This window comes from Sphingobium sp. YBL2, from assembly GCF_000943805.1.
Taxonomy (GTDB): Bacteria; Pseudomonadota; Alphaproteobacteria; order Sphingomonadales; family Sphingomonadaceae; genus Sphingobium; species Sphingobium fuliginis.
The window spans coordinates 2,081,974-2,139,644 of the sequence record NZ_CP010954.1 but is presented as its reverse complement, the minus strand read 5'-3'; the positions used below and the strand labels follow the sequence as shown (position 1 = coordinate 2,139,644).

Annotated in this window: 44 protein-coding genes (2 of these 44 only partly in view); 23 read left to right on the top strand and 21 right to left on the bottom strand. The window is 66.0% G+C overall.

All coding sequences use genetic code 11. From position 1 onward, the window contains the following. On the bottom strand, window positions 1-650 hold the 5' portion of the coding sequence (locus TZ53_RS09725; protein WP_044661132.1) for a LacI family DNA-binding transcriptional regulator. The gene continues 394 nt to the left of window position 1, outside the view; 650 of the gene's 1,044 nt are visible here — the first part of the coding sequence; it begins with the start codon at window positions 648-650; its stop codon lies beyond the left edge, outside the window. A gap of 252 nt (window positions 651-902) precedes the next feature. Here TZ53_RS09725 and TZ53_RS09720 point away from each other — a divergent pair, with 252 nt between their 5' ends. The 6 genes from TZ53_RS09720 (at window position 903) to TZ53_RS09695 (ending at window position 11,154) form a co-directional block, all read left to right on the top strand. Further along, on the top strand, window positions 903-2,567 hold the full coding sequence (locus TZ53_RS09720; protein ID WP_044661131.1) for a carboxylesterase/lipase family protein: 1,665 nt from the start codon (window positions 903-905) through the stop codon (window positions 2,565-2,567). A gap of 22 nt (window positions 2,568-2,589) precedes the next feature. Continuing rightward, window positions 2,590-3,582 carry a glycoside hydrolase family 43 protein gene (locus TZ53_RS09715; protein ID WP_025552074.1) on the top strand — a complete coding sequence of 331 codons (993 nt, stop codon included), beginning with the start codon at window positions 2,590-2,592 and terminating at the stop codon, window positions 3,580-3,582. 147 nt (window positions 3,583-3,729) lie between these two features. After that, complete coding sequence (locus TZ53_RS09710) at window positions 3,730-5,349, top strand: glycoside hydrolase family 43 protein (protein ID WP_044662966.1); 1,620 nt, start codon at window positions 3,730-3,732, stop codon at window positions 5,347-5,349. 11 nt (window positions 5,350-5,360) lie between these two features. Continuing rightward, window positions 5,361-6,920, top strand: a complete 1,560-nt coding sequence (locus tag TZ53_RS09705; RefSeq protein WP_044661130.1) for a glycoside hydrolase family 43 protein — start codon at window positions 5,361-5,363, stop codon at window positions 6,918-6,920. Then, window positions 6,917-9,250: a glycoside hydrolase family 95 protein gene (locus tag TZ53_RS09700; protein WP_044661129.1), complete on the top strand. Its 2,334-nt coding sequence runs from the start codon at window positions 6,917-6,919 to the stop codon at window positions 9,248-9,250. Before TZ53_RS09705 ends, TZ53_RS09700 begins: the two co-directional genes overlap by 4 nt. Next, a complete protein-coding gene (locus tag TZ53_RS09695) occupies window positions 9,247-11,154 on the top strand; it encodes an NPCBM/NEW2 domain-containing protein (protein ID WP_044661128.1) in 1,908 nt (635 codons plus the stop codon). Before TZ53_RS09700 ends, TZ53_RS09695 begins: the two co-directional genes overlap by 4 nt. 15 nt (window positions 11,155-11,169) lie before the next feature. On the opposite strand, the gene TZ53_RS09690 is transcribed toward TZ53_RS09695, so the two are convergent. The 4 genes from TZ53_RS09690 to TZ53_RS09675 form a co-directional block, all read right to left on the bottom strand. Next, the gene (locus TZ53_RS09690) at window positions 11,170-13,131 is read right to left on the bottom strand and encodes a sialate O-acetylesterase (protein ID WP_044661127.1); all 1,962 of its coding nucleotides are present in this window, start codon (window positions 13,129-13,131) and stop codon (window positions 11,170-11,172) included. 113 nt (window positions 13,132-13,244) lie between these two features. Continuing rightward, window positions 13,245-14,306, bottom strand: a complete 1,062-nt coding sequence (locus TZ53_RS09685; protein WP_044662965.1) for an alpha/beta hydrolase — start codon at window positions 14,304-14,306, stop codon at window positions 13,245-13,247. Between the two features lie 62 nt (window positions 14,307-14,368). After that, window positions 14,369-15,388 carry a cupin-like domain-containing protein gene (locus TZ53_RS09680; RefSeq protein WP_044661126.1) on the bottom strand — a complete coding sequence of 340 codons (1,020 nt, stop codon included), beginning with the start codon at window positions 15,386-15,388 and terminating at the stop codon, window positions 14,369-14,371. 2 nt (window positions 15,389-15,390) lie between these two features. Next, on the bottom strand, window positions 15,391-16,134 hold the full coding sequence (locus tag TZ53_RS09675) for a SapC family protein (RefSeq protein ID WP_229742661.1): 744 nt from the start codon (window positions 16,132-16,134) through the stop codon (window positions 15,391-15,393). A 234-nt stretch (window positions 16,135-16,368) separates the two neighbouring features. Between TZ53_RS09675 and TZ53_RS09670 the strand changes: the two genes are divergently transcribed. The 6 genes from TZ53_RS09670 to TZ53_RS09645 all read left to right on the top strand — a co-directional run bounded on the left by TZ53_RS09670 (window position 16,369) and on the right by TZ53_RS09645 (window position 27,426). Then, window positions 16,369-19,257: a TonB-dependent receptor gene (locus tag TZ53_RS09670; protein ID WP_044661125.1), complete on the top strand. Its 2,889-nt coding sequence runs from the start codon at window positions 16,369-16,371 to the stop codon at window positions 19,255-19,257. A gap of 83 nt (window positions 19,258-19,340) precedes the next feature. Further along, on the top strand, window positions 19,341-20,885 hold the full coding sequence (locus tag TZ53_RS09665) for a tryptophan halogenase family protein (RefSeq protein ID WP_044661124.1): 1,545 nt from the start codon (window positions 19,341-19,343) through the stop codon (window positions 20,883-20,885). 80 nt (window positions 20,886-20,965) lie between these two features. After that, window positions 20,966-22,096 (top strand): glycoside hydrolase family 43 protein, encoded by a 1,131-nt coding sequence (locus TZ53_RS09660; RefSeq protein ID WP_044661123.1) that lies wholly within the window; start codon window positions 20,966-20,968, stop codon window positions 22,094-22,096. A gap of 99 nt (window positions 22,097-22,195) precedes the next feature. Beyond that, window positions 22,196-24,820 carry a glycoside hydrolase family 3 C-terminal domain-containing protein gene (locus TZ53_RS09655; RefSeq protein WP_044661122.1) on the top strand — a complete coding sequence of 875 codons (2,625 nt, stop codon included), beginning with the start codon at window positions 22,196-22,198 and terminating at the stop codon, window positions 24,818-24,820. A gap of 40 nt (window positions 24,821-24,860) precedes the next feature. Further along, complete coding sequence (locus TZ53_RS09650) at window positions 24,861-26,429, top strand: alpha-N-arabinofuranosidase (protein ID WP_044661121.1); 1,569 nt, start codon at window positions 24,861-24,863, stop codon at window positions 26,427-26,429. Window positions 26,430-26,454: 25 nt separating this feature from the next. Beyond that, the gene (locus tag TZ53_RS09645) at window positions 26,455-27,426 is read left to right on the top strand and encodes an alpha/beta hydrolase (RefSeq protein WP_044661120.1); all 972 of its coding nucleotides are present in this window, start codon (window positions 26,455-26,457) and stop codon (window positions 27,424-27,426) included. Window positions 27,427-27,478: 52 nt separating this feature from the next. On the opposite strand, the gene TZ53_RS09640 is transcribed toward TZ53_RS09645, so the two are convergent. Next, window positions 27,479-29,266: an FAD-dependent oxidoreductase gene (locus TZ53_RS09640; protein WP_238320161.1), complete on the bottom strand. Its 1,788-nt coding sequence runs from the start codon at window positions 29,264-29,266 to the stop codon at window positions 27,479-27,481. 139 nt (window positions 29,267-29,405) lie between these two features. Beyond that, complete coding sequence (locus TZ53_RS27520) at window positions 29,406-30,797, bottom strand: sugar transferase (protein WP_044661119.1); 1,392 nt, start codon at window positions 30,795-30,797, stop codon at window positions 29,406-29,408. A 426-nt stretch (window positions 30,798-31,223) separates the two neighbouring features. Between TZ53_RS27520 and TZ53_RS09630 the strand changes: the two genes are divergently transcribed. Then, entirely contained in the window at window positions 31,224-31,505 is a 282-nt protein-coding gene (locus TZ53_RS09630; RefSeq protein WP_157009797.1) for a hypothetical protein, read from the top strand. A gap of 216 nt (window positions 31,506-31,721) precedes the next feature. Here TZ53_RS09630 and TZ53_RS09625 read toward each other — a convergent pair whose 3' ends face one another. From TZ53_RS09625 to TZ53_RS09565, 13 genes are all read right to left on the bottom strand, one after another. Continuing rightward, window positions 31,722-32,348 (bottom strand): response regulator transcription factor, encoded by a 627-nt coding sequence (locus TZ53_RS09625; RefSeq protein WP_226869583.1) that lies wholly within the window; start codon window positions 32,346-32,348, stop codon window positions 31,722-31,724. Further along, window positions 32,335-34,224 carry a PAS domain S-box protein gene (locus tag TZ53_RS09620; protein WP_235600857.1) on the bottom strand — a complete coding sequence of 630 codons (1,890 nt, stop codon included), beginning with the start codon at window positions 34,222-34,224 and terminating at the stop codon, window positions 32,335-32,337. Before TZ53_RS09620 ends, TZ53_RS09625 begins: the two co-directional genes overlap by 14 nt. 309 nt (window positions 34,225-34,533) lie before the next feature. Beyond that, entirely contained in the window at window positions 34,534-35,994 is a 1,461-nt protein-coding gene (locus TZ53_RS09615; RefSeq protein ID WP_044661117.1) for a lipopolysaccharide biosynthesis protein, read from the bottom strand. 10 nt (window positions 35,995-36,004) lie between these two features. Beyond that, window positions 36,005-36,562, bottom strand: coding sequence for an acyltransferase (locus tag TZ53_RS09610; protein WP_025547651.1), 558 nt, complete (start codon window positions 36,560-36,562; stop codon window positions 36,005-36,007). Then, window positions 36,559-37,089: an acyltransferase gene (locus TZ53_RS09605; RefSeq protein ID WP_025547653.1), complete on the bottom strand. Its 531-nt coding sequence runs from the start codon at window positions 37,087-37,089 to the stop codon at window positions 36,559-36,561. Before TZ53_RS09605 ends, TZ53_RS09610 begins: the two co-directional genes overlap by 4 nt. A gap of 4 nt (window positions 37,090-37,093) precedes the next feature. After that, window positions 37,094-37,324: an acyl carrier protein gene (locus TZ53_RS09600; RefSeq protein ID WP_025547655.1), complete on the bottom strand. Its 231-nt coding sequence runs from the start codon at window positions 37,322-37,324 to the stop codon at window positions 37,094-37,096. Next, window positions 37,324-39,120, bottom strand: coding sequence for an HAD-IIIC family phosphatase (locus TZ53_RS09595; RefSeq protein ID WP_044661116.1), 1,797 nt, complete (start codon window positions 39,118-39,120; stop codon window positions 37,324-37,326). Before TZ53_RS09595 ends, TZ53_RS09600 begins: the two co-directional genes overlap by 1 nt. A 3-nt stretch (window positions 39,121-39,123) precedes the next feature. Next, on the bottom strand, window positions 39,124-40,341 hold the full coding sequence (locus TZ53_RS09590; RefSeq protein ID WP_044661115.1) for a polysaccharide biosynthesis protein: 1,218 nt from the start codon (window positions 40,339-40,341) through the stop codon (window positions 39,124-39,126). After that, the gene (locus TZ53_RS09585; RefSeq protein WP_044661114.1) at window positions 40,338-41,528 is read right to left on the bottom strand and encodes a glycosyltransferase; all 1,191 of its coding nucleotides are present in this window, start codon (window positions 41,526-41,528) and stop codon (window positions 40,338-40,340) included. Before TZ53_RS09585 ends, TZ53_RS09590 begins: the two co-directional genes overlap by 4 nt. Beyond that, complete coding sequence (locus TZ53_RS09580; RefSeq protein ID WP_238320160.1) at window positions 41,525-42,244, bottom strand: hypothetical protein; 720 nt, start codon at window positions 42,242-42,244, stop codon at window positions 41,525-41,527. The genes TZ53_RS09585 and TZ53_RS09580 overlap by 4 nt, the downstream gene beginning before the upstream one ends. Window positions 42,245-42,248: 4 nt before the next feature. Then, window positions 42,249-43,412: an FAD-dependent oxidoreductase gene (locus TZ53_RS09575; RefSeq protein ID WP_044661112.1), complete on the bottom strand. Its 1,164-nt coding sequence runs from the start codon at window positions 43,410-43,412 to the stop codon at window positions 42,249-42,251. Further along, a complete protein-coding gene (locus tag TZ53_RS09570) occupies window positions 43,405-44,382 on the bottom strand; it encodes a glycosyltransferase family 2 protein (protein ID WP_044661111.1) in 978 nt (325 codons plus the stop codon). The genes TZ53_RS09575 and TZ53_RS09570 overlap by 8 nt, the downstream gene beginning before the upstream one ends. A 3-nt stretch (window positions 44,383-44,385) precedes the next feature. After that, window positions 44,386-45,321: a glycosyltransferase family 2 protein gene (locus TZ53_RS09565; RefSeq protein WP_025547665.1), complete on the bottom strand. Its 936-nt coding sequence runs from the start codon at window positions 45,319-45,321 to the stop codon at window positions 44,386-44,388. A gap of 243 nt (window positions 45,322-45,564) precedes the next feature. Here TZ53_RS09565 and TZ53_RS09560 point away from each other — a divergent pair, with 243 nt between their 5' ends. From TZ53_RS09560 to TZ53_RS09550, 3 genes are read left to right on the top strand one after another with little or no spacing between them, the layout of a single operon-like run. Next, on the top strand, window positions 45,565-47,289 hold the full coding sequence (locus tag TZ53_RS09560; protein WP_025547666.1) for an ArnT family glycosyltransferase: 1,725 nt from the start codon (window positions 45,565-45,567) through the stop codon (window positions 47,287-47,289). Then, window positions 47,286-48,014: a methyltransferase domain-containing protein gene (locus TZ53_RS09555; RefSeq protein ID WP_025547667.1), complete on the top strand. Its 729-nt coding sequence runs from the start codon at window positions 47,286-47,288 to the stop codon at window positions 48,012-48,014. Before TZ53_RS09560 ends, TZ53_RS09555 begins: the two co-directional genes overlap by 4 nt. Further along, complete coding sequence (locus TZ53_RS09550; RefSeq protein ID WP_025547668.1) at window positions 48,011-49,006, top strand: NAD-dependent epimerase/dehydratase family protein; 996 nt, start codon at window positions 48,011-48,013, stop codon at window positions 49,004-49,006. The genes TZ53_RS09555 and TZ53_RS09550 overlap by 4 nt, the downstream gene beginning before the upstream one ends. A gap of 5 nt (window positions 49,007-49,011) precedes the next feature. Here the strand turns inward: TZ53_RS09550 and TZ53_RS09545 are convergent, their stop codons facing one another. Continuing rightward, window positions 49,012-49,584 (bottom strand): hypothetical protein, encoded by a 573-nt coding sequence (locus TZ53_RS09545; RefSeq protein WP_025547669.1) that lies wholly within the window; start codon window positions 49,582-49,584, stop codon window positions 49,012-49,014. Between the two features lie 68 nt (window positions 49,585-49,652). Between TZ53_RS09545 and TZ53_RS09540 the strand changes: the two genes are divergently transcribed. The 7 genes in view from TZ53_RS09540 to TZ53_RS09510 are tightly spaced (at most 30 nt apart) and all read left to right on the top strand, a layout consistent with a single transcriptional unit that may run on beyond the window. Further along, complete coding sequence (locus tag TZ53_RS09540; RefSeq protein ID WP_037481688.1) at window positions 49,653-50,678, top strand: glycoside hydrolase family 5 protein; 1,026 nt, start codon at window positions 49,653-49,655, stop codon at window positions 50,676-50,678. Continuing rightward, window positions 50,675-51,877: an outer membrane beta-barrel protein gene (locus tag TZ53_RS09535; RefSeq protein ID WP_238320159.1), complete on the top strand. Its 1,203-nt coding sequence runs from the start codon at window positions 50,675-50,677 to the stop codon at window positions 51,875-51,877. The genes TZ53_RS09540 and TZ53_RS09535 overlap by 4 nt, the downstream gene beginning before the upstream one ends. Window positions 51,878-51,887: 10 nt before the next feature. Further along, window positions 51,888-52,685 (top strand): SLBB domain-containing protein, encoded by a 798-nt coding sequence (locus tag TZ53_RS09530; protein WP_025547673.1) that lies wholly within the window; start codon window positions 51,888-51,890, stop codon window positions 52,683-52,685. Between the two features lie 22 nt (window positions 52,686-52,707). Beyond that, window positions 52,708-53,970 (top strand): ATP-binding protein, encoded by a 1,263-nt coding sequence (locus TZ53_RS09525; RefSeq protein ID WP_044661110.1) that lies wholly within the window; start codon window positions 52,708-52,710, stop codon window positions 53,968-53,970. Between the two features lie 30 nt (window positions 53,971-54,000). Then, window positions 54,001-55,371: an exopolysaccharide biosynthesis protein gene (locus TZ53_RS09520; protein WP_025547675.1), complete on the top strand. Its 1,371-nt coding sequence runs from the start codon at window positions 54,001-54,003 to the stop codon at window positions 55,369-55,371. After that, entirely contained in the window at window positions 55,368-56,036 is a 669-nt protein-coding gene (locus TZ53_RS09515) for a tyrosine-protein kinase family protein (RefSeq protein ID WP_037481691.1), read from the top strand. Before TZ53_RS09520 ends, TZ53_RS09515 begins: the two co-directional genes overlap by 4 nt. A gap of 4 nt (window positions 56,037-56,040) precedes the next feature. Further along, window positions 56,041-57,671, top strand: partial view of a WecB/TagA/CpsF family glycosyltransferase gene (locus TZ53_RS09510; protein ID WP_229742657.1) — the 5' portion only. It continues 274 nt past the right edge of the window; 1,631 of the gene's 1,905 nt are visible here — the first part of the coding sequence; its start codon is at window positions 56,041-56,043; its stop codon lies off the right edge, out of view.

Genomic DNA, 57,671 nt, shown 5'->3' with positions numbered 1-57,671 from the left:
ACCCCGCCCCGTTCCCGGACGGCGGCGTAGAAGCCAGCCATGCGTTCGGCGCTTGCCGCCTGATCGGGATTGCCAAGGATGAACCCCAGTCGGCGATGCCCCATGTCCAGCAGCAACCCGGTCATTTGATAGGCCGCGGCCCGATCGTCGATGCGCACGCAAATCGTATCGGGGGACTGATATGCGCCCACCGCCGCCATGACGCAGCCTCTGGCCCGCAGGACGCGAAGCACATCCGGCGCTTCACCCAGCGGCGGAGCGAGCAGCACGCCGCTGATCCCCGATTCGATCCAGTCTTCCAGCGCGGCGGCGGACGGAGCGCGCCCCCCTTCCCCCTTCAGCAGCACAAGCCGCGCGCTGCAGGCGGACGCTTCCTCGAACACCCCTGTCAGAAATTCGCTCATGAACGCGGCGCTGGGATTGGAATAGATCACGCCGATGCGCAGTTCGCTGGACGTCACCAGGCTGCGGGCCGCGACGTTCGGCGTGTAAGCCAACGCCTTGATCGCCTCCTCCACCACCGCGCGCGCCTGTGCGCTCACGCCCGCGCGCCCATTGATGACGCGCGACACCGTCATCGACGACACGCCCGCCCGCGCCGCCACATCGACGATCGTCGCCCCGCGCGCCGGACGCTCCGGTTTCGCCATGCCCACCCCATGTCTTCGACAAACCCAAAACGGTGATCTAAGCCAAGGATCGCCTGCGGCAAAGGGGCAAAGAGGACATGGATCGGCGGAGATGCCGGAGCGCGGCGAGAGGCGTTCGCCGGGTCATCCCCCGGCGGGCGACGGCGCATAAAATATTTGTGTGAGTTATTGACCAGCCCTCTGGATCGTATAGGATTTTAGCGCCGGTCGATCAGCAGGACACCGGCATCATAATCGACAAGGGGATGCTGGATGACCGAGCGGGCCATGCTTTTCGATCGACGTCAGGCGCTGTTGGCGTCGTCCCTGGGCAGCGCGGCGGCGCTGCTGGGTGGCGAAGCAGCGGCCGCTCCGCGCTCGACCGCCGTTTCGGGCGGTGCGGGAACCTGCACCACGCCGCGCAACGCCATTGCGAGGACGCGCTATGGCCCGGTGCGCGGTTATGTCGCCGGAGACGTCTTCACCTTCAAGGGCATACCCTATGGCGACGATACGGGGGGAGAGAACCGCTGGCTTCCCGCCAGGCCCCCCAAGCCCTGGACCGATCCCTATCCCGCGCTCGCCTATGGGGCGAACTGCCCGCAGACGCTGCACAGTTTTCGCGCGAAGGAACACACCTTCCTCCAGCAATGGACCGACGGCTTCCTTGGCGAGGACATGCTGAAGCTCAACATCTGGACGCCCTCGCTGTCGGGCAATCGCCCCGTCATGGTCTATTTCCACGGCGGCGGCTTCGCCTTCGGCTCCTCCTACGAACTCGCCTCTCACGACGGCGCGCAGATGGCGCGGCATCATGACGTGGTGCAGGTGTCGATCAACCACCGCCTCAACGTGCTGGGCTTTCTGGACCTGACCGAGGTGGGCGGCGCGCCCTATGAGGAATCGGTCAATGTCAGCATGACCGACTGCATCGCGGCGCTACGCTGGGTGCAGGAAAATATCGCGGCCTTCGGCGGCAATCCGGACCGGATCATGATCTATGGCCAGTCGGGCGGCGCATCCAAGGTGACGACGCTGATGGGCATGCCGTCGGGCAAGGGTCTCATCCATCGCGCGGCGGCGCAATCGGGCGGCGGCGGCAATATTCCGACGCTGGAGCAATCGCGCGATTTCTCGCGCCGGGTCGTCAAGGAACTGGGTATCGGCGCGCGGGACATCGGCGCGCTGCAAAGGATGGACTGGGCGACGCTTTTCGCCGCGGGCAACAAGGTGGCCGAGCAGGTCAACGGCCCGCGCGGGGTAGGCGGCCCCTCCACCACTCCGCGCGTGGGCTGGAATCCGACAATGGACGGCCGGGTCATCACGGTGCGGTCCTTCTTCGACGTGGCGCCCGATGTTTCCCGCGATGTGCCGATGCTGATCGGCAACACCAGCGAAGAGGGAATGCGGTTCGGCCAGAATCCCGGCGAGGCGGAATGGCGCGCCGACCTCAGCCAACGCTATGGCGCACGGAAGGCGGACGCGCTTATCGCCCAGATGAAGCGGGACCACCCCGAAAAGGCGATCCGCACCCTCTCCTACGGCGTGGACTCCCTGGGCTACCGCAATCGCATCCAGACCATGGTTGGCCTGCGCGACAAGCAGCCGGGCGCCGCGCCGATGTACCAATATCTCTTCCAGTGGCAGTCGCCCCAGCTGGACGGAGTCGCTGGCGCATGGCACACCGCCGACCTTGCCTTCGTGTTCGACAATACAGCGCTGTGCGATCAGGGCACCGGCAATACGCCCGAAGCGCGGAAGCTGGCCCGCACCATGGCGACGGCCTGGGCCAATTTCGCCCGCACCGGCAATCCCAGCCAGCCGGGCCTGAACTGGACGCCGACCGACGCCACGCGGTGCGCGACCATGGTCTTCGACAATCAATGCCGCATGGTCGACGATCCGCAGGGCGCGGCGCGCCGCATCATCCTGAGCTGAACATCAAGAGGACTGTCCATCCATGCGCCGGTCGCTGCTTCCCTTCCTCACCCTTGCCGCCATTGCCGCGCCTGCCCTGTCGCAGGACGCGGCGCCGGGGTCCAATCCCATCATCCGCGACAAGTTCACCGCCGATCCCGCGCCGATGGTCGATGGCGACCGCCTCTACCTCTATGTCGGCCATGACGAGGCGCAGCGGGACGAGATGTTCAACATGAAGGAATGGCTGGTCTATTCCACCACGGACATGCGGCACTGGACCGATCATGGCCCGATCATGAAGGTGTCCGACTTCAAATGGGCGAAGAAGGATGCATGGGCGTCGCAGACCATCCGAAAGAACGGCCGCTACTGGTTCTACGCCGCGGTCGAGCATGACAACACGCATCCGGGCAAGGCGATCGCCGTCGCCGTTTCGGACAAGCCGACCGGCCCGTTCGTCGATGCGAAGGGCTCGGCGCTGATCACCAACCAGATGACGCCAAAGGGCACCCACAGTTGGGAAGACATCGATCCCACAGTCTTCACGGACGACGATGGCACGAGCTGGATCGCCTGGGGCAATCGTCAGGCCTATATCGCGAAGTTGAAGTCCAACATGATCGAGCTGGACGGACCCATCAGGGAGATCACTCCGCCCCATTTCGAGGAAGGCCCCTGGCTGCACAAGCGCGGCAGATTCTATTATCTGACCTATGCCTCCCTCGACAGGGCGACGCATCGGGACGAACGCATATCCTATGCGACCGCAACGTCCCTCGACGGCCCCTGGACCTATCGCGGCGAACTCACCGGCTCTGGCAAGTACAGCTTCACCATCCATCCGGGCATCGCCGAATTTAAGGGCGACTGGTATATTTTCCTGCACAACGCCACGCTTGCGATCGGCGATCTGAACGGCGCCATCGGCCGGCGGGCCGTCACCGTCGAGCGGCTGGAATATAATCCTGACGGCACCCTGAAACCGGTGGTGCAGACCGAGGCCGGAGTAACGGCGCGCCCTGCGCGGAACTGAGCATCCCGCTCGACACATATGATTGGTAGCGCTATCAATAAGCGAGCCGCACGGGATGGTCGGCACTTCCAGGAGAGATTGATCGTGACGCACCGGACCTTAGGCCTTTTACCCCTTCCTTCTGCGCTGCTGTCCTTTTCCCTGCTCATGCTGGGCGCCGCCACCGCCGAGGCGGCGCCCGCCCGGTTCGATCGCTTTGCCTATGAAGGAAAGTCGATCGAGAAGATCGCGGTAAAGCCGGGTGAATATCGCAACCCGATCCTGACCGGCTATTATCCCGATCCATCGGTCATGCGCGTGGGGGACGACTATTATCTCGTCAACTCCTCCTTCGCCCATTATCCGGGCCTGCCGATCTTCAGGTCGAAAGACCTCGTCAACTGGACGCAGATCGGCAATGCGATCGACCGGCCGGAACAGCTCGACTTCAACGGTCGCCGCATTTCGCAGGCCGTATTCGCGCCGGCCATCAGCTGGCACGAGGGCACTTTCTACATCGTCAACACCTGCGTCGAATGCAGGGGCAATTTCATCATCACGGCGAAGGACCCCGCCGGCCCCTGGTCAAACCCCATATGGCTGCCGTTCGAAGGGATCGACCCCTCCATCTACTGGGAGGGGGACAAGGCCTATATCGTCAACAACCGCGCGCCCAACGAACCGCCCCGCTATGACGGGCACCGCGCCATCTGGATTCAGGAATATGACTGGCGCGCCGGCAAGATGGTCGGGGAAAGCACGCAACTCATCAACGGCGGCGTCGACATCAGCAAAAAGCCGGTCTGGATCGAAGGGCCGCATATCTTCAGGAAGGACGGCTATTATTATCTGACCGCGGCCGAAGGCGGCACCAGCGTCAACCATTCGCAGGTCGTGTTCCGTTCGAAGGATCTGCGCGGCCCCTACACGCCCTATGAGGGGAACCCGATCCTCACCCAGCGCGATCTTGACCCCGCGCGGTCGAACTTCATCGGATCGGCCGGTCACGCCCAACTGGTGGAGACGCAGAGGGGCGACTGGTGGGCGACCTTCCTGGCCGTGCGTCCCTATGATGGCGACGACCATTACAATATCGGCCGCGAAACCTTCCTGCTGCCAGTGACATGGAAGGACGGCTGGCCGATCATCCTGCCGCGCGGTCAGGCGATCCCCCATGCAGCGAAGCGCCCCGACCTTCCGCCGCAGCCCAGGCCGGCGATCCCGACGAGCGGCGACTTTTCCTATGTCGAGGATTTCAACGGCACGCGCCTGCCCATGCAGTGGATCGGCATTCGCACCCCGCACAAGCCCTTCTACCAGATCAGGGACGGCGCGCTGGAACTGGAGAGCGGGGCGGCCATCGGGGACCTGAACGGCGTCCCTGCCTTCATCGGGCGGCGGCAGCAGCATGCCAATGCCACCTTCTCCACCACGCTGCGCTACACGCCGGTCAAAGACGGCGACCGCGCCGGGCTGGCCGCCGTGCAGAGCGACCGCAGCAACCTCTTCTTCGGCCTGACCCGCATCGCCGGCCAGCCCGTCGTCGCGCTCTACACCCGCGATGCGGCCGACGCCGACACGCTGGTCGCCTCTGCCCCCGTCGCCACGAACGGACCCGTGACCCTGACCATGCGCGTGACCGGTGGGACGATGGCGTTCGACTATGGCGCCGGCGGCAAGACCCGGACGCTGAAGCAGGGGGTGGACGCCACGCTGCTCAGCACCCGGAAGGCCGGGGGCTTCGTGGGCACGGTCGTCGGCCCCTATCACTACACGCCCGCCCCATGAGGAAGCGCGCCATGCTCCGCCCGGTCGCCGTCGCGCTGGCCGCCAGCCTCTCCCTTGCCGCGCCCGCGCAGGTCTGGCGCGCCGATCAGGGCGACGGCACATATCGCAATCCCGTCCTCTTCGCCGACTATCCCGATCCCGACATCATCCGCGTTGGCGAGGATTTCTATTTCGTCTCCACGACCTTCGCAAACTCCCCCGGCGTCACCATCCTTCACTCGAAGGATCTGGTGAACTGGCGGATCGTCAGCCATGTGGTCGACCGGCTCGATGGCGACCCGCGCTATGAGCTGAAGGATGGCGGCGACTATCGCCATGGTTTCTATGCCGCCAGCCTGCGCCGCCATAATGGCATGTTCTATCTGGCGGTCACGCCGGTCGGGCACAGGACGCGCATCTATCGATCGTCGACGATCGAAGGTCCGTGGACGTATCGGGCGATCGACCGCGAAGCCTTCGACCCCGCGCTGTTCATCGATGCCGACGGAACGGCCTATCTCGGCACCTCGATCGGCAGCGACGGCACGGTGACGCTGTTGACGCTCAACAAGGATTTGAGCGCCGTCACCGCCGCGAAGGTCACCTATTACAACAAGGGCGCGGAAGGATCGAAGATCATCCGCCACAATGGCTGGTACTATCTGTTCAATGCCATTCCCGGCAAGCTGGCGATGACCGTCTCCCGCTCGCGCAGCCTGTGGGGACCGTGGGAAACCAAGCCATCGATCGACGACAGGACCGGCGGTCATCAGGGCGCGATCGTGGATATGCCCGACGGGAGCTGGTACGGCTTCGTCATGGTGGATGCCGGCGCGATCGGGCGCATGACCAACATCAGCCCGATCTTCTGGAAGGACGACTGGCCCTGGTGGGGAACGCCCGACAGGCCCGATCACGTTCCCGAACGATCGCCCAAGCCGATCAAGGGCCATGCCTTTGCCGAACCGCCCGCCTCGGACGATTTCTCCGCATCGAAGCTCGGGCTGCAATGGCAGTGGAATCATAATCCTGACGACGGCAAATGGTCGCTGACGCAGCGCCTTGGCTTCCTCCGCCTCCACGCCACGCAGGCCGACGGCATCTGGACCGCGCGCAACACGCTGACGCAGAAGGCGCAGGGGCCAAGGATGCGCGCCGTGACGAAGCTCGACACGGCGGGCATCAGGCCGGGCGACATTTGCGGCCTTGGCAGCTTCGGCAAATATAGCGCCCAACTCTCGGTCGTCGGCGGCGCAGGGGGTGCGAAGGCGCTGCGCATGATGCTGACCGAAAGCACCATGGACGGGCCGAAGACAGAGGTGCGCGTCCCGTCCCTGTCCATTGCCGGCCGCACGCTCTGGCTGCGCGCCGACATGGATTTCGACGCGAAGCTGGGCCGTGTCGCCTACAGCCTCGACAACCGGAAATGGGCGGAGGTGGGCGGCAGCTTCCCGCTCGCCTTCGACTGGCGCACGGGCACCTTCCAGGGGCAGCAGATCGCGCTTTCCTGCTATAATCCCGCGCCAGCCGGCGGCTATCTCGATGTCGACAGCTTCACCCTCATGCCGCTCCCGCAGGGCGTGCGGCCATGAGCCTCAGCCGCCGTGACACCATGATGGCGATGGCCGCCGGCACCGCCGCGCTCGCCGCCGCACGGCCGGCAGACGCCGCACCTGGAGCGCAGCATCCGCTGACGCTCTGGTATCGGCAGCCCGCCGCGACGTGGACGGAAGCGCTCCCGATCGGGAACGGACGCCTTGGCGCGATGGTGTTCGGCGGGGTGGCGCGGGAAAGGCTGCAACTCAACGAAGGCACGCTCTGGGCCGGCCAGCCCTATGATCCGGTCAATCCGGAGGCGAAGGCGAACCTGCCCCAGGTGCGCGAACTCATTTTCGCGGGCAGGATCGCGGAGGCCGAAGCGCTGGCCAACAAGACGCTGATGGCAAAGCCGCTGGCGCAAATGCCCTATCAGACGCTGGGCGACCTGATCCTCGATTTTCCGGACGTCGGGCAGGCGGCCGCCTATCACCGCGAACTCGATCTGGACAGCGCGATGGCAACCACCCGCTTCACCGCCGGCGGCGCCGCCCATGTCCGTCAGGTGGTCGCCTCCCCCGCCGACAATCTGATTGCCGTCCGCCTCTCCTCGACCGGCGGGCTCGACGTCGACATTTCCCTCCGCTCCTCCCAGAGCGGCGTTCAGGTCGCTGCGGACGGCGCCACCAGCCTGCTGCTCACCGGTCGCAACGGCGCGTCCAAGGGGATGGAGGGCAAGCTCCGCTTCGCCGCCCGCCTGACCGCCCGCGTGGAGGGCGGCAGCGCCACCCACGGCGCAGACGGCCGCCTCAGCATCCGGGGCGCGAAGTCGGTCACTCTGTTCCTCGCCATGGCGACCAGCTTCAGGCGGTTCGACGATGTCGGCGGCGATCCCGTCGCCGGCACCGCCGCGACGCTTGGCCGTGCGCAAGACCGCTCCTTCGCGACCATCGCCGCGGATGCCGCCGCCGCGCACCGGCGGCTGTTCCGCCGCGTCAGCCTGGACCTTGGCACGTCGCCGGCCGCCCAGCTTCCGACCGACCAGCGCATCGCCGCATCGCAGACCAGCGACGATCCCGCGCTCGCCGCGCTCTATTTCCACTATGCCCGCTACCTGTTGATCTGTTCGTCGCGCCCCGGCGGTCAGCCCGCAAACCTGCAGGGGCTCTGGAACGACAGCCTCAATCCTCCCTGGGGCTCCAAATATACGATCAACATCAATACCGAGATGAATTACTGGCCAGCCGAGCCGGTCGCGCTCGGCGAATGTGTCGAGCCGCTGGTGGAGATGGTGCGCGAACTCGCCGTCACGGGCGCGCGCACCGCCCGGACCATGTATGGCGCGCGCGGCTGGGTGGCGCATCACAATACGGACCTCTGGCGCGCCACCGCGCCGATCGACGGTGCGCAGTTCGGCCTGTGGCCGACCGGCGGGGCGTGGCTCTGCATCCATTTGTGGGATCATTATGACTATGGCCGCGATCGCGCCTATCTTGCGTCCATCTACCCGCTGCTGACGGGCGCGGCGCGCTTCTTCCTCGACACGCTCCAGCGCGATCCGGCGACCGGCTTCCTCGTCACCAATCCGTCGATGAGCCCCGAAAACCCGCACGGCCACGGCGGCACCGTCTGCGCCGGGCCGACGATGGACATGGCGATCCTGCGCGACCTCTTCTCCCGGACGATGGAGGCCGCGAAGATCCTCGGCCAGGACGCCGCCCTTGTCAGCGAAATGCAGGCCGCGCACGACGGGCTCGCCCCCTACAGGATCGGGCGGCAGGGCCAGCTCCAGGAGTGGCAGCAGGATTGGGACGCCGACGCGCCCGAACAGAATCACCGCCACGTCTCTCATCTTTACGGCCTGCACCCCTCGCGCCAGATCACGCCGGACGGCACCCCCGCGCTCGCCGCCGCCGCGCGCCGCACGCTGGAAATCCGCGGCGACCGTGCGACCGGCTGGGCGACCGCTTGGCGCATCAACCTCTGGGCGCGCCTGCGCGAGGGCGATCATGCGCATGAGATATTGCGCTTCCTGCTGGGGTCGGAGCGCACCTATCCCAATATGTTCGACGCCCACCCGCCATTCCAGATCGATGGCAATTTCGGCGGCGCGGCTGGGATCGTCGAAATGCTGATGGGCAGCCATGGCGACGTCATCGACCTGCTGCCCGCGCTACCTGCGGCCTGGCCCACCGGCGGCGTCACCGGCCTGCGGGCGCGGGGCCGCTGCGGCATCGATCTCCACTGGCGCGATGGGCGGCTGGACAGGGCCATCATGCGCCCCGAACTCAGCGGGCATCGCACCATCCGCCTCGGGACGAAGAGCCGCCCCCTCACCTTCAAGGCCGGCCTGCCGGTCACATTGACGCTCAAGGATTTTGCATGACCCTGCGCCGTTTCCTCCTGCCGACCGTGGCGCTGTGCGCCGGCACCGCGCTTTCCGCGCAGTCGCCGGTGCAGACCGCTGACCCGCTCGCCCCCACCGGCCGCTGGTCCGCCTATCGGGCGGGCAGCGCGCAAGTGCCGCCCATGGGTTGGAACAGCTGGAACGCCTTCTTCACCCATGTGGACGAGGAAAAGCTGATGGGCTCGGCTGAGCGTATCCGGGACACCGGCCTCGCGCAGAAGGGCTATCGTTACATCAACATCGACGATGGCTGGTGGATCAGGCGCCGGGTGAGCGACGGCAAGCTGATGATCCGCACCGACAAATTCCCCTCCGCGCGGGTCAAGGGCGATCCCAGCTTCCGCCCGCTGACCGACAGGCTGCACGCCATGGGGTTCAAGGCCGGCATCTATTCCGACCTCGGCCGCAATATCTGCTCGCAAGCCTATGCCGATGGCAGCGAGCAGCTTCCCGAGGGCAGCGTCGCAGAACGCGAAGTCGGCCTTTACGGCCATACCGACCAGGATATCCGCCTCTTCTTCGCCGATTGGGGCTTCGACGCGATCAAGGTCGACGGCTGCGGCATCCGCGCCTACGCCGCCGACGCCGAGCGGGTGAAGAGCGGGCAATATCGCGCCCTGGCGCCGCTGATCGACCAGCACAGCATCAGCCGGTCGAACATCCCGGCGGTCAAGGCGCTGTTCGCCGACATCAACCAGTCGCTCGCCCGATATAATCCCGATGGCGACTATATGCTCTCGCTCTGCATCTGGGGCAGCGCCAATGTCCGGAGCTGGGGCAAGGATGTCGGCAACATATCGCGCACCAGCGACGACATTTCGCCGGACTGGGGACGAATGCTCACCAATTACGACAGCGCCGCCCGCCGTGCCCTATACGCGCATCCGGGAGGCTGGAACGATCCCGACATGCTCTTCATCGGCAAGGGTGATTTCGATGCGAACCACCTGATCGAGGCGAAGTCGCATTTCTCGCTATGGGCGATGATGAACGCGCCGCTGCTGATCGGCGCGGACCTGCGCGTCACGCCGCAGCCGCTGATCGACATTTTCGGCAATGCCGACATCATCGCGCTCAACCAGGACCCGGCCGGCAATCAGGCGGTCATGGCTTTCGACGCGGACGGCTTCCAGATCCTCGTCAAGACGCTGGCCAACGGGGACAAGGCGGTCGCCCTCTTCAATCGCGGCCTTGCGCCGGTGGACGCGATCCTGACCGCCGATCACCTGAAGTTCCGCGCCGACCGCCCCATCGCGCTCGCCAATCTCTGGACGGGGGAGAAGAGCAGCTTCACGCATGACATGAAGCTGCGCATCGCTCCCCGCGAAACGGTCGTGTTCCGCGCAAGGGGCGACCGGACGCTGGCCGGCGGCCTCTACCTGTCCGAACAGCCCGGCATGGTGAATCCGGCGGCGGACGGCGTGGTGCAGCCCGAACCCGATCCCACCATCTATCGTTCAATTCCCAACTGGCGCGGCACGCGCGGGATCGGGGAGCGGCCGATGTATGCCGGCTGGGGCGGCGCGATGGCGGACTTCACCCCCTATAACCAGCCGCTGGTCATCGCGGGCAGAACCTATGGCTCGGGCATAGGCATTCTGGCCAACAGCCGGCTTGAAGTGCGCAACGCCGGCTTCGCCCGCTTTGCGGCGCAAGTCGGCGTGGACGACAGCGCGCTCGACGGGGATCAGGCGGTGCGCTTCTTCCTCTATGGCGACGGCAAGCCGCTCGCCAGCACGCCGCCGATGCGCCGGGGCGCGCCGGCCCAGGCGATCGCCGCGGATGTGAAGGGGATCAAGCTGCTGGAACTTGTCGCCCGCGCCGACGGCGCGAAGGGCAATGCCGTTCCGGTGAGCTGGGGGGACGCAGCGTTGCTGCGCTGATCCCCCCTCCATCCGTTACCGCGTGATCGGCAGCTCGAACGATCCGACCGGCAGCGGCGCTTCATCATAGAGGTTGACGACCGGCGATTCCGCCCAGGCATAGCGCACGCGCGTCGCCGGCAGGCCGTCGCCCGCCAGCACGATGCGCGTGCCTTCCACCCGGCCGGGTACGAAACGGCAGCTTCCGGCCGCTGCTCCGCACAGTTCGAAGCCGATGGCCTGACTCGCGCTGCGCATATGCAGCCCGCCGGTCAGCCCGGTGAACTCGACCGCCGCGCCGCCGTCCGTCGTCGCCACCGCCCGCGCCGCCTGCGGGCCGGTGCGCGACACCGGATCGCCATAGGCGACGACGCGCATCGCCCGTGCCAGGCGGCGGCCGACCTCCTGCTTTTCGCCCGGATGGATGTCGAACGGGTCGCCCAGGTCGATGGCCGTGGCGAGGCCGCCATGCGCATCCCGCGCCATCGCCTGATATTGCACCTGGCGCATCGCCGCCCAGCCGCTTTCCCCCGGCTGCGTCACCGGCGCGCCGTAAGCGGCAAGCTGGACCGCGACGAAAGCGAGGTCGGGCGAACCGAACTGCCGCCGCCAATCCTCCATCATCGCCTTCATGCGGTCGTCATAGCCGGGCAGGTCGACGTCCGATTCGCCCTGATACCAGGCGACGCCTTTCAACCCTATCGACCCCAGCGGCGCGATCATGCCGTTGTAGAGCGTGCCTGAACCGGTCGTGTCGCCCCACGGCACGCGCGGCGCGCCCGCCGGCGACCTGGCCGGCACCGCATAGCGCCAGCCGTCGCCCAGCGGCAGATCCCCGCCCTGCCCCTGCCCAAGCCCCAGTTTCATGACCTCCGCCGGGCCGGACAAGCCGCCATTGGCATAGTTGTCCTGCACATTGACGATCAGCACATTGCGTCCCGGTTTCAGCACGCCGGGGGGCACGTCGAACATGCTCGGCTGCCAGCTTCGGGCGCTCATCGCCACCGGCTTGCCATTGATCCACAGCCGGCCGACATCGTCCAGCAGTCCGAGGGAGAGGGTGGCCGCCTGCTTCGCCTGCGCCGCCGTCAGTTCGATCTCCCTGCGGAACCAGACCATGCCATTATAGTCGGCCAGCGCGGGAACGCCCCATTGTTCCCAAGGGCCTATGCTGGGCACGTCCTGCCATGCGATGCTGCTGTCCGGCTGCCAGGGTTCCTTGCCGGCGGCATCCCCGGTTTCCTTGCGCCACCATTTTTCCCATTCGGCGCTGGCCGCCCGCTCCGCCGCAAAGGGATCGCGCCCATGCAGCGATACGAGCGCCGATTGCGCCGCCTGTCCGACCGCCGCCTGCGCCCGCGCGCCCATCCACGGGCTGATCCGCGATCCGCCCCAACTGCTGGCGATGGCGCCGATCGGCACGCCGGCCGCCTTCCGCAATTCCCGCGCCATATAATAGCAGGCGGCTGAGAAATCGGCCACGCTGTCCGGTCCGGCCGGGCGCCAGGACGGCGCCTGCCGGAAGTCGCGCAACGGATCGTCCGCCACAGCGCGCGGCACCAGCATCAGGCGCAATCGGTCATCGGCCGAAGCGCGGATCTGGCCCACCGCATCCTGCGCATTGCGGACCTCCAGCTCCATGTTCGACTGGCCCGAACAGAGGAAGACGTCGCCCACCGCCACATCCTGCGCGACCGCGCTGCCCGACGGAGCGCGGGCCTCCAGCGTCACCGATCCTGCGGTCGCGAGCGGGCCGAACTGCGCCGCGAAACGGCCTTCCCTGTCGGCGCGGACCTGCCGGACCTCACCCGCCAGCGTGACCGAGACGGCTTCGCCGGGATCGGCCCTGCCCGTCACCGTCACCGGATGATCGCGCTGGATGACGGCATGATCGCCGAACATGGGGTCGAAGCGCGGCGCGGCCAACGCCGGAGCCGCGCTCAGCGCGACCAGACTGACGGTCAAACCCAAGTGCCAGATGATGTTGCGGGAAAACATAGGCCGTTCGCTCCTCCCTGTCCTGTCGGCCCTGTCCCAGGCCGTCACGCGCAGGGATAATCCATTTTCCTCCGGCGGCAACTGGATTTGTTATCGCTACCACAGAAAGGCGCCTATTTCGCCGTTCCGAAATCGAGATGGCTGGCGAAGAACGGGATCAGCTTGTCCTGAAAACGCCATGCGACCCGGTTCGTATGATCGCCGTCGTAGATTTCGAAGCTGTTGGCGATGCCATAGCGGTCGAGTGCTTCGTGAAGCGCCCGTGCGTCGTCCTTCAGCCCGTCCTTGTCGCCCACATCGATGGCAATCGCCCTGTAGCGGCGCAGATTGCCGATATATTGGTCGACAAAGGCCAGGGGCGCATTGGCCGCCCAGCGGGCGAGAACCTGCGGCTGCACCTGGCCGTCCTTGACCGGCAGGTCCAGATAGAGCGGCGGGTTCCCGGGATTGGGGGACCAGGCCGCGGCGGTCGCGAGCTGCGCCCTGAGGAGGAAAGGCAAGGCAGCCGAATCGGCAGGAGTCTTCACCGCCTCCAGCGCCTTCAACGCTGCCGCGTCCATCTGCCCGGCGCTGCGCGGGGACAGGCAACAGGGGCTCATCATGTAAAGGGCGCCGAACATGTCGGCATGCTTCATGCCGATGCGGCTGGTGCCGTAACCGCCCATGCTGTGCCCCGCCAGGCCGCGACTTTCGCGGCGGGGGATGGTGCGGTAATGGGTGTCGATATAGCGGACCAGATCACGCGCCATGAAGGTTTCGAAGTCTCCCGTCGTCATCGATCCCGAATACATCGACCCATTATGGACAGTCTTCGAATCGGGCAGCACCAGGATCATCTCCCGCGAGCCCTTCGCAAAGGCATTCTGCACAGTCGTCGGGACATGGATTTCCTTCGTCCATTGTTCCGCTCCGATGGAATAACCGTGCAGCGCATAGATGACGGGATAGCGCCGGCCCGGTTCGCGGCCATAGCTGGGCGGCAACAGGACCAGGACGTCGCGGTCGGCCGCCTCCCCCTCCAGATTGCCTTCGATGGACGGCGCATGCACCTTGATCCGCTCCACGGTCACGGCTTTCGCGCCTGCCACCGCCGGCGGTCCGCCCGTCGCCACCTGCGTCCCGCCGGGCGCGGCGCTCATCGCCAATGCCGATCCGACCATCGCGGCCATGATCATCTTCTTCACATCATCCCCTTTCCATCGCATGTCATTTGTCTTCAAGCTCCTGTCTTCCAGGCTCAGGCGCCCCGCAGCATCCGCATGACCAATGTCCGGATGCGGCCATAATTGCCCTTCGCCAGCGGCCCCAGGACGCCATGCCGCTCCTCCGGCAGATGCGCCAGCGGATGGCCGTTCGGCCGGAAGACGTAATGATCGAAATAGGCGCGCCACGCGGCGCGCTCACGCTCGGGCCGCTCGGCCAGGGCGATCATCGCCAGCAGCATCGCCGCATAGGGCGAATCGGGGCCCGCCGCGAACCCGTCCCACCAATAATTCACGAGGATGTTGACGTCGTCGAGCGCCTCTACCTGATGCCACCAGAGCTTGGGCAGATAAAGCGCGTCGCCCGGAGCGAGATCGACGACGAGGGCCCTTGCCCGCGCGGCCGCGAAACGGGGATAGGTCGCCGCTCCATCGGGTGCGCCCGCCGCCATGGAAACGGGCTGGCCGGACAGGGTATGGTCCACCGGCCCTACATAAAGATCCCCGATGGCGTCCGGCGGATAAAGGGTGAAGCGCCGCCGTCCCGCCACCACGCAGGCGAGATTGTCGTAACTGTCATAATGACAGGCGACCGTCGACCGGTTGCCGATCCAGAGGCGCGGATGAACGCCAGCGCCCACCAAATTGCAGGGATTCTCCTCCGCGAAACCGGGAAAATGGGAATCGGCGGGCAGCGATCCCAGATAGGCGGTTTCGCTCCCGCTTTCGGCATTGGCGGCGATCCGGCCCAGCGCATCGCCGATACTGGCCGTTTCCCGCGTGAAGTTGAAGCCGCCGGGACCGTCGCCATAATGATAACGTCCGCCAAGCTCGGCGCCCGCGGTAAAATATTCGGCGCTCGAACTGGCGGCGAATCGGGCGACATAGTGCAGCGCCGCGGACCCGCCCTGCCCGCCGGCCGCCACTGCCGGCCAGTCGTTGAACCGCCCGCGGATCACCGCGGGTCGGCACAGGGCGGCGAATGCGCGCAGATCGTCAGCCGCCGTCATATCGGCCGCCGCGAACGCCTCGATCACGGGGCTGGCGTCGCCCATGTTCAGGCCGGCACCGCCAGCCGTTCATTGCGGCGGCGCGCCATCAGCGCGATGTGCCGGAGCGAGCCGATCATGGCATAGGCGCTTTGCATATGCCCCGCACGGAACAGCTTGAGCACCGTCGCATCGTCCAGATCGCCAAGCGCATCCAGGCTGATCGTGTAAAGCCCGTCGAGTCGCAGCCTTTCCCCATCATCGAAGTTGAGAGAGATGTCGATCGGCTCGATCAGGCGATGGGCCAGCATCTCCGCGATGAAGGCGTCGGTATCCGCGGCCCCTGCCATCAGGCGGCCCAAGGCATTCTGCACGGCCTTCAGCGATGCCGTCGGCGCGCCCTGCGCATCGAACAGCGATTCGCCCTCCCGCCCGGCAAAACGGTCATGAGCGGGATCGAAGGCGATGCTCTCCCCCAGAGCGAAGAAGCCCTCGCGATCCGCCTCCAGCGGCCGGAAGGCCGGTCGGCCGTCGGGCGAATCGATCAGACATTCCCCTCTTTTGAAGCCCATCAGCGCCCCGGCATAGAAAGCGCCCGTCTCCGCATGTTTGGAAAACAACAGGGGACAGGCAGCGGCCGCAGCCGCAAATTCGCCGACCACGATGCGGACGAAGGGATCGCGTCCCTCATTCGCGGGCCGCATCCGCAAGGTTGCGTGCAGTTCGCTGTTCAGCAGTTCCACCTCTTCCATATCCTCTCCCACCTTATTGACGGCCGCTCGGCTTGCCGCTTCGGCCGGCTTTTTCCCCATGCGAAGGCTGCATCCTGGCGGATAATGATTACGCCTACAATTCCGCTTGATCGCGCGTTTAGATAGCGCTACCATTTTCAGCAGAAAAAAAGAAGACCTGGGTGAGGATGATCAAATCCGCTTAGAAAAGCGGGACAAATCACCCTGATCAAGAAAACATGATCGCCGCAGCAATAGTGCCGCGGCGTTCGGGCGAGATATTGTCTGAACAAGGGGAGGATCATGACGTATAGAATGACCAAGGCCGAACCGGCGCGCGGCCGTGCCGCGCTTGCGGCGACGGCAAGCCTGCTGGTCCTGGCCATCGCCGTTCCGGCCACGGCCCAGGACGCCGCGCCGGCCAGCGATGCCGACATCATCGTCACCGGTATTCGCGGCTCATTGCAGCGCAATCTCGACATCAAGCGCGATTCTTCCGGCGTCGTCGACGTCATTTCTGCGGAAGACATCGGCAAGTTCCCGGATTCGAACGTCGCGGCGTCGCTCCAGCGCCTGCCGGGCGTATCGATCAATCGCGCCGGTTCGCGTGGCGAGCCGGACGGCATCACCGTTCGCGGTTTCGCCGGAGACTTCAACGAAACGCTGATCGACGGCCGCAGGATTTCGACGGCGACCGGCGGACGATCGGTCGACTTCACCACTGTCGGATCGGACTTCGTGGGCCAGCTGGCTGTCCTCAAGACGCCCGACGTTTCTTTGTCGAGCAGTTCGATCGGCGCAACCGTCAATATCTCCTACCCCAAGCCCTTCGATCACCCCGGCACCCGCGTCGCGATGAGCGCGGCCGGATCGGTCCAGGACGATGCCGGCAAGATCGTGCCGACGATCGGCGGCCTGTTCAGCACCACCTTTGCCGACGACACAATGGGCATCCTTGTCGACGCGGTCTATACCCGTCGCGATACCCAGGTGAACCGCGTCTATGTTTCGGGTTGGCAGGGCGGCCGGTTCGCGCCGTGCCAGCTTGCAGGCAGCACCGCCGCAAGCTGTTCCCCGACGTCGGATACTGAATCCGCCGCCTGGGCGACCCCGACCAACCGGCAGAATGTCGTCGGCTGGTATCAGCAGCAATATGGCGCCGACCAGCGCTATACCAAGGATGAACGCATCGACGGCCGCATCGCCTTCCAGTGGCAGCCTTCGGACGACGTGCTGCTGACCATCGACGACAATTATTCGCGTCAGAAGATCGTGACCGACATTTCCGGTTTCGGCATGTGGTTCAACCAGGGCGACCTGCGCAATGTGGAGCAGGACGAGAACGGCACGACGATCAATTTCATCCAGGCGGGCACGCCGACCGACTTCACGGCCGGCCGCGACAGCCGTCTGCTGGAAACCAATCAGGTCGGCGTCAACCTGAAATGGGATGCGACCGACAATCTGAAGTTCGAAGCCGACGCCTCCTACGCCAAGAGCCGGCAGAACCCCGGAAACCGTATCGGCAGCGAGAATGGCGACATCGGCTATGGCGGCCTGCTCGGCACGGCGCTGGGCGTCCGCGTAACCGGCGACAGCAAGAACAGCTTCCCCGAACTGACGACCTATGGCCCGGCCGGCGATCAGTCGCGCTGGAGCGATCCCACCATCATCGGTTCGCACGTCACCGTGCGGTCGGTCCAGAAGAACTCCGATGAGATCAAGCAATTCCGTCTCGGCGGCACCTGGGAGGACGACAGCTTCCGCGTGAAGTTCGGCGGCCGCTATATGGAGGACCGCTTCCGGCTGGAGAACCGCAACACCTTCGCCAATAATTTCTGGCAGGCCTATGCGGGCTACGGCACACCTTCGGGCCGGAATACGGGCGTGCCGATCCCGACCAGCCTTTATGGCCGTCCGATCAGCCTGAACAACTGGATTCCGGGCTTCTCCGGCAATCTGCCGCCGGAACTGCTGGCCTATGACCCGCGCGCCTATCAGGAATATCTGGAAGGGCTGGGCAATCCGCAGACGACGAACATCCCGGGCTTCAACTATGCCGATCCCACGGTCGGGCCGAATTTCACGGGAGCCTTCGACCTCGCGCTCGATCCCGGCAGCGTCCAGGACATCAGGGAACGAACCTGGTCCGCCTATGTCAGCGTGAATTTCGAACATGAGATTGCGGGGATGCCCTTCCGCTTCAATGCGGGGGTTCGCGAGGAGATCACCAACCTGACGTCCAGCGGCGTCGGTCGCTTGCCCATTGCCCTTACGGGCAGCGCCGCCGACCCGACGCTCCTCAACGTCACCTTCTCCGAAAGTCAGCCGATCTCGACGAAGAGCAGCTATTCCTATCTGCTTCCCAGTCTGGATATGAAGCTGGAGGTCACGAACAATTTCCACCTCCGCTTCGACGCATCGCGGACATTGACCCGTCCTTCGCTCAACACCCTGACGCCCGTTCTGAACGTCGGTGTGGGCCAGCGCGTCGGCGCGCTGACCGCGACCGGGGGCAATCCAAGATTGCAGCCTTTCCTCGCGGACAATTTCGACTTCGCGGCGGAATGGTATTATCAGCGCAACTCCTATGCGGCGGTGAACTTCTTCATCAAGGATGTGTCGAACTTCATCGTTGCCGGCACGCAGCGCCAGACCATCAACGGCGTGGTCGATCCGACGACGGGCCAGCCGGCCGTCTTCACCGTGTCGCAGCGGGTCAACGGCCCGTCCGCCACGATCAAGGGCGTGGAACTGGCATGGCAGCATGTCTTCGGCGACAGCGGCTTCGGCTTCAATGCCAACGCCACCTTCGTCGATACGAACAAGCCCTATGACAGGACCGACCTGTCGCAGAGCGGTTTCGCGGTGACCGGCCTTGCCAACAGCGCGAACTTCGTCGGCTTCTACGACAAGAACGGCTTCCAGATCCGTGCCGCCGTCAACTGGCGCGACAAATATCTGCAGGCCTTCGGCCAGGCGCAGAACAATTCGGCCTTCGGCGCCGAACCGACCTTCGTGAACGAGGCGTTGCAGGTCGACCTCAGCACCAGCTTCGACATCACGAAGCAACTGACCATCTTCGGCGAGGCGCTGAACCTCACCAACGAAACGGTCAGCACCCATGGCCGGTTCAGCAACCAGTTGCTTGACGTCTATGCCTATGGCCGGCGGTACACCGCAGGCGTTCGTTACCGCTTCTAACCTGTCTCGCCCTGGGGGGATGTCGGTTGACATCCCCTCCCTTTTTGGCGTTCCTTCCCGCTTTCCCTATCAAGGCTGTCGCCATGGTTCATCCCGTCCGCAACATCGTGATCGTCGGCGGCGGGACCGCCGGATGGCTGACCGCCGGCGTGATCGCCGCCCGCCATCGCAGCCGCATCGGCAACGGCTTCACCGTGACGCTGGTCGAATCCCCCAACACGCCGATCATCGGCGTGGGCGAAGGGACATGGCCGACGCTGCGCACCACCCTGTCGCGCATGGGCATTTCCGAAACCGACCTGTTCCGCGAATGCGACGCCGCCTTCAAGCAAGGCGCGCGCTTCGCCCGCTGGACGACGGGAACGCCTGACGACGGCTATTACCACCCCCTGATGCTGCCCCAGAATTTCGGGCAGGTGAACCTTGCCCCCCATTGGCTGGCGAGCGAGGGGGATGAAAGTTTCTGCGACAGCGTCTGTTCGCAGGGCCGCATCTGCGACGACGGCCTGGCACCCAAGACCATCGCGACCGCCGAATATGACGCGCTGGCCAACTATGCCTATCATCTGGACGCGGGCAAGTTCGCGCCCTTCCTGCAACGCCATTGCTGCGAAAAGCTGGGCGTGCGTCATGTCCTGGCCGATGTGGAGCAGGTGCTGATGAAGGAGGATGGCGACATACGCGCCATCCGCACCACCCAGGCCGGCGAGATCGAGGGCGACCTGTTCGTCGACTGCACCGGATTCAAGGCGCTGCTGATCGAAGGCGCGATGAAGGTGCCGTTCAGGGACTGCAACGACGTGCTGTTCTGCGACACCGCGCTCGCCATGCAGGTGCCCTATGAGCGGCCCGACAGCCCGATGGCGTCGCACACCATCTCCACGGCGCAGAGCGCGGGCTGGATCTGGGACATCGGCCTGCCGACCCGGCGCGGCATCGGCCATGTCTATTCCAGCAACCATATTTCCGACGAAGAGGCGGAACGGGAACTGCGCGCCTATATCGGTCCGCTGGCCGAAGGGCTGGGCGCGCGGAAAATCGCAATCCGTTCGGGCCATCGCGAAACCTTCTGGAAGGGCAATTGCGTCGCCGTGGGCCTGGCCGCGGGCTTCCTCGAACCGCTGGAGGCGTCGGCCATCGTCCTCATCGAACTGTCGGCCAAGATCATCGCAGAGCAGATGCCCGCCTGCCGCGAGGTGATGGACATCATCGCTTCGCGATTCAACGCCACGACCCATTATCGCTGGGGGCGGATCATCGATTTCCTGAAGCTGCATTATGTGCTGACGAAGCGCACCGACAGCGATTTCTGGCGCGACAATGTCCGGGAGGAGACCATTCCCGATCGTCTGAAGGAACTGATGCTGCTCTGGCGTTACCAATCGCCCTGGTTCCTCGACGAGTTCGACCGGGTGGAGGAGGTCTTCCCGGCGGCGAGCTACCAATATGTGCTCTACGGCATGGGATTCCGGACAGAGGTCGACCGGCCCGCCCTGGCGCGCGACGCCCATCTGGCGGACCGCGCCCGGCGGGAAAATACCGCCATGACGGCGAAGCTGCGCGCCGGCCTGCCGCGCCATCGCGATCTGATCGACAAGATCGTGGCCCATGGACTGCAACCGGTCTGACGGCCATATAATTTGTCGTACAAGATTGCCTTCGCAAAATGGTAGCGCTATCGTTGCGGGAATAACCAGAGAGGATCAGCATGCCCATGAAGTTGCGCGCATTGGAAGCCCTGCCGCTCGCCGCCCTGTTGCTGGCCGCCGGATGCCAGCAGTCGCAGCCGGCGAACGAAGCCCAGCCGAAGGCCGAAGCGAAGCGCGACGCATCCGAATATCTGTCGCAACCGCTGGTCACGGACATCTACACCGCCGACCCGTCCGCCCATGTGTGGAACGGGAAGATCTACGTCTATCCCAGCCACGACATCGACGGGCCGACGCCGGAGGACGATCTGGGCAGCCATTTCGAAATGCGGGACTATCGCATCCTGTCGATGGACAGGATCGGCGGCCCCGTGACGGTCGGCCCGGTGGCGCTGGATGTGAAGGACGTGCCCTGGGCCGACAAGCAGATGTGGGCGCCGGACGCTGCGTACAGGAACGGCACCTATTATCTCTACTTCCCGGCCAAGGACAAGGAGGGCGCCTTTCGCATCGGCGTCGCCACGTCGAAGGACCCCATGGGTCCGTTCAAGGCGCAGCCGCAGCCGATCAAGGGCAGCTATTCGATCGATCCCGCCGTCTTCACCGATGATGACGGATCGAGCTATATGTATTTCGGCGGCATCTGGGGCGGACAGCTTCAGCGCAATGTCGACGGCAAATATGATCCCGATGGGTCGAAGACCGATCTGGGACAGGACGACAAGCCCGCGCTGGCGCCGCGCGTCGCGAAGCTGACCGGCGACATGCTGGAATTCAGCGAAGCGCCCCGCGCGATCCAGATCCTGGACGACAAGGGCAAGCCGCTGCTGGGCGGCGACCATGACCGCCGTTTCTTCGAGGCGTCGTGGATGCACAAATATAAGGGCAAATATTATTTCAGCTATTCGACCGGGGACACCCATTATCTGGTCTATGCCATCGGCGATTCACCCTATGGCCCCTTCACCTACAAGGGCCGCATCCTGGAGCCGGTGGAAGGATGGACCACCCATCATTCCATCGTCGAATGGAACGGGAAATGGTGGTTGTTCTATGCCGACAGCCAGTTGTCGGGCCAGACCCGCCTGCGCAACGTGAAGGTGACCGAACTGCATTATAATCCCGACGGCACGATCCGGACCATCAATCCCTTCGTCGCCAAGGGGACGAAGGACGGCGCGGCCCATTGAGCGCGCCGGGCGCGGGGGAAGTGCCATCTCCCGCGCCCACCGACCGGACGAGACATATCGAGCGACGCTGAAAACAGCGCGCTTCTTGGGGAGATAATCATGAAGACCGCTTTCGCCTTGCGCGCGGCCGGCGCGATATTGTGCCTCGCGACCCCGGCAACTGTCCATGCGCAGGCCACGGACATATGGGCGGAGGCCGACGGCAAGGCGCGGGAGATCGTCGACAGGCTGACGCTGGACGAGAAGGTCGGGCAGCTTCTGAACGTCGCTCCCGCGATCCCGCGCCTCGGCATCCCGGCCTATAACTGGTGGACCGAATCCCTTCATGGCGCGATCGGGGCGGTGCCCACGACCAATTTTCCCGAACCCATCGGCCTTGCCGCCACATTCGACGCGCCATTGATCAGGCAGGTCGCCGCCACCATCGGCACGGAGGTCCGGGCGCTGCATAGGCTGGGACGGCAGACCGGGCATCTCGGCCGGATCGGCACGGGCCTCGACACATGGTCGCCCAACATCAACATCTTCCGCGATCCGCGCTGGGGCCGGGGGCAGGAAACCTATGGCGAAGACCCCTATCTGACGGCGCGGATCGGCGTCGCCTTCGTCCAGGGCATGCAGGGGGACGATCCGGACCTGCCTCTGGTCGTCGCCACGCCCAAGCATTTCGCGGTCCATAGCGGCCCCGAACCCAGCCGTCACACCGACAATATCTTCGCCACGCCGCACGATCTGGAGGACACCTACCTGCCCGCCTTCCGCGCCGCCATTGTTGAGGGCAAGGCCGGGTCGATCATGTGCGCCTATAACCGCGTCGACGGGCAACCGGCCTGCGGCAGTCATATGCTGTTGCAGGACTATCTACGCGGCGCATGGGGCTTCAAGGGCTATGTCGTGTCCGACTGCGACGCCGTGGTCGACATTTACGAGCATCACAAATATGCGCCCGACGCCGCCACCGGCGTTGCCGTCGCGCTGCGCTACGGGGTCGACAGCGAATGCAACAATGCGACGCTGGGCGGACGCACCGACCTTGGCGATCGATACAAGGAATCGCTGGCGCGGGGCCTTATCGGCATGGGCGACATCGACACCGCGCTCGTCCGGCTCTTTTCCGCGCGATACCGCAATGGCGACCTGCCGGGCCTGTCCTCCCGCAAGCCCAACGCGATCCCCCCGAGCGCGATCGGTACGCCGGATCATCAGGCGCTGGCGCTGAGCACCGCGGAAAAGAGCCTCGTGCTGCTCAAGAATGACGGCGTCCTGCCGCTGAAGCCCGGGACGAGAATCGCGCTGGCTGGGCCTTTGGCGGATGCGACCCGCGTGCTGCGCGGCAATTATTCCTCGGCCAAGAGCGCTCCACCCATTTCGGTCGCGGAGGGCCTGAAACAGGTCATGGGCGCGGGTGCCGTGACCGTGATCCCCTTCAGCCCATCGATCACGGACGGCGACCTCGTCCCCGGCACCGCGCTGCTGACGCCGGACGGCAAGCCGGGAATCAAGGCCGAATATTTCAACGCCACGGGCAAGGACCAGTTTGCAGCCCGGCCGGTGCTGACGCGGACCGAAACCAGCATCGTATCGCGGGCGGCCGAGTTCAAACAGGTGTCGGACCAGCATCGGGTCCGCTGGAGCGGCTATCTGGTCGCGCCGGAAACCGGCCTCTATCGGCTGGCGCTGACCGGAGTGAAGGGCGAGGTCTCGCTGAACGGCAAGCCCGTCGTCTCCGCCAGCGAATATTCGCGCTGGGCGGAACCGCTGAAGCTGGTCGAGGTGCGCATGACCAGGGGCGAGCGCTACGCCATCCGCCTGCAGGGAGAGAGCGGCGTCGCCGCCAGCCCGGCGATCTTCTGGAAGCGGGTTACCGACGATCTCGACCGGGATCTGACAGCGGGCGCGAAGGATGCCGATGTCGTCGTCGCCGTGGTCGGCCTGACCTCCGACCTGGAGGGCGAGGAGATGCCCGTCAAGGTGGAGGGTTTCGACGGCGGCGACAAGACGACGCTGGACCTGCCCGCCGACCAGCGCGCCTTCCTGGAAAAGGCCAGGGCGCTGGGCAAGCCGCTGGTCGTCGTCGCCATGAATGGCAGCGCCATCGACCTGTCCTGGGCGAAGGAGAATGCCGCCGCCATCGTCGAAGCCTGGTATCCGGGCCAATCCGGCGGGCTGGCGGTCGGCAATGTCCTTTCGGGCAAGGCCGATCCGGGCGGCCGACTGCCCGTCACCTTCTACAGGAGCGTCACTGACCTGCCGCCCTTTACCGACTATGGGATGGAGGGGCGCACCTATCGCTATTTCAGGGGCAAGCCCGTCTATCCCTTCGGCCACGGCCTCAGCAACACCAGCTTCCGTTACGCCCCGCTGACGGTCGAGCCGGTGAACGGTTCGGTCGAGAATGGCCTGAAGGTGCGCACCGCCATCACGAACACGGGTGCAAGGGCGGGCGACGATGTCGCGCAGCTCTACATCACGCCCTCACGGTTCGAGGGCGCGCCTCGCCTTGCCCTGCGCGGCTTCCAGCGGGTGACGCTGAAGCCCGGCGAGACCCGGAAGGTGGAATTCACCTTGAGCCCCCGCGACCTCAGCTTCGTCACCATGACGGGCGAGCGCGGGCTGATACCGGGCGATTATGGCCTGAGCGTCGGCAGCGGCCAGCCGGACGACGGCGTGCAGGTCCAGCAGGCCCGCTACAGCATCGCCCGGATGATCCCGCTGCCCAAATAGGTTTCGCCCATTCCGCCGCCATTTTCCGAAAAGGACGACCATGATCAAGACCCTGCGCCGCACGACCGCCGCCTTGCTTCTCTGCGCCAGCGCATTGGCGGCGACGACCGCCAGCGCCGACACCGCCGGCAAGCCGACCACCGCCACCATCCATGCCGACCGGCCCGGCCCGGTCTATGACCGCCGCATCTTCACGCAATTCGCCGAACATCTGGGCCATGGCATCTATGGCGGCCTGTGGGTCGGCAATGATCGGTCGATCCCCAACACCAATGGTTTCCGCAACGATGTGGTGGCGGCGCTGCGCAACCTCTCCGTCCCGGTGATCCGCTGGCCGGGCGGCTGCTTCGCGGACGAATATCACTGGCGGGAGGGCGTCGGCCCGAAGGGCAAGCGCCCGATCAAGGTCAACACCAATTGGGGCGGCGTGACCGAGCCCAATTCGGTCGGCACGCATGAATATTTCGAACTGCTGCGGCAGGTCGGCGCGGAAGCCTATATTTCCGGCAATGTCGGCAACGGCACGCCGCAGGAAATGGCGGAATGGGTCGAATATATCACCGCGCCCGCCGGCAGCCTGGCCGATGAGCGCGCGAAGAACGGGCACAAGGAACCCTGGGCGCTGCCCGCCTTCGGCATCGGCAATGAGCTGTGGGGCTGCGGCGGCAACATGCGCGCCGAATATGCCGCCGACGTGACGAAGCGCTATTCGACCTTCCTGAAGGTTCCGGCGGGCAAGACGCTGGTGCGGATCGCGTCGGGCGCGAACGGCGGCGACTATAACTGGACCGAAGTGATGATGCGCGACGCGGCCAAGCAACTGGATGCGCTGTCGCTCCATTATTACACCCTGCCCCAGGGCGGCTGGCCGCCCAAGGCCGATCCGGTCAATTTCGACGAGACCGCATGGGCCGACACGCTGGCCGCCACATGGAAGATGGACGAGCTTATCACCGGCCATAGCAAGGTGATGGACAAATATGATCCGCGGAAGCGGATATTCCTGGCTGTGGACGAATGGGGCACATGGTATGCGCCCGACCCCGGCACCAATCCCGGCTTCCTGCGGCAGCAGAACACGCTGCGCGACGCGCTGGTCGCCTCCGTCAATCTCGACATCTTCGCCAAACATGCCGACCGCGTGCGCATGAGCGCCATCGCGCAGATGGTGAATGTGTTGCAGGCGATGATCCTGACCGAAGGGAAGAAGATGGTGCTCACCCCCACCTATCATGTCTTCGAAATGTACAAGCCCTGGCAGGATGCGACGGTGCTGCCGATCGACATCGACACGCCCTGGTACAACAAGGACAGGTTCGTCATGCCGGCGGTCAGCGGATCGGCGGTGCGGGCCAGAGACGGCAAGGTCCATGTCGGCCTTTCCAACCTCGATCCCAGCCAGACCAATGTGGTGACGGTGAAGCTGGACGGGCTGAACGCCGCCAATGTGTCGGGCCGCATCCTGACCGCCCCCGCGATCAATTCGCACAACAGCTTCGACGCGCCGGAGGTGGTGAAGCCCGCCGCCTTCACCGGCGCGCAGGTGAGCGGCGGCACGCTGACGGTGGCGCTGCCGCCCAAGTCGGTGGTCGTGCTCGACCTGCAATAAGGATCGATAATCACAGGAGGATGAGATGAAGCATCTATCTGCCCGGAAGGCATTGCGGCGCCCCTTCCGCTTCCCGGCGGCCCGCGCTTTCGCCATCGGCATCGCCGCCTGCGCCTTGGCTGCTCCGGCGCTGGGTCAGGCGCAGGACGACAGGATGACGCCGATTGCCGCCCCGGCCCAGCCCGACGCGATCGAACTGGGCACCGGCGCACTTCCCGGCGCCACGGCGAAGGAAAGCTGGCACCGCCAATATGGCAGCCGCTTTGCCCGCAACGTCACCGTTGCGACGCTGACGCCCTTCCTGCCCGATCCGGCCAAGGCTTCCGGCGCGGCGGTCGTCGTCGCGCCGGGCGGCGGTTTCCGCACGCTTTCCATGGACAATGAAGGCTATGACGTCGCGCGGGCGCTGGCAACCAGGGGGGTTGCCGCCTTCGTGCTGAAATATCGGCTGCGCCAGACGCCCGCCGACATGGCGGGTTTCGAACGGTCGATGCAGGAGATGTTCTCCGGCGTGGCCAGGACACCGCTGCCCGCTCCCGCCTCGGCAGCGACCGACCTTGCTCCGCAACTGGCGGATTCAACCGCCGCCTTCCGCCTGATCCGCGCACGGGCGGCGCAATGGCATGTCGACCCGGACCGGATCGGCATGATCGGCTTTTCCGCCGGGGCGATGCTGACCATGGCGACGACGCTGTCGACGACGGAAGCGAAGCCTGCCTTCATCGGCAATATCTACGGTCCGCTGGGCAGCATGACCGTGCCGCAGGACGCGCCGCCGATGTTCGCCGCCATCGCCGCCGACGATCCGCTGTTCGGCAATCGCGACTTCAAGCTGATCGACGACTGGCGCGCGGCGCATCGCCCGGTGGAATTCCACCTTTACGAACAGGGCGGCCACGGCTTCGGCATGTATCCGAAGGCGACCACCAGCACCGGCTGGTTCGACGCCTTCGTGCGGTGGATCGACATGCACGGCATGCTCAAGCGGGCGCGGTAACATGGTGGAAGGGAGGGGTTGATCCCATGCCGTCGGATCGGCCCCTCTGTCCTTAGCCTCCCAGCATCCGGTTCAGCCGGAACTTCAGCCGCCGCCGATAATCCTCGAAGGCGGAAACGCCGTGGATGACGCCCTTATTGGCGACCAGCGCGGCCTGGAGTTCCGGCATCGGCACGTCCTGCACGTCGCGCACATTATCTTCGCCCAGCGCCATGGCGGCGGCCCTGCCCGCCGCTTCGCCCAGCGCCATGGACGTCAGTTCCATGCGGATCGTGGCAAAGGCCTGATGCGTCGCCGCCACGCAGAAGGGGACGATGAGATTGGTGCACTGGTCCCGGTGCGGCAGCATCAGGTCCATCGGCAGGGGCGAGCGTTCATATTTCCCGCCGGTCCGCAACATGATCGAGCCTTCATTGCAGATGCCCCATCGCCCCGCCCCGTCCTGCACCGCGATGCGCCGGGTGGAATGGCTGTCCTGCCAATAAGAGCCCATGGCGACGATGCCCTTGCGGCGCGGCTCCGCGCCGTCCACGTCCGACAGGTCCCTGCCCGACCAGTTCAGCCCATTGTCGAGCCGGCGCGCTTCGCGGACATAGAGTTGCGGCGACCAGCCCGGCAGGTCGTTGGGATGCGGATGGATGTGCCGGCCCCGAACCAGGCCCCATTCGCGCACCTCGTGTTGCAGGCCCGGCGGAATGCGCGGGTCGCGGCCATAGGCCATGGCGTGGAACCAGCCCCGCAGATAGGCTTCATGCGCCTTCCAGATCTTCTCCCGTGTCGCATAGTCGGCCTGGGGATAGTCGTGGCTGAGGCCCACGGCATCGATGGACATCAGCGCGCGGTTGTTGACGTCATAAATGCCCGGCGCGACCTCATCCGCCTTCACCAGATCGCGGGCGAAGGTCCAGTCGCGTCCATATATCTGCCCCTTGCGCCGGCGGGCGTCCAGGTCGCGGAACAGCAGTTCGTAGCGGGATTCGTCATAGCCGTCCGGCGCGCGGGCGGGCAGGTCCTGCCGCAGGTCGGGACGGTTGGTCATGGTCAGGCGGAAACAATAGGCCTGCACCGCCTTGTCCGCCGCGCCCAGGGGAAGATCGGGCGCCGCCGCGACATGCGGCAGCAGCGCGCCGCCCTCGCCATTCCAGAAAGGGCTGATCGGCGCGATGCTGTCCTCTTCGGGACGGCCGCCGCGCACCAGATGGCCGTTTTTCGCGCCGCGATAGCCGTTGAGCGGATTGGCGGCGTCGGCCGCCTCCCGCCCCACCTTGAACGCGACGCCGGCACGCGCCATGAGATCGCCTTCATAGCTGGCGTCGATGAACATGCGCCCGCGCACGATCCTGCCCGATTGCAGGAAGAATTCGCTTATGCGGCGATCGACGAGCTTGACGTCCTCCACACCGTCGGACCAGACCATCGGCACGCCCGCACTGGTCGTCATGCGCTCAAACAGGGGCACGGCAAGGGCGGGATCGAAGGCATAGCGGTTGCGCGGCATGCCGCCCGCCGCGGCGAGCCGTTCGATCACGGCACGGGCCAGGCCGCCAAAGGCGTCGATGTCGCGATAATCGGTCCAGCTCAACCCGCCGGACAGCATGCCGCCCGGCTGCCGTTCCCGCCATCCGCCGACGATGATCGCGGACGCGCCCATCTGCGCGGCGCTGACGGCGGCGACGATGCCCGCCGGCGTCGCGCCATAGACGACGACATCGGCGCGCAACGTCCGGCGCCCGACCATCGGCCTGCGCGAGGATTGGACGATGCGCGGTTCATTGTCGCGCTGACAGGCCGCCAATGCCGTGCCGGCCAGCCCGCCGGCGAGGAAAGTCCGTCGATCCATGATGCTCCCCAATAATGGAAGATTTATTTCATGCGCGGCGGCGATGATCCATTCGGTGTGATCACTTACCCATTGCGGGGAAATGCGCATTCGGTGGTTCCGGGGAGGGTATCGATCGGAAATGCAGTCTTGCCGGGGATCAGAAGGCGTTTCTGTGCACCAGAATCTGAACGGTGCCGAACAGGATCACGATGTCGCGCATCAGGCTCCAGCCATTCATATATTCAAGATCGGCTTCCACCCGCTGCAAAATATCCGCCCTGGTTTCGGTGGCGCCCCTGAACCCGCGAATCTGCGCGAGACCGGTTATTCCGGGTTTCAGCGCATGTCTTTTCCAATATTGGCGGTCGACGCGCCAGAACAATATGTCCTCCGCCGTCGACCCGATGGCATGAGGTCTTGGCCCGACAAGGCTCATCTCCCCCAGAAGGACATTGATGAGCTGCGGCAATTCATCGATGCTGGTCCGGCGGATGAAGCGGCCGACGCGCGTGATCCTGTCGTCCGTCCGGCTGGCCGAGCGGACGCCGTCCATATCGCATCGCTCCACCTTCATGCTGCGGAATTTGAGGATGCTGAACAGGGTGTTGCCCCGCCCGATCCGTTGCTGACGGAAGAAGACGGGGCCGGGCGAATCCAGCTTGATCGCAACGGCAACGGCGATCATCAGCGGCATCAGCCCGATCAGCAGGGGCACGGTGACGAACAGGTCCAGAAGCCGCTTCGTCGCCCGGTTCGCCAGGTTCAGCGGCCCTCGCGCCACCACCAGCGTGGCCATGTCCTGCCAGCGCCCGACCGTCAGCGGCGCCATGGATTCGACTTCGGGAGAGACGATCTCGCCCAATATATTGCCGCCCTTCAGCATCTGCGCCCAGGTCACGCGGCGGTCGGCGGGGCATGCGACGACCACCCTGTCGTGATCGCGCAGCAACATGCCCAGCCGGTGCAGCATATAGGGGTCGTCCAAATCGGCGCGAAGGCCGATGGCCTGCGCGTCCACCAGAGCCATCTGGCCCGGATTTTCCGGAATCGGGCAGTCGTCCACGATCAGCAGTTCGGCAAACAGCCGGTCCCCGAAATGGCGTTCGAGAAGGCGGCTCAGCAGCAGCCGTTGCGCCAGCAGCAGCCCGCCCGCGCAGCCCAGCCCCGCCAGCACGGCGGCGCGGGAGAAGGTCGAGGTCGATTTCACCGCGAACAGCACGAGGAAGAAGATCAGCACTGTGCCGGCAAAGGCCCGTGCGGCATTGCGGCAACTGGTCGTCGCATTGGTCAGGCCGCGGGGATCATAGGCCTGATTGTGAAAGGCGATGATGAGATAGGCCATGAGCAGCGCCGCGACGGAGGCGCCGCTGTCGCGAAGCCCCCCGGCCACGGGCGCGAGCGCCAGTCCGACGCTCAGCCCGCATGTCAACGCCACCATGTCCCACAGCGCCAGGGCTAGGCAAAGCCAGATTCGCAAGGCGCGATGCGCCGCGGCAGGGCCCCGTCCGCCGGCAGGACGGGTCGCCATCGCCAGGTCAATTCTCGACATGCACACCTCATTTTGCGCGCCTGGAGGATTCTCCGTGCCCGTGGCACGCATTCGATCGAAACCCAGTTGATGCAGAATATCTGTTCCGGCGACCTGATCCTTATCAGCGCTAAATCAGACATAATGTCGCTTCAGGTGCAATCCGGGAGAATACAGAGGGTTGATCGACGGTCCGAAATATCAGCCGGTGCGTATTCCTGCGTAGATGACAGATGACGCCTTTCATCTATAGTTCATACAGGACAGCTTCGCGAAGCAGCCGAAAGAGCTGCGATTGGATGATGGAACAGGATGGCAATGATTATCGCGATGGCGGTCGTCTCCGGGATATGGATGCTTGGGTCCTGTAATCTCTGGCGATTGCAGAACAAGTCGCGGAACATTGTAAGGATTGGGTGGCGGGATCGGCTCTTCGCGCTGCTGTGGTTGCCGGCATCGCTTTATCTTCTGGTCATTTCACTGCCCTATCTCACCTGGGACCTTATCAGGCGGAAGCGGAGAGGACGCACATGGCGCCGGTCGGCGCAGGGCGCGAAACGGGCATCGCTGCGGCTGGTGAAATCATCCGCCCGGGTGGAGGGCCAGGACAGGCAATCGGGCCTGCCGCACCCCCCCTATGGCGGATCGCCATTGCAGGTCGTCAAGAGCAGGGCGGCGCCCGACGATGCCCTGTTCACGATCAGATCGCCGGCGGGACGGCGGCGCTGAAGTTTCAGGAGAGAGAGGAGAAGGCAGCGACGCGCCGGGGATCGGAGGACGAAGGCTCCGCATCCGGGCGCGGTGGAGCGGTTCGATCGGAATATGGCCGGTCGAACCGCTCCTATCGCTCATCCGGCCGCGAAATGCGGCGGAGGGCGGTCCATTTCGGGAGATGGCCCGATCCGGGCCGGAAACAACGGCCCGCCGATCGCCGGCCCGTGTTCCTCAGCAATCCAGTTGCCTGCCGATCCCGGCGGCGAACGCCACGCGCAAGGCATCGGACAGGCTGCGCGTCTCCAGCTTGGACATCAGATTGGCGCGGTGGATTTCCACGGTGCGCGGGCTGATGCCCAATTGCAGCGCGATATGCTTGTTCGGCAGGCCCATGGTCAGCCCCGACAGCACGTCGCGCTCCCTGGGGGTGAGCTTCTCCACCATGGCCCCTGCGCGCACCGCCCGCTGGCGGCGCGCGCCGGTATCCTGGAACAGCGTCCAGCAATTTTCGACCGCGCGCAGCAGCGTCTCCCGCTCGAACGGCTTCACCAGGAAATCGACCGCGCCCATCTTCATCGCCGTCACGGTGGAGGCGATGTCGCCATGGCCGGTCAGCATGATGATGGGGAAATAGAGTTCCGCCTCGTTCAGTCGCCGCTGCACCTCTATCCCGTCCATTTCCGGCATGCGCAGGTCCATGATCACGCACCCCAGCGGCTCGTTCGCGGCGGCCGCCAGAAAATGCGTGCCGCGCTGCCAGGTGCGGACCGTATAGCCCTCCAGCTCCAGCAGGAAGGCGGTCGCGGCGCGGACCGAATCCTCGTCATCCACGATGTGGATCAGCTTAGTGGGTTCCAATGGCGTTTCCCTTCTTGCGTCTGAGACTGAAACCGAAGCAGCTTCCCGTGACGCTCGGCTCCAGCCAGATCCGTCCGCCATGGGCTTCGACAATGGTGCGGCAGATGGACAGGCCGACGCCGGTCCCCTCTTCCTTGCTGCTGACAAAGGCATCGAAAATCCGGTCCTTGATCGCGGGCGGAATGCCCGAGCCGGTATCGGAAACCAGAAAATGCGTGGTGAGTTCGTCCGCCGCCGCGACCCGCACGGTCAGCCGCCGTTCCGGCTCCTCGCGCATGGCGTCGATGGCATTGCGGCAGAGATTGCCGATCACCTGCTGGATCTGGATCGGATCGGCAAAGATCGATCCGGTGCCTGGCGCGACGTCCATTTCGACGGTGACGTCCGCCGCCTCCGCCATGGCGGCGATCAGCGCCAGGCTGCTGCGCGCCACATCCTGCGCGTCGTGGATTTCCAGCAGCGCCTCTCCGTCGCTGGCGAAATCGCGCAGGCGGCGCATGATCGCGCCGGCGCGCACCGCTTCCTGCGCGGCGGAGCGGAAGATGCGGTTCAGCTTCGGCCGGTCCGCCTCCTGCCCGCGCATCAGCAGGATCGAACTGCCCTCCATATAAGCGGCGAGCGCGGTCAGCGGCTGGTTCAGCTCATGCGCCAGCATGGAGGCCATCGCGCCCATCGCGCTGTAGCGGGTGCCGTGCAGCATCTCCGTCTGGAGGAGTTCCAGCCGCGCCTTGGTCGCATCCTGTTCGGTGAGGTCGCGGATGAAGGCGGTATAGTGCGTCTCATGCGCGCCCTCCATCTTCACGAAGCTCATCTCGATGGGAAAGTTGGAGCCGTTGCGACGGCGCCCGATCAGCCTGCGCGGATAGGATAGCGGCCCGTCGCTCTCCACATGGAGAGGCTCGTCGCGGACCTCTCGCGGCGGCTGCGCTCCGGTCAGCAGATGATCGAATTCCGCGCCTTCCAGCTCGCAAAGATTATAGCCGAACATGCGGCAGGCGGTGCTGTTCATATAGTCGATCCGCCCTGAAATATCGACGACGAACACTGCGTCGGGGGCGGTTTCCAGGATGGACCGCAATTCCGCTTCGCGTTCCTGAAGGGCGACTTCCTGCGCCCGTTCCGCCGTCACGTCGCGCACCAGCTTGGCGAAGCCCTGAAGCCGTCCCTTGTTGTCGCGCAGCGCCGTCACCACGCAGTTCTGCATGAAGCTGCTGCGGTCGTTCCTGATGAAATGGCAGTCGAATTCGCAGCTGCCATGCTCCTTGGCCAGGGCGAAGGCTTCGGCCATATTGTCTTCCATGCCGGGATGATGGGAATAGAGCAGCGATACCGGGCGGTTCACGATGTCGCGGCTGTCCCAGCCGGTGAAGCGTTCGGCGCCCCGGTTCCAGTGGACGACCCGCCCCTCCACATCGGTCATGTAGAGGGCGTAGTTGACCGATCCGTCGGTCAGCAGCTTCAACTGCTCTGTCAGGCGGTTGACATAGGCGCCCTGCCGTTCCGCCCGCGCACGCCAGAAGGTGGATTTCAGCGCCACCCCATTGGCCGCCACCATGACCAGCAGGAAAGCCAGGCCGTCCTCGCCGGTTCCGCCCCTGATCTTCACGTCGACAATGGCGTAGATGACCGTCAGCAGGCCGGCGGTGGTGACCGCGCCCGGGCCGATCCCCATCAGGGTGGCGACGGAAATCACGATCAGGGTGAGGACGGCATAGTCCCCGGCGGTCAGCGACGCGACGCCGTTGCGGAAAATCCACGAGGACGCGAGGAAGACGATGACCAGCGACGCGATATATTTGCCGAGGCCGCTCCAGCGCACTTCGGCAATCCACGCGGCCCACGCGGCGGGGACGAACCGTCGCGACGCATTACGCATGAATGCCAGCGAGAAACGCCGCTGAAGGCGCTCCCCGGCACCGGTTGCAAGCATAGTCTTTGACTCCGCGCTTATAGCCCAGAACTATTTCTTGCGACCTTGGTTTTTATTGGAGCAGGCCGGGATCGGCCCGACTCCGCTCATGCGTCATCCCCATAAGCCAGCCCTTCCTAAGGGAAATAGCTTAAGGGGAATTGCTGCGTTGCAATAGTGGTAACAGCATGGTCACGGATTGCCTAGTAGGTATTGCTACGGAATTTTACATCTTTACGGCAATAAAATCGCGCAAGAGCAATATATTAACATAGGTTATGCCGTGCCGTAGCGGCCCCTGGCGAACATCAGGAGCTGAACCAGCGCGTTTCGCCCGAGCAACAGGAGCGCAACGCCATAGGCCAGCGCTCCGGTGAGGATGGTGACGGTCAGCGCTTCGGCCGGGGCCATCTGGACCAGAAAGGGCCGCGCGCCCAGAACGCATCCCGCCATGGCCGCGGAAGCGAACAGCCCCAGCCGAACGGCGCGCCAGTAATCGGCCCAGCCGATCGGCAGCAGCAGGACCACGCCCAGGACGGAGAGCGGGTAGAGCAGCCAGGCGCGCAGGGTGAAGGCGGCGGCGATCGCGCCCGGCCCCTGATCCGCCGTCGCGAAGAAGAGGGTGCAGTTCACCACGGCATAGAGGGCGGCGAGCCATGTCTGCCATTGCGGCTTGCCAAGGGCGAGCATGAGCGACTGGTTATAGATGCCGACCGCCTGGAGCGCGCCGAAGAGGCTGAGATATTGCATCACCGGCACCGCCCCCGCCCAGCGCGATCCGAAGACGAGATGGATGAAGGGATCGGCCACCAGCGCCATGCCGACAAAGGCCGGGGTGGTGATCAGCGATGTCGCGGATACGAGCTTGAGGAAGGCGGCCGCCAGTCGCGGCGGATCGTGCTTGAGCTGGGAGAAGGCCGGGAAGGCCACGCGGGAGAGGGCCCGCGCCAGCAGCAGGTTGGCGGCCAGCAGCGCGCGCTTGCCGACCGTATAGACGCCCGCCGCCGCCGCGCCCAGCACGACGCCCACGATCAGCACGTCGGAGTTGGAATTGAAGAAATTGGCGATGCCCGTCAGCGTCACATGACGGCTGTAGAAGAAGATTTCCCGTCCCTTCTGCCGCGCGAAGCGGAAGCGCGGCCGCCGGGGGCACGCCGCCCAGAGGATCGCCGCGCCGATCAGGGCGGTCGCCAGATTCTGCATCACCAGCGCCGTCAGCCCATAGCCAGCCATCGCCATGGGAATGCCGACCAGCGCGCCCGCCATGGTCGACAGGGTGGATCGCACCGCCAGCGGCCGCATCATCAGCGCCCGCGTCAGCCAGGCCTGCGGCACGACGTTCAGCGCGGAAAGGAAATTGGCGATGCTGAGCCAGCGCAGCACCCATGCCAGGCCCGGCTGGTCCAACGCCCGTTCCGCGACGCCGGCGCAGGCCAGGGTGAGCAGCAGCATCAGCGCGCCCAGGGCGAAGGCGATCCAGAAGGCGGTATCGTCCAGGTCGGGATCGTCGCGCCCGGCGCTGACCATCGGGGCGCTGATGCCCGACAGCACCGTCATCTGGAAGAACTGCCCCGCCAGCAGCGCCATGGCGACCACGCCCAGCGCCGCGGCGTCGACATAGCGGGCGACGATCATGAAGGCGAGGAACTGAAGCGCCTGCACGCTCCAGCTTTCGACCAGCGACCAGGCCATGCCCGATCGGATTTTCCCGGCTATGCCGCCCGTGGTTGCGGACATGATGCTTCCCTTATTGTCTTATGAAATCGTCGCCCGCGCGGACATGCTTGACGAAACTGGCCGGATTGCCGCGCCAGAGCTGGCGGGGGGGAACATCCTGGAACACCACGGCGCCCGCGGCTATGACGCTGTGATCCCCGATCGACACGCCCGGCAGGATCGTGGCGTTGCGCCCGATCCAGACATTGCGGCCGATGCGGATCGGCCGGGGCCGGGCGGCATGCCCTTCATGCACGGCATGGAAGCTGGTGTCGAACAGGCTGGCATGATCCCCGATCCGGCTGAAGGCGCCGATCTCCACACTGGCGGCGCTGAAGATGGTGACACCGCTGTTGAGCGATACCTGATCGCCCAGGACGATCCGGCCGCTTCCGGCGGTCTTCAGCCTGATGCGGGCAGGCTCGTTGCGCAGGCGCACAGCCTCCCCCAGGATAAGCTGCCCGGCGAGATAGGGGACGCCGCCGCGCACCCGCAAGGCCCGGCCCGCCTTGCCGCCCGCCGCCCGCAGGCGCCAGCGGGTCCATCGCGCATAGAGGTCGTCGAGCCGGGCGGTGACGAACAGTCTCATCGGCGCGTGAACACCAATTTGGCGGGATTGCCCGACATGACCGACATGGCCGGCACCCGGCCCGACACCACCGCATTGGGCGCGATGATCGCGCCATCCTCTATCTGGCTGTTGTCCAGGATCACCGCGCCCGCGCCGATCCAGACATTGTTGCCGATGCTGGTCGGGCCGCCCGACTGCAACCCCTGTTCGCGGATCAGCCGGTCGGCGCGGTCATAGCGGTAATTGACGCCGATGATGGAGACGTTCGGGCTGATCAGGCAGTCGTCGCCGATGACGATGCCATGGCTGTGCCCGGCGATGAACACGCCGCAGCCTATGTCGGTCCGCTCCCCGATCCGCACCGGCCCTTCGCTCGCCTTGATCTTCACGAAGGAGCTGATCTGGGACCTGCGGCCGATCTTCAGCAGCCTGCTCCATTCCAGTTCCGCGCGCGGGCTGACGATCGCGCGCCCGGCGAACAGATGGTAGAGGCTGTGCACGAAGCCCGGAATGGCGAAGCGGCGTATGGCGACACCCATGCGCATGGCGTCACGCCTCGCCCAATGTCCGCGACAATTGTTCCACCGTGCGGATCTCGGCGATCTGGTCCATGCTGAGGCGCACGCCATATTGCGCCTCGAACGCGGTGATGATCCGCAGATGGGCCAGCGAATCCCAGCCGGGCACGTCGTCCCGGTCGAGGCGCAGGTCGATCCGGGACGGATCGACTTCGATGATGTCGCCGACAAGGTTCAGCAGGTCGTCCATGTTCACAGCCATTATTTCATCTCCAGCATGATCCAGTCGCAATCCCTGAACGCGACATCCGCCCGGCAAAGCGCATAGTCGGTGCGGTCGCCGCCATCGGCGGCGGCAAAGCCCTGATCGTCGAAAAAGCCGCGCACCGGGCCGTTCTTGGCCGTCGGAACATGGCTGCCGTGCAGGGATGCGGCGTCGCTTTCCAGAAAGCGGCGCTTGACATCGTTCATCACGGCATGTTCCAGGCCCCGGCCCATGGCGCGGCAGCTCATCAGGAAATGCCGGATATGGAGCGCCGCGCCCTCCCGCCTCAGGGCGCAGATCGCGACCGTGCCCAATTGCCCGAAGCGGTCGCGCAGATCCGCCACGATGAGCTGCCATGCCGGGTCGGTCATCATCGCCTCCACCTCCCCCATGGTGGGGCGGCCGGTGGTCAGGTTGAACTGGTTGGTCTTGTTGAAGAGCTGATGCACCCTCAACAGGTCGGCCGGCCCGGCGTCGCGGATCGCCGCGCGCATCTCGAGCCCGCGCAGATAGTCCATCGGGTCGCAGGACGCGCACAGCGCATCCCGCCCCGCGGCCAGCGCATAATGTTCGGTCCTGGCCCTGTCCTCCGCCGTCAGGCGGCTTTTCTCGAACCAGGGCAGCGCGTCCAATATGTCGACATAGTCGGATGGATCGGGCGGCAGCAGCACGGCATGGACATCCGGGCAATATTGCCGCACGGCCGCAATCTCCGCCGCGTTGTCGTCGAGGAACACCAGCGCGTCCAGACCGATGTTGAGCTGCCTCGCAATCTTCCCGATCCCCGTATATTTGCTGTCCCAGCCTATCGCCGTCGCCGCCATATCCGACAATTGCAGCGGCATGTCGTCACGCAGGCGAAACACTTCCTCGACATCTTCCGGATTGTTCTTGCTGCACAAGGCGAGCAGGATGCCGCGTTCCTTCAGCGCCTTGATCCTGAGCTGGAAGGCGCGGAACGCCTCCCCCACCATGTCGCCGCGGCCGACGCGGATGCCATGGGGGCCGTCCTCGCCCACCACCCCGCCCCACAGGCTGTTGTCGAGGTCCAGCACCAGGCATTTGCGCGCGGCGCCGAGCGCGCCGACCAGCGCATGGGCGAAGACCGCGCCGAATTCCCGCATCATCGCGTCCGTCCAGCCCAATCCGGCGATATAGTGCATCCGGCGGTCCACCGCCTGGCGGGTGCCGACCCGGCCCATCGCCTCGACCACGTCGAGCATCATGGCCCTGGGGCGCGCCCGCACGGCGCGGAGCAGCGCCAGGTTCAGGTCCAGGAAGAATTCGCGCTCGCCATAATCGCTGCTGAGGTCCGCGACGCCCAGCGCACTGGCAGGACAGGGGAAATTGGCGACCATCAGCGTCGCCGCGGTGCGCATGACCGCACTGTCGATCCAGCCCTCCACCTCCGCCATCATGTCGTCGCGCAGGCGATGACGGTCCTCGACGGAGAGCTGGTGGAACCGTTCGAAGGCGTCGGGCCGCATCGCCTGCGCCGACAGCAGCAGGACGATGACATGGGGGTCGAAGCGCTGGAGCGCCTCGCCATGCAGGTCCTGCATATATTGGCCGAACGGGCTGACATGGAATGCGGACATCTGGCCGACCTTCGCCGCCTCCACGCGCAGGAAGGGGGTGAGAAGGTCCAGCGTGACATTGCCCATCAACGCCACGTGCACGCCGGCCTGCGCCTCCATCTCGCGCAGCAGCCGGCCGGTCTTGCGGTAGTCGAGCGCCGCCGATCCGGCGTGCAGCGACTGCATCATCTCAGCAAAGCCCATCTGGGTGGTCATTTCTCAATCCTTTCCAAGCCGACGCCAGGCGAGGTGCAGCGTGAACAGCGTCGGGATCGCGCCGCCCAGCGTCGCCCCCCATAGCAGCCCGGTGATTCCGCAGGCGGCCCCGGCCAGCGCGCCGCAGACCGTCAGCGCCAGACCCACCACCCCCCATCCGTTGAGCAGCACCAGATCGGCGGGCGATCCCGCCGCCGTGAGCATCGCCCGGGGGAAGGCCATGGCGACCTTCCCCACGCCGTTCGCACAGGCGGCGAGGATCAGGGCCGGGCCGATGGCATAAAGGCCGCCTGTCACCATGGCGGCGATCCACGGGCCGCAGGCGACAAGGCCCGCCGTCGCCACGACGATCACCGCCAGCAGCGGCCTGGCCTCCGCCAGCACGACGGCCTGCCGGCGCGCCCGCTGCGCACCGATCAGGCGCGGGGCGAGGGTGAAGCCGACGCCGGACGCGAGCAGGCGGAAAGGGAAGATCGCGACTGACGCCAGCACGCCGAACAGCGCCAGTTCCTTCAGGTCCAGCGGGATCGGGATGATGATCCGTTCGACCTGAAGCGACACCGTGCCGAGGGCGACGAGGCCCAGCATCGATCCCGCCTCGCGCCAGCGGCGGGCGGGGTGGACGGCATCGCCGTCCTTCGCCCTGCGGCGCAGAAGGCCCCAGCCGATCGCGCCGAAGACGATGTTTCCGGCGGCGAATATGGCAAGAGGCGCCGTCCCGTCCTTCAGGCCGAAGGCGACCGCCGCGGTCCCGGCCAGCAACAGGACGAAACTGGCCGAAATCGCAAGCAGCATGGAGGCGCCGGGCACGGCGCGCGCGCGCAGGCCGGTGCTGGTCGCCGCGACCAGCCCGCCGCCGGCAATCGCCAGCGCGGTCAGCCATGCCTCCGCCGGATGCAGTCCGCCCAGCAGGCCTGCGGCCATGCCCACCAGTCCGCCCACCACAAGGCCCGAGAGGATCAGGAAAGCCAGCAATCCTTTGCCCGCGCGCATCGGTCCGCGCAGGAACAGCTGGTCGACGCCCAGCGGCGTCAGCAGGCCGAAGATATTGAACAGGGCGACGGCCAAGGTGAAGCGGCCATAAGCTTCCACCGGCAGTTCCCGCGCCAGCAGCAGCATGCCCAGGGTGAAGGCCGCGCCCGACAGGCCGAAGCCCAGCGCGGCGAACAGGCTGGAGGCGGCCTTGTTGGTCGCCCGCGCGCTGGCGCCGACCGCCGTCATGCGGCCTCCAGCGCGGTGGGCGAAGGGGGCGTGCCCGCATCCGGCGAAAGCACGGCATAGGCGCGCCGTAGCCGGTCGACGAAGGCGGCATGGCCATAGTCGAGCCGCGCCCTTGCGGCGGCGGCCTCCCCCAGCCTCGCCCTCAGCGCGTCGTCGGCGCAGAGCCGCCGCAACCCTTGCGCCAGGTCCTGCGCCGTCGCGGGCGTCAGCATGGCGCAACGCGCGTCCAGAACCTGGGAATGGCTTTCGATGTCGGTCGCCAGCAGCGCCTTGCCCGACGCCATATAGGAGAAGATCTTCATCGGCGTGTTCCGGCCCTTCAGCCGCGGCGAACAGAGGATGTCGGCCTGCGCCAGATAGCGGCCGAGGCCATCGAGCGGGCGCGGGCCAAGCAGGCGCACATCGCCTTCCAGCCCGCATTGCAGGGCGAGTTGCCGATGCTGCGCGACATGATCCGCCTTGCCGCCGATCACGACCAGCGCGGGACGCTCGGCAGGCGCAAGCGCCGCCATCGCCTGGATCAGCAGGTGGACGCCCTGATAGGATTCGAGGTTGCCGACATAAAGCGCGAGCGGGCGATCCTTTGCGTTCGGGCGCAGGTCTTCGACCGGCGCCGCCGTGGCGGGCCCTTCCATCGCCACGTCGGGCAGCAGGTGGATGCGATCGGCGGCTGCGGAGCGGCTGGCGCTCTGCTGGATGGCGGGGCAGACGGCGATCACCAGGTCGCTGCGGCGGAAGGCGAATTGCTCGCACCGTTCGACGATCCAGGCGATGGCGCGGGCCCGCGGCCATTTTTCGACGATCTGCTCGCTCAGGATCGAGTCCGCGTCATAGACGAGGCGCGTTCCGAACAGCCGGGACAAGGGCAGCGCGAAGAAGGCCGCTTCCTCGACGGCATGGATGACGTCGGGGCGATAATGCCGAAGCAGGCCGATCGCGGCAAAGAACATCCAGAGGTCGCAGACCAGCTTCCCGAGCGAAAAACCGATGGGGACATTGCGGACGCCCGGCGGGGCAGCGATGCGGTGATGCCGCACGCCGGGCATCGGCACGTCACGCCCTTCATGGAAGCTCAGCAGCGCGACCTCATGCCCCTGCGCCGCCAGAGCTTCGGCCGCCATGCGCACGGCAATGGGCGTGCCGCGTTCCTCGTAAAAGGGCTGGGGCGCCAGCATCAATATCTTCATGAGGCCATCCTCAGGCGAAGCTGGTTGCCGAGGAAATGCAGCGGGCTTGCGGGAGCGCCATAATGCCGCGCCTGCCGCCCGGCCGAACGGATGAGCGCGCGCAGGTCGCGTCCGGGCCGGTCGGCCGAAAGCCCGCCATGCAGGATGGTTCCGAAAGTCCCGATCCGCCGCGCATCGCCGCGCAATGGCAAGGGGTCCGATCCGCGCAGCACCGTCCGGTGGCGGAAACGGCGTTCCGGCCAGAAGGCGGGGCGCCCGCCATTGTCGCCCAACAGCAACCGGCCTTCCGGATCGCCGGCCAGCAGCCTGTCGACCAGCCGTCCTCGCGCGCCGGCCCATTTGCCGACGCCCCAGGGAAGGATGGTCAGCGCGTCCGCCGCGCCCATCGCCGCGACCAATTGTTCGGCCGGCGCGCCGTCGGCGAAACCGGCGGCGGTGGCCAGCGCCAGTATCTCCAGCCGTTCGGCGCTGACGACCTGCCGGCCGGCCAGCACCAATATGTCGGCGGAACCGGTTTCCAGCCACAGGCTTTCCGGTTCCGCGGTCGACCGCGCCGATGCCTTCAGCATTCCGAACGCGTCGCAGCCCTGCTGCTCCGCCAGCATGAAGACGGGCAGGCAGTCCTTCCCGGCGGCCGCCATCATGCGCCCATGCGCCTGCATCAGCCGGTCCCGCGGATCGTCGCCGGGATGCAGATGGACGTGCGCGTCGATCATCAGCTCAGGCATGGCGCGGCCGCCATCCGCCGGCTCGCGGCAAGGGCGCGGCGGGCCACAGGCGGCGCGCCACCTGTTCGCTCAGCAGCGGCGCGGTGGTCAGCTTGCCGCTGACCAGCATGTGATAGCCCTCCGGCCCCGGACGCAGATGCCGGTCGCCTGGATGAAGCGCCCGGCCGCTGCCGTCGCGGTCCGGCAGCAGGCCGGCATAGGTGGCCAGCACCGATCCTTCGTCCAGTTCGACATTGGGCAGGCATTGGCGGATGGATGAGAGAGCGGACCGGACATCCTCCGCCGTGGGTTCGGGCGAAAGGATGCCGGGCGCGGGACGGTAGAAAGTGCCGACGAGCGTCGCGGCGCCATAGCGGCGAAAGAAGAAGCTGCGTCCGCGCCCCGGCGTGGGCGACAGGGCGTAAGCGTCGCTGGCGGGAGGCGCGGGAATGTCCATCAGCAGGTTGAAGGCGAGGACCGCCGCGCTTGGCACCCGGCGCGCCGGCCCCATGCAGCGCCCCGCCTGCGCGCCGCCGCAATCGAACAGCCGGTCGGCGGCGATCCTCTGTTCGCGCCCGTCGCTTGCGTTGCGCAACTGGACGGCCTGGAGGCGGCCGCCCTGCTCGATCAGGCCGGTGACTTCGGTGGAGCGCAGCACGACGCCGCCGCGCTGCTCCACTTCGGCCAGCATTTCCCTCAACAGCGCGGGCGGGTTCAGCAACTGCGCATCGTACCAGACCGCGCCGCCCAGCAGGCCATGGGATGCGACGTCATAGGCCTGCAAGACCTCCTGCCGTGAACAGGCGCCATCTTCGGGAAGCGGCACATGCTGGCCAAGCGCCGTTCGCAGCATCCGGTCGAAGCCTCGCGCAAGGGCGAACAGCCGGGGCGAGCGGGGGGCGCCGGCATAGAGCGGCATCACGCAGCGCAGCGGCCGCACCTGATGGGGGTAGCGGTCGATATACCAGTTCTGCGCGCGGCGGCTGCGCACCCAGCGGGGGATGTTCATCGACTGGAGGTAGCGCAGCCCGCCATGGACGATGCCATAGCTGTTGACGGACGCGCCGGAGGGCTGGTCGTCCCGATCGACGAGGATCGGGCACACGCCCCGTTCGAGCGCGGCGAGCGCCAGCGTGGCGCCCTGGATGCCCGCCCCTATGATGACGGTTTCAGGCATCGGCGGACACATGCTCCACGATCTTCTCGATCCGATAATGCTGCTTGCCGTCGCCGCGGGTGAAGATGACGATCTCCGCGATCAGGCCGATCGCCGCGATCTGGATGCCCAGCACCAGCAGCAGCACGACCAGCACCAGCAGCGGGCGGTCGCCCAGCGGGATATTGCTGACCTCCCGCTGGAACAGCAGGAAAGCCATCAGGAACAGGCTGCTCAGGATCGACGCCGCGCCCACCGTGCCGAAGAAGCGGAAGGGGCGCTGCATGAAGCGGACGAGGAAGCCGACCGCCATCAGGTCCATCATCACGTCGAAATAGACGCCCGGCTTGTGTTGCGGCCGGCCGGCGTCGCTTTCGGCCTGCGGCAGGGTGAGCTGGACGACCTTGAAGCCATGCACCTCCGCCAGCAGGGGCAGGAAGCGCTGCTTCTCATCCTGGATCGGGATTTCGTCGAAGACGCTGCGGTGGACGGCGCGGACGAGGCATCCGGGGTCGTCATATTTGGCCCCGGCGAAGCGCGCCATCTTCTGGAAGCCCCAGCCGCGCAGCCGGTTGAACATGGCGTCCGCCCGCCTGTCGCGGCGGGCGGCGACGACGTCGGCTTCATCGAGATGGTCGAGAAGTTCGGAGATCGCCGCGCCGCCGATCTGGAAATAAGCGGGCAGGAACAGCAGGTGCCGGCCGGTCGACTGGCGGATGCCTTCGCGCAGGCAGGCGGATTCCCCGAACTCCCGGCCGAAGCGGATGATCTCTATGGGTTCGCCGTCGCGTTGCAGTTGTTCCAGCGTGGCGACCGGATAGTCCGGCTGCCCGTCGATGACGAAGATGAACTCGTAACTTTTCCCCGAGGATGCAACCCTGTCCCGATATTCGGCATAGACGCGGGCGACATCGTCGAAACGCTTGAGGACCGGGACGATGACGGAAATGTCCATGACTTCGACCAGGTCCAGCTTTGCCGTGGCAACCATTGTTCAATCCCCCAATTTGATTTGGGCCGACAGTTTCGCGCCCAGCGACGCGAAACCCGAAACATTGCCGGTCAGGCTGGCGAGCATCTGCCCGATCACCGCCCATCCCAGCAGGAACAGCGCCAGCGACAGCCAGAGCACGCCGATGGCCAGCATCGGCAGCGCCAGCCCCCCGCCCCAGACCGCCGCCGCGACGGACAGCAGGCCAAGCAGGGTGATGCCGACGATCATATGGCGCGGCCAAGCCATGGGCCGCCGCACGAAGCTGAGCAGGATGCGGATCGACACGATGTCCAGCATCACCTTGTAGATGCGGGAAAAGCCATATTTGGAGACGCCGAACTGGCGCGGATGGTGCCGCACCTCGATCTGCGCCAGACGCGCCCCGGCCAGGCGGGAGAGGGCCGGAATGAAGCGGTGCATTTCTCCATACATGGGCAATTGCTTGATGAGGATGCTGCGGAAGGCCTTCAGCGAACAGCCGCTGTCCCGCACCGCCACGCCCATCAGCCGGGCCATGATGCGGTTGGCGCATTTCGACACGAAGACGCGCAGCCCGCCATCCTGCCGCTTCCTGCGCCAGCCGACGACGATGTCGTGCCCGGCGTCGATCAGTTCGACCATGCGGGGTATGTCCAGCGGATCGTTCTGCAGATCGCCGTCCATGGTGACGATGATGTCGCCGCGGGCATTCTGGATGCCGGCCGCCATCGCGGCGGTCTGGCCGTAATTGCCGCGGAACTTGACGATGCGCACGCGCCCGTCCCGCTCAGCGACTTCCGCCGCGCGGATAAAGGTCGCGTCCCTGCTGCCGTCATCGACCAGCACGACTTCATAGCTGGGCCGGAAGTCGGTCAATGCATTGCTGATCGCTTCATGCAAAAGCCGTACATTGTCCTCTTCATTATAAAGAGGAACGACAATCGAAACATCGACCATGCGTCCATTCCTACAATATTATATAATATTGCCGGCGATGCCCCCTATGATTTCCATAATCGGGTTCAACGCCAATCGATTCAGCGACCTTGGAAACACATTCACATAAATTTCAGAAACATACCATTATGTAGTCATACCTACGGCTAGGCGTTCTCCCCTATATTGACTTAAATTCGGTTAGATCGAATTCTTGCGCCATCGAACATCCTGTCGGCTTTTGCCGGATATGAGATCATATTCATGGCCACCACATCGGAGCATCTGGGATCGCACGCCGCCCTGCCGTCGCAGGATGGCCGGCGCGCGTCCATGGCCCTGCCGGGAGCGGCCCCTGCCCTGGCCGCCGGGTTGCTGGCCTGCCTGGTCTATGGGCTGACCATTCAGACGCGCCCCGCCCATATCGACGAATTCTACCATCTGCTGGCGGGGCGCAGCTGGGCCGCGGACGGCAGCTTCGCGATCCTGGACGGCCGTTACGAACGGGCGCGGCTGTTCACCGCCATCGTCGGCGGCAGTTTCGATCTGTTCGGGCGATCCGACCTCTGGGTGGCGCGCATTCCCTCGCTGCTCTTTTCGGGCATCAGCGTCGGACTGGTCTTCCACTGGCTGCGGCAGAGCGGCGGCATATGGAGCGCGGTGGCCGGCGCCGCGCTGTTCGGCCTTGCCGGCTATACGCTCGACATCGCGCATTTCGCCCGCTTCTACGCCCTGCACGCGCTGATGATACTGGCCGCGGCGGGAAGCCTTTTCCTCGCCACGCGGCCTGCGGGCCGGTTCAGGCCCGGCTGGCTGGCCGCCACGGCGCTCTGCCTGGCCATAGCGGCCCATCTGCAACCGGTGACGGCGATTGCCGCGCTGGCCCTGGGCTGCTGGCTGCTGTTCGACCAGCGCGCGACGATAGCCGCGATGCGCCCGCTGCACCTGATCGTGCTGGGCGCAATCGCGCTGGCCTGCGCAACCATCGCCCTGTCGCAGGCCGGGCCAGCGCTGGAAAGCTATCGCCATGCCGAGCGCTGGGCGACCGGATCGCAGGACGACGCCTTCTATTATCTGCGCGAATTCCGGGCGCAGATGCCCGCCATGCTGCTGCTCTGGCCCGTTGCGCTGGCGGCGGCGTGGCGGCGCAATCCCTCGCTGGCCAGCCTGTGCGCGATCATGGCGATGCTGTGCCTGACGCTCCACAGTTTCGCGGGGATGAAGGCGTGGCGCTACAGCTATTATGTCTTTCCCTTCATCTGCATGGCCTATGGCCTGGGAATCGGCGCGCTGGTCGAACGGTTCGGCGGCGGCGGAACGCTGCGTCCAGCCCTGCTGGCGGGCGCGGCGATGCTGCTGCTGATGGGCGGCGACGTCGCCTACCGCCATTCCGCCCGGCTGATGGCGTCGACCCTTGCGCAAGGGCCCGCCGCCCTTGCCGCGCCGGTGCCCGACGGCGAATGGGACAGGGCGGCGCCCGAATTGCGGCGGATCGCGCAAGGCAGCAGCCTGCTCGTCACCGGCGACGACCTGCGCACCCTGGCGCATATCGGGCCGTTCGACCTGTTCATCAGCCACAGCCGGCTGGGCGAGCTCAAGCCGCCGACCGACTTCAACAGCGATTTCCGCACCGGCCGTCCGCTGATCGACAGCCCGGCGGCCCTGTCCGAAGTCATCGACTGCACCGATAACGGCGTCGTCATCGTGTCCGATTATCAGTGGCGCAATCCCATGGGCGTGCGCCCCGAAATCGCCCGTGAGATCGAGCGACGCCTGACCCCCGTCCCCACGCACAGCAGCTTCCACGTCTACAGCTGGCGGCACCCAACCGTGCGGCGTGCCTGCCCCCATGTCGGGAAGCAGGCCCTTCCCGGCACGAAAGGTGCGTCCGTGGTCAGGCCCCTGCCGCCCCGCGGGCGGTGCGTGCCGTCAGGCCAGTCATGTCCGCCTGCGTTCTTTGGCATTGCAGCAACCGCGGGTGCGGCATGACTGGTTTGCTTCCTCCCCCCGATCTGGAAACGGGGTCGGTCCAATATGCCCGCCGGTTTGCGGGGCCTTCGGGCGCCTATCTGCTTAACATCCAGGAACGCGGCCTGCGCGATCTGGTCGACGATGGGCCGCCCCTCCACCAGAGCGCGCTGGATGTCGGCGGCGGCCATGGGCAGCTTGTCGGCGGACTGCTGGACATGGGAATTCAGACGACGGTGCTGGGCTCGACGGCCGATTGCGCCGAACAATTGTTGCAGGGCGCCGATGCCGGCCGGGTGGATTATGTGACCGGCGACCTGCTGGCCCTGCCCTTCCCGGACGGCCGTTTCGACCTTGTCACCAGCATCAGGCTGCTGGCGCACATCGACGATCCGGACAGGCTGATCGACGAACTTTGTCGCGTCGCCCGCTACAGCGTCATCGTCGATTATCCGACATTGATGGGCGCCAATGCGCTGTCGGCGGCGACCTTCCCGATCAAGCGGCTGATCGAGAAGGACACGCGCACCTATCGCAGCTTCTGGCCGGCCCGGATCGAGCAGGCCTTCCGCCGCAACGGCTTCGCGCCCCGGCGCCGCTTCAAGCAGTTCAGCGCGCCCATGGGCCTCCACCGCCTTGCGGGGAAGCCGGTCCGCATGGTGGAGGAAGGATTGCGCCGCATCGGCGTCACCAGCCTGATCGGCAATCCGGTGCTCCAGCGCTTCGACCGGGAGAGGAAGGCATGAGCGCGGACGGACGCCCCATCGTCGCCGTCACCGGCGCGACCGGCTTCACCGGCGGCGCGCTGGCGCGGCGGCTGATCGGCATGGGCTATCATGTCCGGTCCATGACCCGCCGTCCGCCCAGCGCCGCCGAAAGGGAGAGCGGCATCGAATGGATCGGCGGATCGCTGACCGACACCGATGCCTTCGCCCGGCTGGTGGAGGGTGCGACGGCCTGTTTCCACATCGCCGCCATGTACCGGTCGGAAGGCGCGCGGGAGGAGTTCCTGAGCGCCAATCGCGACAGCACGGCAGCGTTGCTGGCGGAATCGCGCAGGGCAGGCGTGGCGCGCTTCGTCTATTGCTCGTCCATCGGCGTGCATGGCGATGTGGCGGAGACGCCGGCGGACGAAAACGCGCCCTTCGACCCGCGCGACCCCTATCAGGAAAGCAAGCTGCTGGCGGAGGACCTGTGCCGCGACGCGATGATGCAGCCGGGCATGGACGTCGTCATCATCCGCCCCTGCGCCATTTACGGGCCGGGCGACACGCGCATGCTGAAGATGTTCCGCATGGTGCAGCAGGGCCGTTTCCTGTTCATCGGATCGCGGCGGCCGAATTTCCACCCGGTCTATATCGACGATCTGGTCGACGGATTCCTGCTGGCGATGACGAGCGACGCGGCGCCGGGCGGCACCTTCATCATCGGCGGCAAGACTTATCTGCCGTTGCGCGACTATGTCGCGACCGCCGCCAATGTGCTGAACGTGCCCGCGCCCCGGCGCACCGTGCCCTATGGGCTGGTCAACCTGGCCGCCCATGGCTGCGAACTGCTCTGCGCGCCGCTGGGGGTGCAGCCGCCATTGCACCGCCGCCGCCTGACCTTCTTCAAGCATAACCGCGCCTTTTCCATCGCGCGGGCGGAACAGGCGCTGGGCTTCCGGCCCGCCGTGGGGCTGGAGGAGGGCTTCCGCCGCACCGTCGCCTGGTATCGCAATGAAGGGCTGCTGGTATGAGCGCTTCAGCCGATCAGGCGCCTGACGCGGCCCCGGTCGCGCCGGTCCCGGCGATGGAGGCCAAACGCCGCGACGCCCGCGACCATGCCCGCCAGCGCCGTGACGGGCGCCGCAACCCCGCACAGCGCGGCAATGCCGCAGGCCGCGCCCGCCCCGGCGCTCCATCGGACGAAGCGGGATGCGCCCGCGCCATAGTGTCGCAATATGCCCTCCAGATCGGCTATGGCGATCCAGTCCGGGCTGGCCGGCGGGCGCACCGCGACCGGCCGCACCGCGCCGTCGGGGCAGGTCAGCGACTTCACGAGCAGGAAATCGCCCGCCGCGACCGCCATGGAAAGCGGGACGGAAATCGACAGCAGCGCGCCGGAAGACCGCCGGTAATGGATCGGCCGCGTGCCGCCCGGCTGGGGCGCGCCGAGATCCACGACCATCCCCTTTTCCTGGAGCAGTCCCACCATGCCGAAATGGGTCGGCACGCTGTCCGCGCCCTGAAACCAGGGCAGGGCGTCCGCCGCCGTCCTGTCGGGGGCGTCGCCGGCTGGGGCCTTTGCGAGCAGGTCGCCTTTCGCGCTCATCATGTCTCCTTCCCTTCAGCACCTAGCGGGGAAGCAGGCGCATCGCCATGGCGACAAAGGGGCTTCATCCGATGAGTGTGGCGACTCGCCTCGCCATGGCGCCGCTGCTGATGCTGCTGGCCCTGCCGCTGACCGCCGAGCAGCCCGCCGCCGGGCAACCGCCCCTGTCAGGCGTCAACATAGCAGGCGGGGAATTCAATTCCGCGCGCAAGCCTGGCGTCTTCGGCAAGGATTATGTCTATCCCGACGCAAGGACGGCCCAGCCCTTCATCGACATGGGGATGCAGATCGTCCGCGTGCCGATCCTCTGGGAACGGGTGCAGCCGGAGCCGCTGAAGCCGCTTTCCACGACAGAGATGGCCCTGATCGACAAGTCGTTCGCCAGTCTGGCGCCGTTCCGGACCATCGTGCTGGACGTGCATAATTACGGCCGGTACGACGGCCAGCGGCTGGACCAGATTTCCAATGGGTCGGCGATGCTGGCCGATCTGTGGCAGCGGCTGGCGGAGCATTACAAGGGCAATGGCGCCGTCGCCTTCGGCCTGATGAACGAGCCCTATGGCATGACGCCCGCCGCCTGGCGGTCGCTGGCGGACGGCAGCGTCGCGGCGATCCGGCGGACGGGGGCGGCCAATCTCATCCTCGTGCCGGGTTCCAAATATAGCGGCGCGCATAGCTGGACCACGGGCGGATCGAACTCCAACGCGCTCGCCTTCGCCGATTTTCGCGATCCCGGCGGCAATTATGCGTTCGAGATGCACCAATATCTGGATGCCGACAGTTCCGGCACGGCGACGAGCTGCGTCAGTCCGGACCTGATCGACGCGCGGCTGGCGGGTGCGACGACATGGCTGCGGACCAATGGCCATCGCGGCTTCCTGGGCGAATTCGGCGCGCCGCCGGACGACAATTGCCTGCGTGGGCTGGAGGTTCTGCTCGCCCATTTGCGCGCCAATGGCGACGTCTGGATGGGATGGACCTATTGGGCGGGCGGCGCATGGTGGGGCGCCCGCTATCCGATGAGCGTTCAGCCGACCGGCGGCCCCCGTCCGCAGGCCGCGGTGCTCAGCAAATATATCGTTGCAAGGGAGCCATGATGAAGCAGTTTTCCGTCATGAGCGCAGCCGCCACGGCGGCCCTCATGATCCCGCAGGCGGCCCTGTCCCAGACCGAGGTGGAGGTTCCGCCCGACGGATTGCGGGTCCGGCCGACCGTGCGCCTGCTCTACGACAGCAACATCCTGCGGCAGAATGACGACCTGGTCGCCGGAGAGCAGGACGACCTGCGCATCACGCCCAGCGTCGACGTGACCTACCGCCGGCAATTCGGTCTTCACCGGCTGACGGTGATCGGGTCGGCGGGCTATGATTTCCACCAGCGTTTCGAATTTCTCGATCGGGAGAGGATCAGTCTTCAGGCCGATGCCGATCTGTCCGTATCCGGTTACTGCCATGTGCAGCCCAGGGCGCGGCTGAATTTTGCGCAATCGAACCTTTCCGATCAGGGCGTGGTCGTCGGCAATACGCAGCGGACGCAGGATTACAGGGTCGCGGTCGACTGCGAGAAGCCCTATGGTTTCTTCCCCGTGGCCGCCGTGGGCTATCTGAATACCAGCAACAGCGCCTCTTCGCGGCGGATATTCGACATCGACACGTCCACGGCGATGGCGGGCATCGGCTATTCCAAGGCCAGCCTGGGCGAAATCCGCGCGACGTTCCAATATGAGCGTTTCCGCCGCCCCAATGCCGACGAAGCGATACCCGGCCTGCGCGACGGCGCGGAAAATTACCGCGCGGGCATCCTCTTCCGCCGGGCCGTGGCGCCGCGCCTGAGCTGGCAATTGGGCGCCAATTATTTCAAGACCAAGCCGCGCGCGCCCGGCATTGCAGACTTCTCCGGCCTGGGGGTGGAGGCGCAGGCGGTCTATACCCCCTCCAACCGGCTGTCGATCCTGTTGGATGTCGACCGCAGCTCCCGCAATCAGAGCAATACGGGCGCGACCTATATCGTGCAGACCGACTTCACCCTGCGCGGCAATCTGAAGCTGGGGGCGCGGTCCGGCCTGTCGGCGGGCGGAAGCTACAGCCGCCGATCGTTCAAGGGCGAATTGCAGCTCGACACACCGCTGCTGCGCCGGTCGGACCGCACCCGCGCGGTCTTTGCCGGCTATCGTTACCAGTTGCGCAGCCGCCTCAATGCCGGGGCGGAGATACGCCATGAGTGGCGAACAACGGCCGTCGACCAGTTCCGGTACAAAAGCACGTCGGGACTGCTGTTCGTCGGACTGGATCTATGAGGTACTGGCCATGAAACCGATCTTCCCTGCCCTTTCCGTCCTGATCCTTGCGTCCCTTTCCGCAGCCGTTCCGGCGGTGGCGGCCGATGCCGCGCCGGGCGCGGCGCTGGCGTCCAGCTACATATTGGGGGCCAATGACGAGATAAGGGTTTCCGTCTTCGGCGCCTATCCGTTCGACGTCAAAACCCGGATCAAGGAGGACGGCAGCGTCACCCTGCCCAGCGTCGGGGAAGTCGTGGCGCAGGGCGTGACCGCCAATGCACTGGCGACCAAGGTGCGCGATCAGTTGAAGGCGGGCGGATATTTCGTCAATCCGATCGTCAATGTGGAGGTGGTGAGCTATGTCAGCCGGGCGGTGACCGTCTTCGGCAATCTCCAGAATCCCGGCGTCTATCCGCTGGACCGGCCGCAGACGATCGCGATGATGCTGGCCCGCACCGGCGGCGCGCGGACCGATGCCGCCGATTACGCCATATTGCAGCGCCAGGGCGAGGAAGACCGCCGCATCCCGCTGGAAGACCTGAACAGCGCGACGGGAACCGGGCAGATGCTCCGCCCCGGGGATTCGCTGTTCGTGCCCAAGGCGGAGGACGTCTTCATCTACGGCCAGGTCAACAAGCCGGGCAAGATCACCTATGAAAGCGGCATGACGCTGCGCCAGATGCTGGCGCAGGCGGGCGGACCGACATTGGGCGGGTCCGAAAAGAAGATCAGCCTCAACCGCGGCAACCAGAGGATCAAGCGCGCCGACCTGGACATGCTGGTGAAGCCGGGCGACGTCTTCACCGTCCAGGAACGCATCTTCTGATCAGGCTGGGAAGGAACCCGAAATGTCCCTGTTTTCCTGGATAGCGCGGTGGCTGAGGCCCAAGCCCCAGCCCAAGCCCCAGAGCAAGGAGCTGGCGCGCCGCATGGCGGCCATCCGCGCCGCCGCCGCCGCCGAACCCGCCACGCCGGCGCCCCCGACGGCCGACATGTTGCGGTCGGCCATCCGCAAGGGGTTCAACTCGACCCAGCCCGTCACCAGTTCCAGCCATCTTCACGGCCGGCAGGAACAGTTGGAACTGCTGGTCGAGGGCGTTCTGGATCGGGGAAATCACGCCCTGATCTACGGCGCGCGGGGGTCCGGCAAGACGTCGCTGGCGCGGGTCTTCGCCAATATGGCCGACGACCGGGGCTTCGTCGTGCTCTATTCGGCGTGCGAACCCGATCAGGATTTCGGGGCGCTCATCAGGCCCTATGTCGATGCCCTGGCCGGGGCGCCGGTCGACTGGCCCGCGGACCGTCCGGTCAATCCGCGGGACGTGGTCGAACAGATCGCGCCGCGCGCCCGTCGCCGCTTCATCCTGATCCTGGACGAATTCGACCGCATCACCGACGGCGCCGTGCAACATGACGTCGCAAGGCTGATGAAGATGCTGTCCGACGCGGCCATGCCGGTTCATATCGTCGCGGTGGGCATCGCGGCGGGGGTCGATGCCCTGATCGCGGGCCATGCGTCCCTGCGGCGGCACATGTCGGTGATCCCGATCTCGCGGATCGAATCCCAGGCGGTGTTCGACATCATCGCCAAGGGCGCGGGGTCGATCGGCATGGGCTTCACCGATGCCAGCCGGGAGACCATCGCCCATCTCGCCTGCGGATCGCCCTATCATGTCCGGCTGTTCTGCGCCCTCGCCTGTTTCGAGGTGATCAAGCGGAAGGAACGGAAGGTCGACCTGCCCGCGACGCTGGCCGGGGTGGCGCGGGCCGTCAATGACTGGGCGCTCACCAATGCGGAGGACGCCGCGCTGTTCCGCAAGGTGATCGCGACGAACAGCCCGCACTGGAGCATGATCGAAACCATCGCCCGCACCGCCGCCGCTCACGGCTTCATCACCCGGCACGCGCTGGCGGATGAACGGGGCGAGCGCATCCTGTCCCAGTTGCGGGACGCGCTGATCATCGATGCGGCAGAGGATCGCATCGCCTTCCAGGACAGTCTGGCGCCGCAATTCATGCTGGCCATGCTGTTCGCCGCGCAGAACAGCGAGAAGATCGATGAGAACATCATCAGCATGAACGATCTTCATCGCCCGATCGCCGCCGAATAGGCCGGATCGCCATCGAATAGGATAGTGACTATGCTGATATTGGACATATTCCGCGCGATATTGCAGCGCTGGCGGCTGGTGGCGGGGATATTCTGCAGCGTCATGCTGCTGACCGCGATCTGGATATTGATGACGCCGCGCGAATATGTGGCGTCGGCCACGCTGCTGTTCGACACGCGCGCGCCCGACCCGCTGCCGGGCGAGACCCGCGCGGCCGGCGAACCCGCCGCCATGCTGGCGACCGAGGCGCAGATATTGCGCGGGGAGGCGATCACCGGCCATGTCACCCGCGCGCTGGGCCTCGACAAGGAACCCGAACTGCGCAGGCAGTGGTTCGACCAGACCAACGGAACCCAGACCTTCCAGGGCTGGCTGAACCGGCGGGTCCAGAGCGGGCTGGAGGTCACGCCCAGCCCGGCGGGCAGCACCATCGACATCGCCTATCGCAGCACCGATGCGGCCAGATCGGCGGAGATGGCGAATGCCTTTGCCGATGCGTTCAACAAGACCCGCCTGTCGATGAGCAATGATTTCGCCAAGCGCTACGCCGACTGGTTCAAGACCCGCCTCAGCGAATCCGAGGCGCGGATGGAAAGCGCGCAGAGCGAACTGGCGAAGTTCCAGCGCGAGCACGGCATTGTCTCCACCGGGGCGATCGATGCGGAAAGCACGCGGCTGAGCGAATTGTCGTCCAAATTGTCCACCGCCGAAGCGTCCGCCGCCGATGCGGGCGCCCGCGCCGCCGCAGGGGCGAGCATGCCCGAAGTGCAGTCGAGCGGGGTGGTCCAGGGATTGCGTGCGCAGATCGCGACCAAGTCGGCCGAAATCCGCCAGATGTCGGCGGAACTGGGGCCCAGCCATGAGTTGATGCGGGCGGCCAATTCCCAGCTTGCCCAGTTGCGGGCGGCACTGGCGCAGGAAACGGCCAAGACTTCGGGCAGCCTGTCCGCGGCCAGTTCCGCCGCCGCGGCCAACCGGGGCGCCATGCAGTCGCTGCTGAACCAGCACCGCGCCCGCATGCTGTCGCTCGCGGGCGACCGGGGCAAGCTCAACGTGCTGGAAAGCAATGTGGAATCGGCCAAGAAGCAATATGAGACCGAGACGCAGCAAATGGCCGAACTGCGCGCGAAGAGCAGCATCCCTTCGCTGAACGTGCTGCATCTGAACGCCGCAGAGGCGCCCTTGCTGCCGAACGCGCCGAACATTCCCGTGCGGCTGCTGATGATGACGATATTGGGCCTGATGCTCGCCATCGGCACGGCGGTCCTGCTGGAATGGCTACAACCCCGCGTCCGCAGCCGCGATGCGATGACATATCTGACCGGCGTGCCCGTGCTGGGACAGGCCGACCTCCGTCACATCGGACAGCAACTTCGCCTTGAAGGAGCCAAATGGTCATGAGACTCCGATCCACAGAGAGAAGCGAGCAGCCCGGCGCGATCTTCATCGCCGCCGGCCCGGGCGAAAAGCCCGAGATGAATGCCGTGGGGCCGATCCAGGTCGATCCGCTGGTCGTGGCGATCAGCGACCCGGAAGACCGGCTGGCGGTGCAGGCGCGCGACATACAGTCGACGCTGGCCGCGCTCCGCCTGGCGGACGGGCGGGCGCCCTCCTCCATCGCGGTCCTCACGGTCGGCGCGGTCGACGAGGCGGCGATCCTGACCGCCAATGTCGCGGTGTCGGCGGCGCTGAGCGGGCTGCGGACGCTGCTCGTCGACATGAAGCAGTCGGACTTCGTCCAGCACCGGCTGCTCGGCCAGACGCCGGTCACGCCCACCGATCCGGAGGATGACCTCCACGCCTTCGTCCGGCCTGCCTCGATCCCCAGACTGTCCCTGCTGGCGGCCGCATCCGACAGCCGGGACCTGGCCGACATGATGGCCGATTTCGACCTGTGCCTGGTCGACGCCAGCCATGTCGAGGACCTCGCCCTGGCAGCGGCCGGCGCGGAGGTGGCGATACTGGCCGTCAGCCGCGACGCCACCACCACGGCGGACCTCAAGTCCACGATCAACAAGCTGTCGATGCTGGGCATGCCGTTGATCGGCACGGTCATGATCGTGTGACGGCATGAAGCGTGGAACAGGCATGAAGATCGTCCATATCTCCCGCCAATATCATCCGGGCATCGGCGGGCTGGAGAATTTCACCCGCAACCTCTGCGAGGAGCAGGCGCGGGCGGGCCATGACGTGCGCATGGTCACGCTGAACCGCATCTTCGACGGCGATGGCGCGGAACTGCCCGCGCGGGAGACGATCGGCGGGGTGGAGGTCGTCCGCCTGCCCTTCCGCGGCGGACGGCGCTATCCCATTGCGCCGGCGGTGCTGCGCCATGTGCGCGATTGCGACCTGATCCACGTCCATGCCATGGATTTCTTCGTCGATTTCCTGGCCCTCACGCGCTTTCTGCACCAGAAGCCGATGGTGCTCAGCACCCATGGCGGCTTCTTCCACACAGATTATGCGCAGCGGCTGAAGCAGGTCTATTTCCACAGCATATCCCGCCTGTCGCTGAGCCGCTTCCACGCGACGATCGCCTGTAGCGAGGCGGATCAGGACAGTTTCGCGCGCATCTGCCGCCAGAGGCTGACGCTGGTGGAAAATGGCGTCGACATCGACAAGTTCGCGGCCGCCGCCGACCCGGATGCGCGGGCGATCCTCTATTTCGGCCGCATCGCCCCCAACAAGCGGATCGATCGGCTGATCCGCTGGTTCGCCGCGTTGAATGCGCTGGACCCGGCCTGGTCGCTGATCGTCGCGGGCAAGCCCATGGGCGTCGCCCTGTCCGACCTGCGCCGGATCGCCGTCGAACAGGGTATATCCCAAAAGGTGGAATTCCACGACAGCCCCAGCGACGAGGCGCTTCGCGCGCTGATCGGGCGCAGCAGCATCTTCGCGTCCGCCAGCGCCTATGAAGGGTTCGGCATATCGTTGATCGAGGCGGTTTCCGCCGGCCTCTATCCCGCCGCCAGCGACATTCCGGCGCATCGCCGGTCCTGCGAGAAGCTGGGCGTCGGCACGCTCCTGCATTTCGACGATCTCCTGTCGGCCGCGCGGCTGCTCAAGGATTTCCGCACCGCCAGGGTCAGGGGAGCCCTGAAGGACGCGGCCGAACCGCTGCGCGGCTATAGCTGGCCGGAGGTCTCGGCGCGCATCGTGCATATCTACGACCAGATATTGGGCCATCGCCAGCGGGCCATCGGTCCGGTGAAGGTCGCCGTTCTCTCCCAGACGGAGGCGCTGGCGGAAATCCGGTCCCATGTCCGCGCGCAAAGGCCGAAGGTCATCGCCTTCTGCAACGCCCATATGGCCAATCTGGCGCGGAAGGACGACCGACTGGCCGGGGCGCTGAGCAATGCGCTCGTGCTGAACGACGGCATCGGCGTCGATCTGGCGAGCCGGTTGCGCTATGGCCGCTCCTTTCCCGTCAACCTCAACGGCACGGACTTCATCCCCGCGCTGCTGAAGGACCATCCCGAAGGGCTCCGGCTGTTCCTGGTCGGCGCGGCGCCGGGCGTGGCGGAGCGCGCGGCGGTGACGCTGCGCCGCCTGTGCCCGCGGCTCTCGATCGTGGGAATGCAGCATGGTTTCTTCGACCCGCAGGAGGAAGCGGGCCTGAGCGACCGCATAGGGGCGAGCAAGGCCGATCTGGTGCTCGCCTGCATGGGCAATCCCCGGCAGGAGATCTGGGCGGCGCGCTG

Bases quoted from the DNA above. Each gene is read 5' to 3' on its own strand.
- TZ53_RS09600 (WP_025547655.1), bottom strand. From the start codon at position 37,324: ATGGCTGTGAACATGGACGACCTGCTGAACCTTGTCGGCGACATCATC.
- TZ53_RS09715 (WP_025552074.1), top strand. From the start codon at position 2,590: ATGCGCCGGTCGCTGCTTCCCTTCCTCACCCTTGCCGCCATTGCCGCG.
- TZ53_RS09700 (WP_044661129.1), top strand. From the start codon at position 6,917: ATGAGCCTCAGCCGCCGTGACACCATGATGGCGATGGCCGCCGGCACC.
- TZ53_RS09580 (WP_238320160.1), bottom strand. From the start codon at position 42,244: ATGATCGACGCGCACGTCCATCTGCATCCCGGCGACGATCCGCGGGAC.
- TZ53_RS09520 (WP_025547675.1), top strand. From the start codon at position 54,001: ATGCTGATATTGGACATATTCCGCGCGATATTGCAGCGCTGGCGGCTG.
- TZ53_RS09655 (WP_044661122.1), top strand. From the start codon at position 22,196: ATGAAGACCGCTTTCGCCTTGCGCGCGGCCGGCGCGATATTGTGCCTC.
- TZ53_RS09675 (WP_229742661.1), bottom strand. From the start codon at position 16,134: ATGGGGAAAAAGCCGGCCGAAGCGGCAAGCCGAGCGGCCGTCAATAAG.
- TZ53_RS09695 (WP_044661128.1), top strand. From the start codon at position 9,247: ATGACCCTGCGCCGTTTCCTCCTGCCGACCGTGGCGCTGTGCGCCGGC.
- TZ53_RS09555 (WP_025547667.1), top strand. From the start codon at position 47,286: ATGACTGGTTTGCTTCCTCCCCCCGATCTGGAAACGGGGTCGGTCCAA.
- TZ53_RS09570 (WP_044661111.1), bottom strand. From the start codon at position 44,382: ATGGTTGCCACGGCAAAGCTGGACCTGGTCGAAGTCATGGACATTTCC.
- TZ53_RS09530 (WP_025547673.1), top strand. From the start codon at position 51,888: ATGAAACCGATCTTCCCTGCCCTTTCCGTCCTGATCCTTGCGTCCCTT.
- TZ53_RS09585 (WP_044661114.1), bottom strand. From the start codon at position 41,528: ATGAAGATATTGATGCTGGCGCCCCAGCCCTTTTACGAGGAACGCGGC.
- TZ53_RS09560 (WP_025547666.1), top strand. From the start codon at position 45,565: ATGGCCACCACATCGGAGCATCTGGGATCGCACGCCGCCCTGCCGTCG.
- TZ53_RS09605 (WP_025547653.1), bottom strand. From the start codon at position 37,089: ATGCGCATGGGTGTCGCCATACGCCGCTTCGCCATTCCGGGCTTCGTG.
- TZ53_RS09650 (WP_044661121.1), top strand. From the start codon at position 24,861: ATGATCAAGACCCTGCGCCGCACGACCGCCGCCTTGCTTCTCTGCGCC.
- TZ53_RS09575 (WP_044661112.1), bottom strand. From the start codon at position 43,412: ATGCCTGAAACCGTCATCATAGGGGCGGGCATCCAGGGCGCCACGCTG.
- TZ53_RS09615 (WP_044661117.1), bottom strand. From the start codon at position 35,994: ATGTCCGCAACCACGGGCGGCATAGCCGGGAAAATCCGATCGGGCATG.
- TZ53_RS09645 (WP_044661120.1), top strand. From the start codon at position 26,455: ATGAAGCATCTATCTGCCCGGAAGGCATTGCGGCGCCCCTTCCGCTTC.
- TZ53_RS09710 (WP_044662966.1), top strand. From the start codon at position 3,730: ATGCTGGGCGCCGCCACCGCCGAGGCGGCGCCCGCCCGGTTCGATCGC.
- TZ53_RS09705 (WP_044661130.1), top strand. From the start codon at position 5,361: ATGCTCCGCCCGGTCGCCGTCGCGCTGGCCGCCAGCCTCTCCCTTGCC.
- TZ53_RS09665 (WP_044661124.1), top strand. From the start codon at position 19,341: ATGGTTCATCCCGTCCGCAACATCGTGATCGTCGGCGGCGGGACCGCC.
- TZ53_RS09590 (WP_044661115.1), bottom strand. From the start codon at position 40,341: ATGACGGCGGTCGGCGCCAGCGCGCGGGCGACCAACAAGGCCGCCTCC.
- TZ53_RS09550 (WP_025547668.1), top strand. From the start codon at position 48,011: ATGAGCGCGGACGGACGCCCCATCGTCGCCGTCACCGGCGCGACCGGC.
- TZ53_RS09620 (WP_235600857.1), bottom strand. From the start codon at position 34,224: ATGCGTAATGCGTCGCGACGGTTCGTCCCCGCCGCGTGGGCCGCGTGG.
- TZ53_RS09525 (WP_044661110.1), top strand. From the start codon at position 52,708: ATGTCCCTGTTTTCCTGGATAGCGCGGTGGCTGAGGCCCAAGCCCCAG.
- TZ53_RS09640 (WP_238320161.1), bottom strand. From the start codon at position 29,266: ATGGATCGACGGACTTTCCTCGCCGGCGGGCTGGCCGGCACGGCATTG.
- TZ53_RS09535 (WP_238320159.1), top strand. From the start codon at position 50,675: ATGATGAAGCAGTTTTCCGTCATGAGCGCAGCCGCCACGGCGGCCCTC.
- TZ53_RS09545 (WP_025547669.1), bottom strand. From the start codon at position 49,584: ATGATGAGCGCGAAAGGCGACCTGCTCGCAAAGGCCCCAGCCGGCGAC.
- TZ53_RS09540 (WP_037481688.1), top strand. From the start codon at position 49,653: ATGAGTGTGGCGACTCGCCTCGCCATGGCGCCGCTGCTGATGCTGCTG.
- TZ53_RS09685 (WP_044662965.1), bottom strand. From the start codon at position 14,306: ATGATCATGGCCGCGATGGTCGGATCGGCATTGGCGATGAGCGCCGCG.
- TZ53_RS27520 (WP_044661119.1), bottom strand. From the start codon at position 30,797: ATGTCGAGAATTGACCTGGCGATGGCGACCCGTCCTGCCGGCGGACGG.
- TZ53_RS09515 (WP_037481691.1), top strand. From the start codon at position 55,368: ATGAGACTCCGATCCACAGAGAGAAGCGAGCAGCCCGGCGCGATCTTC.
- TZ53_RS09565 (WP_025547665.1), bottom strand. From the start codon at position 45,321: ATGGTCGATGTTTCGATTGTCGTTCCTCTTTATAATGAAGAGGACAAT.
- TZ53_RS09660 (WP_044661123.1), top strand. From the start codon at position 20,966: ATGCCCATGAAGTTGCGCGCATTGGAAGCCCTGCCGCTCGCCGCCCTG.
- TZ53_RS09690 (WP_044661127.1), bottom strand. From the start codon at position 13,131: ATGTTTTCCCGCAACATCATCTGGCACTTGGGTTTGACCGTCAGTCTG.
- TZ53_RS09680 (WP_044661126.1), bottom strand. From the start codon at position 15,388: ATGGGCGACGCCAGCCCCGTGATCGAGGCGTTCGCGGCGGCCGATATG.
- TZ53_RS09610 (WP_025547651.1), bottom strand. From the start codon at position 36,562: ATGAGACTGTTCGTCACCGCCCGGCTCGACGACCTCTATGCGCGATGG.
- TZ53_RS09670 (WP_044661125.1), top strand. From the start codon at position 16,369: ATGACCAAGGCCGAACCGGCGCGCGGCCGTGCCGCGCTTGCGGCGACG.
- TZ53_RS09720 (WP_044661131.1), top strand. From the start codon at position 903: ATGACCGAGCGGGCCATGCTTTTCGATCGACGTCAGGCGCTGTTGGCG.
- TZ53_RS09595 (WP_044661116.1), bottom strand. From the start codon at position 39,120: ATGACCACCCAGATGGGCTTTGCTGAGATGATGCAGTCGCTGCACGCC.